Origin of the sequence: Variovorax sp. V93, from assembly GCF_041154485.1 — a bacterium.
Taxonomy (GTDB): domain Bacteria; phylum Pseudomonadota; class Gammaproteobacteria; order Burkholderiales; family Burkholderiaceae_C; genus Variovorax; species Variovorax beijingensis_A.
Genome location: NZ_AP028669.1, coordinates 389,442 through 445,188 on the forward strand (window position 1 = coordinate 389,442; position 55,747 = coordinate 445,188).

The following is a 55,747-nucleotide window of genomic DNA, read 5'->3' on the forward strand; positions in this document are numbered from 1 at the left end:
TGCCCAGGCGGTAGAGCCACTGGCTGCCGAGGAAGAAGCGCTCCAGCACCTGGCCGTCGAGGCGGCCGCGGCCGGCCTCCACCAGCTGCAGCTTTTCGGGGCGCACGCTCATCAACACCGCATCGCCCGGCTTGTAGGCGGTGTCGTCGACCTCGACCGCGAGCGCGCCCACCGCCACATGGCAGCTGCGCGCGCCGCTGGCCGTGACGCGCCCGTCCAGCAGGTTGGCCTTGCCCACGAAGGTGGAGATGAAGCGCGTGCTCGGGTGCTCGTAGACGCGGTGCGGGTGGTCGATCTGCGTGGCGCAGCCGCCTTCCATCACCACCACGCGGTCGCTGATCGACATGGCCTCGCTCTGGTCGTGCGTGACCATCACCGTGGTGGTGCCGACCTTGCGCTGGATCTGGCGCAGCTCGAACTGCATCTCCTCGCGCAGCTTGGCGTCGAGGTTGGAGAGCGGTTCGTCCAGCAGCAGCACCGGCGGCTCGATCACGAGTGCGCGGGCCAGCGCCACGCGCTGGCGCTGCCCGCCCGAGAGTTCGCGCGGGTAGCGCGTGGCGTGCGCTTCCAGGTGCACCAGCGCCAGCGCCTGCTTGACGCGCTCGGCGCGTTCGGACTTCGGCATCTTGCGCATCTCGAGGCCGAAGCTCACGTTGTCGGCCACCGTCATGTGCGGGAACAGCGCGTAGGTCTGGAACACGATGCCCAGGCCGCGCGTGTTGGCCTTGGCGCGCGTGATGTCCTTGCCCGCGAGCTCGATGTGCCCGCTCGACACCGCCTCGAAGCCCGCAATCATCTGCAGCGTCGTGGTCTTGCCGCAGCCCGAGGGGCCGAGCAGCGAGACGAACTCGCCCTTCTCCACCGCGAGGTTCATGGCCGACACGGCGCGCGTGGCGCCGTAGAACTTGGTCACGTCGGTGAGCCTTAGGAATGACATGGAAGGGCCTTTCTGCGGGATCGGAAATGGCGTGCAACACCTTGGTGCATGCCACGGACAAAGAGAGAACTTTCAATTCACTCTATTGCAACGATCACGCCAGTTCGCCTCGGGTATTCCATTAATCAGAATATTTTTTAAATTTATTCCAATCAATGGAATATCATGAAGAGAATCGATCTCAAGAATTCCACAGGAGCAAGGTATGGAAACCCCCTCGGCGGCCAGCGGCGGCGTGCCGCGTGTCTTTTCGGTAATCCGCGCACTCGGTGCGGTGCAGGCCGAGGGCGGCCGCGTGACCCAGATCGCACGGTCCGTGGGCCTCACGCAGGCCACCACGCACCGCCTGCTGCAATCGCTCATGGCCGAGGGCATGGTCGAGCAGGACGAGCGCAGCAAGCTCTACCGGCTGAGCATCGATTTCTTCGCGCTCGCCGCCAGCGCCGGCAACCCCGGCGACCTGCGCTCCATCTGCCGCCCGGTGCTGCTGCGCCTGTGCGCGAGCCTGGGCGACAGCATCTTTCTGCTGGCGCGCAGCGGCTTCGACGCGATCTGCCTCGACCGCAGCGAAGGGCCGTTCCCGATCCGCTCGTTCACGGGCGACATCGGCGGGCGCATCGCGCTGGGCGTGGGGCAGGGCGCGCTCGCGATCCTGGCCTTCCTGCCCGAGGCGGAACGCGAGGAAGTGATCCGCTTCAATCTTTCGCGCGTGCGCGAGTACGGCGTGTACGACGAGGTCTACCTGCGCACCGAGATCGAGCGCGTGCGCCAGGCCGGCTATGCGGGGCGCAACACCGGCCTGCTCGAAGGCATGGCCGGCGTGGCGGTGCCCATCCTCGACCGCGAGGGCCGCGCGGTGGCCGCGCTCAGCGTGGGCACCATCGCCGACCGGCTCAATGCCGACCGCATGCCCACGGTGGTGGAACTGCTCAAGCGCGAGGCGGCGGCCATCGGGCCGAAGATCAATCCCTTCGATGCCACCTTGCGGCGGCCGGCGCAGAGCCTGGCGGGCTCGCCGGCGGGGCAGAAGATCCCGTTGCCCGAAGCGCCCGGTCCCGCATAGGCGCGGCGGCGGCGCCGGCCGGCGTTCACTTGAGCTTCCTGTCTTCGCTCTTGGCTTCTGCCATGGCCTCGGGCTCGAGCTCCTCGGCGTAGCGGTTGAGGCGGATGAAGAGGCCCCAGCCTGCCATCAGCAGGCCCACGGCACCGAGCATGGCGGCGCCGTGCAGCATCAGCTCGGGCGCCTCGCGGGCCTTGAAGGTCGCGACCAGCCCTTCGACCGCGACGGCGACCACGATCACCACCATGAAGCGCGAGAGGAACCTGCGCACCCGCGTCGGCGCGCCGATGTGTGCGTCGCGGACCACTTCCTCTTCCAGCACCGTCTGGGAAATCTGCAGTGCCACGACCCCGGCCGCCAGCAGCCCCACCGCCTCGATGACCGCCTCGGCCGCCGGAAGGTCCAGGCCCCGCATGACCGCGCCCCAGCCGGCGCGCGCCGCAATCACGACCAGCACGAGCGATGCGGCTGCAAAGGCCAGCGCCATCAGCGCGTGGATCGCGGCGTAGAGGGAGTGGATCACTTTCATGGCGGCAGGGTGGTTGCGCGTGGGGATGAAATCTTCGGCGCCGGGCGGCGGCTCGCGCGTAGGCGCGCAGCCCGTCGCATGCTGGGCGAAAGAGCAGTTCATTCCCCAAACGCATCAGGTCCTTCCGTTTTTTCACTAGGCAAGCGCGCGGGATTCGCTGATATTGGCCGGGTTTCCTGCCCCTTCCGTCCTTCCTCCTCCCTGCCGGAGCGCGCTCATGTCCGAAGCCCAAGCCCCTCTCTCCCTCGCCACCGAAGTCGAACAGCTGCTGCAGCGCCTGGGCGTGCCCCGCGGCGCCCATACCGGCGGCGAGCTGACGGTGCGCTCGCCGGTCACGGGCGAGGTGGTCGCGCAGGTGCGGCAGACCAGTGCCGCCGAAGCGGCCGCGGCCATCGGCCATGCGCACGAAGCCTTCAAGGCGTGGCGCGGCGTGCCCGCGCCGCGCCGCGGCGAACTGGTGCGCCTGCTCGGCGAGGAACTGCGCGCCGCCAAGGCCGACCTCGGCCGCCTCGTCACGCTCGAGGCCGGCAAGATCCCGTCCGAAGGCGCGGGCGAGGTGCAGGAGATGATCGACATCTGCGACTTCGCGGTCGGCCTCTCGCGCCAGCTCTACGGCCTCACGCTGGCCACCGAGCGCGCCGAGCACCGCATGATGGAAACCTGGCATCCGCTGGGTGTGTGCGGCGTGATCTCGGCCTTCAACTTCCCGGTGGCCGTGTGGTCGTGGAATGCGGCGCTGGCGCTGGTGTGCGGCGACTCGGTGGTGTGGAAGCCGTCGGAAAAAACACCGCTCACGGCGCTGGCCGTGCATGCCATCGCGCAGCGCGCCCTCGCGCGTTTCGGCGATGCGCCCGAAGGCCTGCTCGGCCTGCTGCTGGGTCAGCGCGACATCGGCGAGGTGCTGGTCGACGACCACCGCGTGCCCATACTTTCCGCTACCGGCTCGACCGCGATGGGCCGGCAGGTGGGGCCCAAGCTGGCCGCACGCTTTGCGCGCGCGATCCTCGAACTCGGCGGCAACAACGCGGCCATCGTCACGCCCTCGGCCGACCTCGACCTCACGCTGCGTGCCATCGCGTTCTCGGCCATGGGCACGGCCGGCCAGCGCTGCACCACGCTGCGCCGCCTGTTCGTGCACGACAGCGTGTACGACGCGCTGGTGCCCAAGCTCGCCAGGGTTTACGGCAACGTGCAGGTGGGCGATCCGCGCGAGGCCGGCACGCTGGTTGGGCCGCTGATCGACCGCGCCGCCTTCGACGGCATGCAGAAGGCCTTGGGCGAAAGCCGCGAGATCGGCGCCACGGTGCATGGCGGCCAGCGCGTGGAGGGCATCGGCACGAAGGACGCCTTCTATGTGCGCCCGGCGCTGGTCGAGCTCAAGTCGCACGACGGCCCGGTGCTGCGCGAAACCTTCGCGCCCATTCTCTATGTCGTGCGCTACAGCTCGCTGGACGACGCCATCGAATGGCACAACGCGGTGGGCGCGGGCCTGTCGTCGTCGATCTTCACGCTCAACGTGCGCGAGGCCGAGCGCTTCCTGTCGAGCGCGGGCTCGGACTGCGGCATTGCCAACGTCAACATCGGCCCGAGCGGCGCCGAGATCGGTGGCGCCTTCGGCGGCGAGAAGGAAACCGGCGGCGGCCGCGAAGCCGGCTCCGACAGCTGGAAGGCGTACATGCGCCGCGCGACCAACACCATCAACTACTCGACCGCATTGCCGCTTGCCCAGGGCGTGACCTTCGAGATCAACGACTGACCGACTCCGGCCTTGTGTTCTTGCCGCGCGGCGTTTCGCTGCGGCGGCGGGGCGGCGGCCGTGCCCAAGAACAACAACCAGGAGACAGAGAACATGAAGATGCAACTGAAGACCATCACCGCTGCGGCGCTGCTCGCGCTCGCATTCGGCGCCGCCGCGCAGCAGGCCCCGGCCGGCGGCACGCTCGACAAGATCAGGAGCAGCGGCAAGGCCGTGCTCGGCGTGCGCGAAGCCTCGCCGCCCATGGCCTACATGCTGGGCGCGAACGACAAATACGTGGGCTACCACGTCGAGCTGTGCGAGCGCGTGCTCAAGGACATCGCGCCTTCGGCCCGGCTCGAATACATGGCCGTGACCGCGCAGAACACCATCCCGCTGGTGCAGAACGGCACGCTCGACATCGGCTGCGGCCCCACCACCAACAACACCGCGCGCCAGCAGCAGGTGGCGTTCGCGCTCACCACCTACGTGAGCGAGGTGCGCATGGCCACGCGCGTGGATTCGGGCATCAGCTCGCTCGACCAATTGGCGGGCCGCACCGTGTCGGCTTCCACCGGCACCACCGCCGTGCAGCTGCTGCGCAAGCGCGAGCGCGCGCAGAACACCACCATCACCACCATGCTCGGCAAGGACCACCTCGAAAGCTTCCTGCTGATGGAGTCGGGCCGCGCCGATGCCTTCGTGCTCGACGACAACCTGCTCGCGGGCATCATCGCGAACGCGAAGAACCCCTCGGCCTACCGCATCGTCGGCGATGCGCTGGGCTCCGAACCGATCGCGCTGCTGTTCCGCAAGGACGACCCGGCCTTCAAGGCCGCGGTGGACGATGCGCTGCGCCGCCTCATGAAGAGCGGCGAGCTCGAGAAGATCTACGCCAAGTGGTTCGTCGCGCCGATTCCGCCCAAGAACACCAGCCTGAACCTGCCGATGAGCGCGGCGCTGAAGCAGCTCATTGCCGAACCCAACGACAAGCCGCTGGAGGCGTACGCGAAGTGACCTCCGCCGTTCCCGGTTCTGCATTCGAACCCGCGCAGCGCGTGCGCGCCATCGGCGTGTCGGAAATCCTGCGCATCACCGACCATGCCAACGCGCTCAAGCGGGCCGGCCGGCCGGTGATCGTGCTGGGCGCGGGCGAACCGGACTTCGACACGCCCGAGCCGATCCGCGCCGCCGCGGCCCGCGCCATGGAGCGCGGCGACACGCGCTACACCGTGCTCGACGGCAGCCCGGCCATGAAGGCCGCGGTGCAGCTCAAGTTCAGGCGCGACAACGCGCTGGACTTTGCGCTGGACGAGATCAGCGTGGGCGCGGGCGCCAAGCAGGTGATCTTCAACGCGCTGATGGCCAGCCTGAACCCGGGCGACGAGGTGATCCTGCCCGCACCGTACTGGACTTCGTATGCCGACATCGTGCAGATCTGCGGCGGCGTGCCGGTGAGCGTGCCCTGCAGCGAGGCCAACGGCTTCAGGCTCGATGCCGCGCAGCTCGAGGCGGCCATCACGCCGCGCACGCGCTGGCTGTTCCTGAATTCGCCGTCCAACCCCTGCGGCGCGGCCTACAGCGCGGCGCAGCTTGCGCCGCTGTGCGAGGTGCTGCTGCGGCATCCAGCGGTGTGGGTGCTGGCCGACGACATCTACGAGCACATCCTCTACGATGGCCTTGCCTTCGCCACGCCCGCGGCCGTGGAGCCGCGGCTGCGCGAGCGCACGCTCACCGTGAACGGCGTGTCCAAGGCCTACGCGATGACCGGCTGGCGCGTGGGCTACGGCGTCGGGCCGCGCGCGCTGATCGCGGCCATGGCGGTGGTGCAGAGCCAGTCGACCTCGTGCCCGTCGTCGGTGAGCCAGGCCGCCGCGATCGAGGCGCTCACAGGGCCGCAACACGTGGTGGCCGAGCGGTGCGACGAGTTCCAGGCGCGGCGCGACTTCGTGGTGGCCGCACTGAACCGCGCGCCGGGCCTGCATTGCCGCGTGCCCGAAGGCGCCTTCTATACCTTTGCGAGCTGCGCGGGCGTGCTCGGCCGGCGCACCCGCGGCGGCGCGCTGCTGCAGACCGACAGCGACTTCTGCAGCTACCTGCTGCAGGATTTCGAAGTGGCGGTGGTGCCGGGCAGCGTGTTCGGGCTCGCGCCGTACTTCCGCATCTCGTATGCCACGTCGATGGCGCAGCTGGAAGAGGCGTGTGCACGCATTGCCGCGGCATGCGAAGCTCTCGAATGACCCCGCTTTTCTCCCTCCCCTCCCGGGGGAGGGCGGGGGTGGGGGCTCGCGGCATGTCAATTGCTGCCGGCGTATTCAGCGCCGCCTGCCCCCATCCCAACCTTCCCCCGGAAGGGGAAGGCGCAAATTCCAACACCTTCATTGCATTGGACTCAGCATGACCTCTCCCCGCACCGGCGGCCAGATCCTGGTCGACCAGCTCATCATCCACGGCGTCAGGCAGCTGTTCTGCGTGCCTGGCGAAAGCTTTCTGGCGGTGCTCGATGCACTGCACGATGCAGCGATCGACGTGACGGTATGCCGCCAGGAAGGCGGCGCCACGATGATGGCCGAGGCGCAGGGCAAGCTCACGGGCCGGCCCGGCGTCTGCTTCGTCACGCGCGGTCCGGGCGCCACCAACGCGGCGGCCGGCGTGCACATCGCGCACCAGGATTCGACGCCGCTGCTGCTGTTCGTGGGCCAGGTGGCGCGCGACGCGCTGGGCCGCGAAGCCTTCCAGGAGCTGGACTACGGCGCGGTGTTCGGCACCATGGCCAAGTGGGTGGTGCAGATCGATGACCCCGCCCGCGTGCCCGAGCTGGTCTCGCGCGCCTTCCACGTCGCCACCTCGGGCCGGCCCGGGCCGGTGGTGATCGCGCTGCCCGAGGACATGCTGACCGAAGCCGCCGCCGTGGCCGACGCGCAGCCCTATGCAGTGGTCGAAACCCATCCGGGCGCAGCGCAGATCGCCGAGTTGCAGCAGCGCCTGTCGCAGGCCGAGCGGCCGGTCGCCATCCTGGGCGGCAGCCGCTGGTCCGAGGCCGCGACGCAGCAGTTCGCGGCTTTCGCCGAGGCGTTCTCGCTGCCGGTGTACTGCTCGTTCCGCCGCCAGATGCTGCTGTCGGCCGAGCATCCCTGCTACGCGGGCGACCTGGGCCTGGGCGCGAATCCGCGCATGCTCGAGCGCATCCGCCAGGCGGACCTGGTGCTGCTGGTGGGCGGGCGCCTGTCGGAAGTGCCCTCGCAGGGTTATGAACTGCTCGCCATTCCGCAGCCGAAGCAGGCGCTGGTGCATGTGCATGCCGACGCCGACGAGCTCGGCAAGCTCTACCGCCCGGCCCAGGGCATCCATGCCACGCCGCAGGCCTTTGCCGAGGCGGTGTCCGCGCTGCGCCCGGCCTCGCCGCCCGCCTGGCAGGCCGAGACGAAGACCGCGCGCGAAGACTTCCTGCGCTGGAGCGATCCGGCCCCCATCCGCATTCCGGGCCCGCTGCAGATGGGCGAGGTCATGCAGCACCTGCGCGAGGTGCTGCCGGCCGACACCATCTTCTGCAATGGCGCGGGCAATTTCGCGACCTGGGTGCACCGCTTCTGGCCATTCCGCGCGTTCGCGAGCCAGCTGGCGCCCACCAGCGGATCGATGGGCTACGGCCTGCCGGCCGGCGTGGGCGCCAAGCGGCTTTGGCCGCAGCGCGAGGTGGTGGTGTTCGCGGGCGACGGCGATTTCATGATGCACGGCCAGGAGTTCGCCACCGCGGTGCAGTACGGCCTGCCGATCCTCGTGGTGCTGCTCGACAACGCCATGTACGGCACCATCCGCATGCACCAGGAAAAGCACTACCCGGGCCGCGTGAGCGCCACGCAGCTGAAGAACCCCGACTTCCGCGGCTATGCCGAGGTGTTCGGCGGCCACGGCGAGCGCGTGGCCAGCACCGCGGAGTTCGGTCCCGCGCTGGCGCGGGCGCGTGCCAGCGGCAAGCCCGCGATCCTGCATTGCCTGCTCGACCCCGAAGCCATCACGCCGGCCAGCACGCTGCAGTCGATCCGCAAGGCCGCTCTCGCCGCGGGCTGAAGAAATCAGCCCAGCCCGTCCGCATAGCGCGGCAGCGGGTTCGGCAGATGGCCGTCGGGCGCGCGCGCCGCCAGCCGCGCGGCGCGCGCCAGCGGTTCCATCGCCTGCTCCAGCCGGGTGGCGAGCAGGTACAGGTCTTCGTCCTTGGTCTCGACCGCATGCGCGCGCGTCATGCGCACGATCTCCGCGGCGTATTCGGCATTGGTGGCCATCCATTCGGTGTCCGTCACGCGCCCGTGCTTTCGCCTGAGCGCCACGTGCAGGCGCGCGGCCAGCGCAATGCGTTCGCTTTCGGACATGGACATGACGGCCTCCATGGATGGATCAAGCACTTGCGTGCACAAGTCATGCCATACCGTTAACGGTCCGAAACACTTTGGTTTGCGAATCGCCCCACGGCGGTAAGGCAAAGCGGGTAATTCCCAATGCACTGGGCCGGTGCACCGCCTAAAGTCTGCCCACTCGCGAACGGGCCCAGCTCGTACTGCCGAGGGTCCGAGGAGACAAATTCGGTCTACAACAAAAATTCTTCAAGGCTTCCGTTCGAGAAGCCGTGCTGAACTTGAAAAGGCGCCGCTGGTCGGCGTCTTTTTTTTGCCTGCCGCCACCCTCCCACTGAGGCATTTTTCTTCTCGCCGAAGAGCGCTCTCGCGCCCGTCCCACTTCTGGTTGAAGCTCCTTTTTTGATAGCAATCCGGGTGCGACAATCCGGCCATGGAAATGCTGGTGGTCACGGGCGCCTCGCTGCTCGCGGGTTTTGTCGATTCGATCGTGGGGGGCGGAGGACTGATCCTCGTGCCGGCGCTCTTTGCCGTCTTTCCGGGCGCGCCGCCGGCCACCTTGCTGGGCACCAACAAGAGCGCGTCCATTTGGGGCACGGCGGCTGCGGCCGCCCAGTTCAGCCAGCGCGTGCAGATGCGCTGGGGCGCCCTGTGGCCGGCCGCGCTGCTCGGTTTCGCGGGTTCGATGCTCGGCGCCTGGGGCGTCACGGTGTTCCCGGGCGACTTCCTGCGCCGCGCGCTGCCCGTCGTGCTGCTGGGCGTGCTGCTCTACACGTTGGCGCGCAAGGACCTGGGCCGCAACCATGTGCCGCGCTTCAGCGGCCGGGCCGAAACCCTGGCGGCCTGCACCATCGGGCTCTCGATCGGCTTCTACGACGGTTTCTTCGGCCCCGGGGCGGGCAGCTTCCTGGTCTTCCTGTTCGTTCGCTGGATGGGCTACGACTTCCTGAACGCCTCGGCCTCGGCCAAGATCATCAATACGCTCACCAATGCCGCGGCCCTGTTGCTGCTCGCGCTCAAGGGGCACGTCTGGTGGCACTATGGGCTGGTGATGGCGGTGGCCAACGTGGCCGGCAGCCTGCTGGGCACGCGTGTTGCGCTGAAGCACGGGGCCGGTTTCGTGCGGGTGGTGTTCATCGTCGTGGTGAGCGCGCTGATCCTGAAGACCGCCTACGACGCATTCCTGAAATAGCCAGATCCGAAAGTCCCTGCATGCCGCCGCCAGAGCCTCTCGAACCCCCCGCTCCCGTCAGCTTCTGGCAGGCCTTCGCCTACTGGCTCAAGCTCGGCTTCATCAGCTTCGGCGGGCCGGCCGGGCAGATCGCGCTGATGCATCAGGAGCTGGTCGAGCGCCGGCGTTGGATCTCGGAGAAGCGCTTCCTGCATGCGCTGAACTACTGCATGCTGCTGCCCGGCCCCGAAGCCCAGCAGCTGGCCACCTACATCGGCTGGCTCATGCACCGCACCTGGGGCGGCCTCGCGGCGGGCGTGCTCTTCGTGCTGCCGTCGCTCTTCATCCTGATTGCGCTGTCGTGGGCCTACATGGCCTACGGCCACGTGCCGGCCGTGGCGGGCCTGCTCTACGGCGTGAAGCCCGCAGTGACGGCCATCGTGCTGTTCGCCGCCTGGCGCATCGGCTCGCGGGTGCTCAAGAACGCATGGCTCTGGGCGATTGCCGTGGCGGCCTTCGTGGCGATCTTCGCGCTGCGCCTGCCGTTCCCGCTGATCGTGCTGGCCGCCGGGGCCATCGGCTACATCGGCAGCCGGTTCGCGCCGTCGTATTTCGCCGCGGGCGGCGGGCATGGCGGCGCCGCGGCATCGGCCGGGCCGGCGCTGATCGACGACCACACGCCGACGCCGCAGCACGCGCTTTTTGGCTGGGGCCGTTTCGCGCGCGTGCTGGCGGTGTTTTTCCTGCTGTGGCTCGGCGCCGTTGGCGCGCTCGCGGCGATGTACGGGTGGAACGGCGCGCTCACGCAGATGGCCTGGTTCTTCACCAAGGCTGCATTGCTGACCTTCGGCGGCGCCTACGCGGTGCTGCCCTATGTGTTCCAGGGCGCGGTCGACCACTACCACTGGCTCAGCGCCACGCAGATGATCGACGGACTGGCGCTCGGAGAAACCACGCCCGGCCCGCTGATCATGGTGGTCTCGTTCGTGGGCTTCGTCGGCGGCTGGGGCCAGGCGCTGTTCGGCCCGCAGGCGCTGTTCGCGGCGGGCGCCGCGGCGGCGGTGGTGGTGACCTTCTTCACCTTCCTGCCCTCGTTCCTGTTCATCCTGCTGGGCGGACCTTTCATCGAATCGACCCACGGCAACCTCAAGTTCACCGCCCCGCTCACCGCCATCACCGCGGCCGTGGTCGGCGTGATCGTCAACCTGGCGGTCTTCTTCGCCTACCACGTGCTCTGGCCTGCGGGGTTGTCCGGGCCCTTCGAGGCCCCCTCCGCCGTGATCGGCGCCCTCGCGGCCATTGCGCTCTTCCGCTTCAAGGCCGGCGTGATCCCGGTGGTGCTCGCCTCCGCGCTCGCGGGCATGGCCTGGCAACTGCTTGCGCGCTGACCGCCGCAAGCGGAGTCGAGTCCAGGAACACCGCGGAACCGGCTTTGCCGGCCGCCGGTGTTGCCCCCTTGAGGGGGAGGCGGCTACACGAAGTGAGCCGTTTCGGGGGGGGCTTGCTTACTCCTCAACAAAAGCTTCTTCGCGCTTTGCCTTGATCGACGGCAGCAGCACGATGCCCAGCAGCAGCGCTGCCGCCACCAGCAGGCCGGCCGACAGCGGCCGCGTGATGAACACGCTCCACGCGCCGCGCGACAGCAGCAGCGCGCGCCGCAGGTTCTCTTCCATCATCGGCCCGAGGATGAAGCCCAGCAGCAGCGGGGCCGGCTCGGTGCGCAGCTTCAGGAACAGGTAGCCGATGAAGCCGAAGATCGCGACCATCCACACGTCGAAGGTGTTGTTGTTGGTCGAGTACACGCCAATCGCGCAGAACAGCACGATCGCCGGGAACAGGAACTTGTAGGGCACCGTCAAGAGCTTGATCCACATGCCGATCAGCGGCAGGTTCAGGATGATCAGCATCGCGTTGCCGATCCACATCGAGGCGATCAGGCCCCAGAACAGCTCGGGGTTGCTGGTCATCACCTGCGGGCCGGGCTGGATGTTGTGGATGGTCATCGCACCCACCATCAGCGCCATCACCGCATTGGGCGGAATGCCCAGCGTCAGCAGTGGAATGAAGGAGGTCTGCGCGCCGGCATTGTTGGCCGACTCGGGCGAGGCCACGCCGCGGATGTTGCCCTTGCCGAAGGCCACTTCGCCGGGGCGCATCTTGATCTTCTTCTCCAGCGCGTAGGCCGCAAAAGCCGCCAGCAGCGCGCCGCCGCCCGGCAGGATGCCGAGCGCCGAACCCAGCGCCGTGCCGCGCAGCACCGCGGGCGTCATGCGCTTGAAGTCTTCCTTGGTGGGCCACAGGCCCTTGACCTTGTGCGTGAACACCTCGCGCTCGTCGTCGGGCTGCGAGAGGTTGCCGATGATTTCGCCGTAGCCGAACACGCCCATGGCGATCACCACGAAGCCGATGCCGTCGGTGAGTTCCGGAATGTCGAAGCTGTAGCGCGCCACGCCGGAATTCACATCGGTGCCCACGATGCCGAGCAGGAGGCCCAGCACGATCATCGCCACCGCCTTGAGCAGCGAGCCCGAAGCCAGCACCACGGCGCCGATCAGGCCCAGCACCATCAGCGAGAAGTATTCGGCCGGGCCGAACTTGAAGGCCAGCTCGGTCAGCGGCGGCGCAAAGGCTGCGAGGATCAGCGTGCCGACGCAGCCGGCAAAGAACGAGCCCAGGCCCGCCGCGGCCAGCGCCGGGCCCGCGCGGCCCTGCCTTGCCATCTGGTAGCCGTCGATGCAGGTGACCACCGAGGACGACTCCCCGGGCAGGTTCACCAGGATCGCGGTGGTCGAGCCGCCGTACTGCGCGCCGTAGTAGATGCCGGCCAGCATGATCAGCGCCGACACAGGCGGCAGTGCGTACGTGGCGGGCAGCAGCATCGCGATGGTCGCGACCGGGCCGATGCCCGGCAGCACGCCGATCAAGGTGCCCAGGATGCAGCCGACCAGGCAGTACAGCAGGTTGGTGAAAGTGAAGGCGACGCCGAAGCCGGTCGCGAGGTTGTGGAACAGTTCCATGGCGGTGTGCTCCTCAACCCGAAATGAAAGTAGGCCAGACCTGGATCTGGAGCTTGAGCGCCCAGATGAAGGCCACATAGCTGCCGGCCGCCAGGATGGTGGACAGCACCAGCACGTCGCGCAGCTTGAAATGTTCACCGGCCATGCTCGAGATGATGGTGAGCGCGTAGATCGCGACGATCATCCCCATGGCGGGCACGCCGATGCTCGGCAGGCCGCCCAGCAGCACGCCGAACGCCAGGTTGGCGCCGAGCACGAAGGCCAGCGGCTTCCAGGCCCATTTGCCGATCTTGTCGCCGCCGGCGGTTTCGACCACCATCGCCTGGAACATGATGAACGCCCCGAGCACGGCCAGCAGGATGCCCAGCATGAGCGGGAAATAGCCGGGTCCCATGCGGGCACCGTCGCCGATGTTGTAGGTGGTGGCGCCTATGGCGAAAGCGCCGCCCACGGCTGTGAACATGACTCCTGAAAAGAAGTCAGCCTGACTCTTTATACGCATTGTCTCGACCCTCTTGATTGGAGGAGTGAGGGTCGTCGCCCACGGCTGACCGCTGGCTGACCGGCCCGGTAGGGACAAATGCGTACAAGGGTTCTCCCGCGAGCCCGGCGCAAGCGGGCAAAGGAAGAAGGCGGAAACGAAAAAAGCTCCCGAAGGAGCTTTTTTACTTGAGAGCGAGGTCTCGGTGGGAGGGCTTAGTAGCCGCCGCGGCCACCGCCGCCGCCGCCGTAGCCGCCGCCACCACCGCTGCGGCCACCGCCGCCACCACCGTAGCCGCCGCCGCCACCACCACCGCCGTAACCACCACCGCCGCCGCCGCCATAGCCGCCGCCACCACCGGTACGGGGGGGACGGGCTTCCATCGGACGTGCTTCGTTCACGGTCAGGGCGCGGCCCTGGAGCGAATGGCCGTTCATGGCTTCAACGGCAGCCAGCGCTTCAGCGTCGGTGCCCATTTCCACGAAACCGAAGCCCTTGGAGCGGCCGGTGTCGCGTTCCATCATGACCTTGGCGCTGACGATCGAGCCGAACTCGCCGAAAGCCTGTTCCAGGTCGTTGTCACGCACGGAGTAGGCGAGGTTGCCTACGTAGAGTTTCTTGCCCATTGAGGGACTCCTAATTCAAACCAACAAGACAAAGCGATGGAGTCCCAGAATCACAACAAACAAATGCGCTGTGGCGCGAAACTGACCGATCACCGAATTACGTGCACGGGAGCAAGCTCACAGACACGTAGGCCGGATTATCAAGCCGTTCCGGAAAAAGCGTACCGAAATCAGCGCTTATTACGAAACATCACGCCCTGACGGGCGGTTTCGCAACGGTTGCAGCAGGCCGGAGAGGCCGTTGTGGTCTATTTCATGCATCAAATGGAGCAGCCGGCCAATTTCGCCCGCGGGAAAACCCTCACGTGCGAACCAATTCAGGTAATTTCCGGGCAAATCGGCAATCAGCGTGCCCTTGTGCTTGCCGAAGGGCATTTCGAGCGTGACGAGGCGCTGCAGGTCTTCGGGTTTCATTGAAATTCAGCCTCCTGCGCGCCTGACGGTGTGGCCCTGCTTCGAGAGCGCGGCGATCACCAGTTCGCGGTGGTCCCCCTGGATCTCGATGATGCCGTCCTTCACCGTGCCGCCCGAGCCGCAGGCCGTCTTGAGCTGCTTGCCCAGCGCCGCGAGTGCCGCCGCATCGAGCGCGAGGCCCTTGACCACGGTCACGCCCTTGCCCTTGCGGCCCTTGGTCTCGTGGGATACACGCACAATGCCGTCGGTGGCCGGCGCGCGCGCCTTGATCTGCTTGCAGCGGCACTGCGCCATCGGCGCGCGGCAATCGGGGCACATGCGGCCGCCCGCCTCGGTGGAGTACACCAGGGCGCTGGCCTGACTGCTTTTCATCGTTGCCATTCGATCGATCTCTTCTTTTTCTTCACTTCTTCACTGTCCCCGGTTCATCCCTCTGTCTGCTCACATGCCATTCGACTCACTGGGCCTGGCCCCCGCGCTCGTGCAGGCTGCCGCCGAAAGCGGCTACGCCGCGCCGACCGCCATCCAGGCCGCGGCCATTCCCGCCATTCTGCAAGGCCGCGACGTGCGGGGCTCGGCGCAGACCGGTTCCGGCAAGACCGCCGCATTTTCCCTCCCGCTGCTGCAGCGCCTGGCCGCCGAACCCGTGCAATCGCCGCGGCGCGTGCGCGCGCTGGTGCTCGTGCCCACGCGCGAGCTCGCGGCCCAGGTCGGCGAGACCATGCGCAGCCTCGCGCAGCACCTGCCCGAGCGGCTCAAGATCGCGATTGCCTTCGGCGGCGTGTCGATCAACCCGCAGATGATGAGCCTGCGCGGCGGCGCCGACATCGTGGTGGCCACGCCGGGCCGCCTGCTCGACCTGGTGGAGCACAACGCGCTGAAGCTCGGCGCCGTGTCCATGCTCGTGCTTGACGAGGCCGATCGCCTGTTCGACCTCGGCTTTGCCGAGGAGCTGGGCCGCATCCTCGCGCTGCTGCCGGCGCGGCGCCAGAACCTGTTGTTCTCCGCCACCTTTCCGCCCGCCATCCAGGCGCTGGCCGACGGCACGCTGCAAGACCCCGCGGTGATCGACGTGCAGGGCGAGCCCGGCACCGAGCCCGCCATCGTGCAGCGCGTGATCGAGGTCGACGCGAACCGCCGCACGCAGCTGCTGCGCCATCTGCTGAAGGAAAACGACTGGGACCGCGTGCTGGTCTTCGTCGCCACGCAGCATGCGGCGCAGACCGTGGCCGAGAAGCTCTACAAGAACGGCGTGTATGCCGTGCCTTTCCACGGCGACATCGCGCAGGGCACGCGTACCGGCATCCTCGCGCAGTTCAAGGAGAGCCGCTGGGACGTGGTGATTGCCACCGACCTGGCCGCGCGCGGCATCGACATTGCACAGCTGCCCGTGGTGATCAACTACGACCTGCCGCGCTCGCCCACCGATTACATCCACCGCATCGGCCGCACGGGCCGCGCCGGCGAGAGCGGGCTGGCGATCAGCTTCGTGAGCGCGGCCACCGAGGCGCACTTCCGCCTGATCGAGAAGCGCCAGGGCCTGCACCTGCCGCGCGAGCGCATCGAGGGCTTCGAGCCGACCGAGGCCGCCGTGCCGATGGCCGATGCCTCCGGCACCGGCGGCATCAAGGGCAAGCGGCCGAGCAAGAAGGACAAGCTGCGCGCGGCCGCCGCGCTCGCTGCCGCGCTCGCTGCCGCGCAGCATGATGCGGGTGAAAAGAGCGACTGACCGGCGCCGCTCGGTCCGGCGCGCAGTTCATCGGATGCGCGCTACGCGGGCTTGTGCAGGAAGCTCGCGAGCAGGTCCACCGGCAGCGGGAAGACGATGGTGGTGTTCTTGTCCGCGCCGATCACCGTCAGCGTTTCCAGGTAGCGCAGCTGGATCGCCTGCGGCTCCTGCGCCAGCACGCGCGCGGCCTGGAACAGCTTCTCGGAGGCCTGCAGCTCGCCTTCGGCATGGATCACCTTGGCACGCCGCTCACGCTCCGCCTCGGCCTGCCGCGCAATGGCGCGGACCATCGATTCGGTGAGGTCGATCTGCTTGATCTCCACGTTGGAGACCTTGATGCCCCACGAAGCCGTCTGCACGTCGAGCGACTCGCGCACATCCAGGTTGAGCTTTTCCCGCTCGGCCAGCATGTCGTCCAGCTGGTGCTTGCCCAGCACCGAGCGCAGCGTGGTCTGCGCCAGCTGGCTGGTCGCGTTGAAGAAATCCTTGACCTCGATGATGGCCTTTTCGGCGTCGACGATGCGGAAGTAGACGACCGCGCTGACCTTCACCGACACGTTGTCGCGCGAGATCACGTCCTGGGTCGGAACCTCGAGCACCACGGTGCGCAGATCGACCCGCACGACCTGCTGGATGGCGGGAATCACCATCACCAGTCCGGGCCCCGCGACTTTCGAGAATCGCCCCAGGGTGAACACGATGCCGCGCTCGTATTCGCGGAAGATCCAGATCGCGGAAAAGAGCAGCACCACCAGCAGGACGAACATGAGGGTGCCGATGCCGGAAGTGAAAGAGAACATAGCGGCCTCCTGCGACTCAGCGACAGCGCTGGACTGTTGGACCTTCGGTGCGCGCGGGCGTTCCGCGACGGGGCCGATACATGAAGCCCAGGCGCGGCGATCTTCTCGCCGCGCGGTCGGCCCGAGGTCCGGCGTCCACGTGCGCTTCAGCCGCGCGGCGGCCGCTTGGCGATGCCCATGGTCTTGGCGAGGATGCCAAGCATCACTTCGTCTGCGCCGCCGCCGATGGAGCCGAGCCGCCCGTCGCGGTACAGCCGCGAGACACGGTTCTCGAGCGTGAAGCCCATGCCGCCCCAGAACTGCAGGCAGGTATCGGCCACCTGGCGCGTGAGCCGGCCGGTCTTGAGCTTGGCCATCGAGGCCAGTTCGAGCACGTCCCGGCCCTGCACATGCAGGTCGCAGGCGCGGTAGGCGAGGGCGCGCAGCGCCTCCACCTCGGTCTTGAGTTCGGCCAGCTTGAACTGCACCCACTGCTGGTCGGCCAGCGTGGCGCCGAACATCCGGCGCTGCTGCGCCCATTCGATGGTCTGTGCGATGCAGTCCTCCATCGGCTCGAGCGAACTTGCCGCGGCCCACAGCCGTTCCTCCTGGAATTGCTGCATCTGGTAGACGAAGCCCTGCCCCTCCTCGCCGATGCGATAGCGCTGCGGCACGCGCACCTCGTCGAAATGGATCAGGCCCGTGTCGCTCGAATGCATGCCGATCTTGCGGATCTTCCTCGCCTTCTCGATGCCGGGGCTGTCCATCGGCACCATCACGAGCGACTTGTTGCGATGCACCGGCCCGTCGCCGGTGTTGACCAGCATGCACATCCAGTCGGCCTGCAGGCTGTTGGTGATCCACATCTTCTGGCCGCTGATGAGGTAGTCGCCGCCGTCCTTGCGCGCATGGCTCCTGAGGCCCGCCACGTCGCTGCCCGCGCCGGGCTCGCTCACGCCGATGCAGCCGACCGTCTCTCCCGCGATCGCCGGCGCGAGGAACTCGCGGCGCAGCTCGTCGCTGCCGAAGCGCGCGAGCGCGGGCGTGCACATGTCGGTCTGTACGCCGATGGCCATCGGCACGCCGCCGCAGCTGATGTGGCCCAAGGCCTCGGCCATCGCCATCGCATACGAATAGTCGAGCCCGGCGCCGCCGAAGGCCTCGGGTTTGTTGAGGCCCAGCATGCCCAGCCGGCCGAGCTTCCCGAAGACCTCGTGCGCGGGAAAGATCTCGGCCTCCTCCCATTCGTCGACATGCGGATTGATCTCGTCGTCGATGAAGCGGCGCAGCGTGTTCTGGATCTCGAGATGTTCGTGGGTGTACTGCATGCGGTTGTCTCCAATCGGTCGTTCGTCTCGCCGCCGTCCTGGAACACGCGTGGCGTCTGTGCAGGATGGAAGCCGTCGAAACACCGCAACGCCGCGCACGCACACCCGTGCGAGCTGCACCGACTCTAGGGCGCTGATGCGCGCCCGGCTTGCGCCAATTAGCTGGTGCGGACCCGCCGTGGCGCAGCGGGCGCGTCCAGGCTGGTGCCCGTGATCACCCAGTAGATGAAGATCAGCACCGCACCGGCCGTGCCGAACACAGTCAGGCCCATGTAGTTGCCGCCGATGGCCAGCGCGTCGGTGGGGGCGGCCGCGATGCAGATCATGCTGGCCGCGCTCATGCCCACGTAGTGCATGGTGCAGACCGCCACGCCCATCACGGCCGCCGCGGCGATCTGGTGTGTCAGCCGGCGCAGGTTGAAGGCCAGCCAGAGGGCCGCGCCGGCGGCGGTGATGGCAATGGCCACGGACAGCGCCACGATGGTGGGGTCGAAATCCATCGAGGCGCGCATGTTCATCGCGAACATGCCCATGTAATGCATCACGCACACGCCCAGCCCCGCGAGCAGGCTTCCGGCCAGCCAGCCGGCCCGGCTGAACTTGCGCCGCCCGCCCGCCATGTACAGCGCAATGCCCGAGATCAGGATGGCCGCCACCAGCGAGACCACCGTGAGCGGCACGTTGTAGGAAATGCCCACCGGCAGGCGGTACGCCAGCATGCCGATGAAGTGCATCGACCAGATGCCGATGCCGCCCAGCGCCACCGCAGCGCACGCGACGACCGCGAGATTGGGTTTGCCATCGGCGCCGACCATGCGCCCCGCGCAGATCAGCGCCACCAGGGAGCCCGCGAACGAGATGAGGAACGAGAGCGCCACCAGCCCCGGCGAATACTCGGGCGACAGCAGTTGGCCAACGACGAGGGGAGTCATGTCTTTTCTTCTCCTAAAAAGGAACGGCCCGCCCCCGCCGGCCACCCGGCCGGCCGAAGATGTAACGAGACGTCCGTTCAGGAGTTTGTAATAGTTGTTTTCAAAAGTAAATCACTTGTTCATGGGACGGATGCGGTAGATCGCGTTGTTCCGGTCGGCCGCCATGTAGATGCTCCCGTCGCTGCCCACCGCGACACCCGTGACCACGTAGGGCGGCGGCAGGCCCGGCCCCGCGGCCAGTCCGATCGGCAGGTTGTCCGCCACGGTGCGGCGCGAGCCGCTGGCCGGATCGATCTCCACCAGCCGGCGCGCCGCGCTCTCGGCCACGATGAAGCTGCCCCAGGGCGTCTCGGCCACGCCTTCGGGCAGCGCCAGGCCTTCGGCAATGGCGCGCAGCGGGGCGCTGGCATCGAGCGGAATGCGGGTCAGCTTGCCTGCGGCTTCGGTGACGTAGAGCGCGCCGTCGCGGCCGACGATCATCTGCACCGGGCCGCCCAGCCCGCTGGCGAGCACTTGCTTCTCGGCAAAATGAGGGCCGCTCGCGCGGGTGATGCTGCCGGTGGCGATCTCGGCATAGATCACGCTGCCGTCGGCCATGGGAATGGCATCGAACGGCGCCTTCAGTCCGTGGATGGTTTCGACGGTCCGAAGCGTCTGGCGGTCCACCAGCTGAACGGTGCCCGTGAACCATGAGGTCAGCGCGAAGCGCGTGCCCGACAGGCCGACGGCGAACGGATAGTCGAGTTCCGGATCGCGCTGCATGCGGAACACGTCGCGCACTTCGCCGGTGCGCACGTCCACCTGCCGGAAGCCGAACACATCGGCCACCCAGAGCGTGCGGCCTTCGATCTTGAGCCCCGCCGGCGCCGCGAGCTTGCCGCTGGTGAGCGTGCACAGCACTCCGGTGGCAGGGTCGAAGGACTGCACTTCGTTGTTGGCCATGTTCGACACGTAGATCGTGCCGTCCGGGGCAATGGCCAGGTTGTCGAGCGACGGACGCAATTGCCTGGCGACGGTCTTGCGGCCCGTGGCAAGGTCCACCCTGACCAGTTCGCCGCTGCGCGCATCGACCACCCAGAGATTGCCCTTGCCGTCGAGGTTGGCGGCCGCGGGAATCCTGAAACCGTCGGCGATCACGGCCATGCTGCCGTTCGCCGGATCGATCTTCACCACCTGGCCCTTGAACCACAGCGGCCCGTAGAGCATGCCGTCGGGGCCGACCTCGAAGCCGTTGAAGCCGCCCATGTCCTTCTTGATGAGCCGCGGCGGCTTCTGGCCCGTGCGGTCGATCTCCCACAGCGCGTCGCCCAGGAACACCTGCGAGGCGTAGAGCTTGCCGCTGCTGCGGTCGAAGTCCAGCGAATTGAGGCCGGGCAGGTCCTTGGCGAGCACGCGCATCGGCGCGCCGTCGCTTTCGCGGTAGCGCAGCATGCCCATGAGGTAGTTGGTCCACGCCAGCTCGCCCCTGGGGCCGACCGCGATGTCGTCGGCCTGGCCTTCGGGCGCGTCGATCAGGACCTTGGCCGCGCCGGTGCCGCGGTCGACCTCCCACAGCGTGTTGCCGAGCACCGAGCCCGCGAGCAGGCGGCCCTTCTGGTCGATGGCCAGGCCGTGGACGCCCGCGAAGGAGGAGGGCGCGACCAGCACTTCGGGCTCGGACCACGCGGCGGGGCGGGTGGGTGATGGCGACGGCGCGATGCTGCCGCAGGCGGCCAGCAGGGCGAAGATGGCGATGAGTGCGGCGGCACGGATGAACGGGCGGCAGGGCATGTCTTCTCTCCTTCTTTTGGATGCGCGCGAGCAGTCTAGAAGGAAGGAGGGGAGGCGGGGCAGTCTCTCCCGGGACATGCGGCCTTTCGTCCGCGCGGCTCACCCGCGCAGCAGCTGCGTCGCCGTGTGGATCGAGAGCCCCACCAGCCCGCCCACCAGCGTGCCGTTGATGCGGATGAATTGCAGGTCGCGTCCGATGTGGCGCTCCAGCTCGCTGGTCATCTCGCTGGCGTTCCAGTCGGCAACGCGCTCCTCGATGTAGCGGCGGATGTCCTCGCGGTAGCGCTCGATGGCCAGCGGCGCGGCCGCCTCGATCTGCTCGTTGATCCAGCGGCGGATCGCCTCGTCGGCCTGCAGCCGCGTGCCGAGCGCGCCCGCCATCGATGCGATGCGCTGGCGGATGGTGGAGTCGCCCCGGCCGAGGTCGTCGTGCAGCCAGGCCAGCAACTCGCCCCAGATGCCGTGCAGGTAGTCGCCGAGCGCGGGATGCGCCATCAGCTCGGCGCGGATCTGCTCGCCGCGCTGCTGGAACTCGGGGTCGAGCTTGAGCCGCACCACGAAGTCGTCGACGAAGTGGTCGAAGCGCCGGCGCATCGGATGTTCGGGCTCGGCCGCCAGTTCGGCGATGGTGCGCGCCACGGCCGCCACGATCTTGCGCGTGGCGAGCTTGGCCGCCACTTGGTCCAGCCCCACGTAGCGCAGCGTCTTGATCTCGCGCGCAATGGCTTCGGTGATGTGCGCCTGCACCTCCTCGCCCTCGAGCAGGCCGGCCACCTGCTGCAGCACGTCGTCGAGCAGCGCCTGATGGCGCCCGCCGGCCGTGAGCGCATCCAGCGCCTGGCCCATCAGCCGCGAGAGGTCGATCTTCCGGAGGCCGGCCGCCGCAGCGCGTCCCATGAAGGCGCGCACGCGCTCGTCGTCGAATGCAGCGAGCCCGTAGCGGGTGGCCGCCACGCCCCATTCGCCGAGCTTTTGGCCGCTCGCGGGCCGCGCCAGCCAATCGGCGATGCGCCCGGCCGCGTCGAACTCGCGCAGCTTGGCGAGCACCTGCTCGGTGCCGAGGAAGTTGTTGCAGATGAAGCCGGCCAGCTTGGCGCCGATGCGGTCCTTGTTGCTCGGGATGATCGCGGTGTGCGGGATCGGCAGGCCCAGCGGATGGCGGAACAGCGCCACCACCGCAAACCAGTCGGCCATGGCGCCGACCATTGCGGCTTCGGCAAAGGCCGCCACGTAGCCCCAGGCCGGATGCTCGCCGTGCAGCGCGCTGGCCAGCGCATAGAGCAGCGCCGCGGCGCACAGCAGGCCGAGCGCGACCCGCTTCATGCGCCGCAGCGCGCCGCTGCCGTGGCTGTCTTCAGCCAATGGTCGGCGCGGCGGCAAGGCGCTCCATGAACAGCTCGCAGCGCGCCAGTTGCTCCAGGCTCACGAATTCGTCGGGCTGGTGCGCCTGCTCGATGCTGCCCGGGCCGCACACCACGGTGGGGATGCCGGCGTTCTTGAACAGGCCCGCTTCGGTGCCGAAGGCCACCAGCGTGGTGCGCTCCTCGCCCGCAAGGCGCTGCGCGAGCAGCGTGACCGGATCGGTGGCCGCACCGAGGAAGCTCGGAATCTCGCAGATGGTCTCGAAGCGGAAGCCCGCGTCGGGCGCCACCTTCTTCATCGACGCCTCGAGGCTGCCGGCATAGGAGACGACCTCGTCCTGCATCTTCCTGGCGTCGGCGGTCGGCAGGTCGCGGAATTCATAGCGGAACTCGGCGTCGCGCGGCACCACGTTGTCGGCGATGCCACCGTGGAACTGGCCCACGCTCGCGGTGCTGAAGGGCACGTCGAAGCCTTCGTAGCGCGGTTCGCTGCGCTCGAAGCCTTCGGCCATGTCGCGCACCTTGCCGACCACGCGCGCCGCCATCTCGATGGCATTGACCGACTGCGGCGTGAGCGACGAATGCGCCTCCTTGCCGCGCACGCAGCAGCGGTAGCGGTACACGCCCTTGTGGGCGATGGCCGGCACCATGCTGGTGGGCTCGCCCACGATGCAGGCGAGCGGCTTGATGCCGGCGTCGCGCATGTCGGCGATCAGTTCCTTCACGCCGAAGCAGCCGATCTCCTCTTCATAACTGAAGGCGAAGTGCACCGCGAAGGGCGAGTCGCTTTCCAAGAAGCGCTTGGCATTGGACAAGGCGATGGCAATGAAGCTCTTCATGTCGGCCGAGCCGCGCCCGTAGAGGCGCTCGTTGCGCAGCGCGGCGGAGAGCGGGTCGACGCTCCAGTCCTGCCCGTCCCACGGCACCGTGTCGGTGTGGCCCGAGATGATGACGCCGGCCGGCTTGCCCTCGCCGAGGGTGGCGAACAGGTTGGCCTTGGTGCGTTCGGCGTTGTAGGTGATGCGGCTCTTCATGCCCAGGGCGGCGAGGTGGCTCTGGGCCAGGTCGATCAGCTGGAGGTTGCTGTTCTCGCTGACGGTGTTCATGCGCACCAGCGACTGGGCCAGCGCGAGGCTTTGGGGGGAAAGCGTAGGGGACATGCAACACATTGTCCAAGAAGTCGGCGCCGAACGCCGACGAGCGCCCGGTCTGTCACGCGCAGCGGGTACCCTGCGCCTCTTTTGGTTGGAGAAAAAGACGATGCGCACCCTTCCGCTTGCCCTGTCTGCAATGGCCGCCCTCTGCCTGGCGGCCTGCGGCACCACCGGCCCCGCCGGTTCGTCCAACAAGCTGCTCACGCTCGACGGCAACCCGCCGCTGGTCATCGCGCACCGCGGCGCCTCGGGCTACCTGCCCGAAGAGACGCTCGAAGCCTATGCGCGCGCCATCGAACTGGGTGCCGACGTGATCGAGATGGACCTGGTCTCCACCAAGGACGGCGTGCTCATCGCCCGCCACGACCCCAACCTGGCCATCAGCACCGACGTGGCCAAACACCCGCGCTTCGCCTCGCGCAAGAAGACCATCAAGGTCGACGGCGAAACCCAGACCGGCTGGTTCAGCAACGACTTCACGCTGGCCGAGATCAAGACGCTGGGCGGCATCTCGACCGACCCCGAGCGCCCGCAGGAATTCAACGGCAAGTTCAAGGTCCCCACCTTCCAGGAGATCATCGACTTTGCCAAGGCCAAGTCGAAGGAAACCGGCCGCACCATTGCGATCTACCCCGAGACCAAGAACCCGACCTACTTCCGCGACCTCGGGCTGCCGCTGGAAGACAAGGTGATCGCCGCCATCAACGCCGCCGGCTGGAACAGCAAGACCGCGCCCATCTACGTGCAGTCCTTCGAGCCCGGGAGCCTCAAGTACATGAAGGCCAAGGGCCTGAACACCCGGCTCATCCAGCTGATCGACGGCGACAGCGTCGACCTGAAGACCGGCGCCGTGACCTTCGCCGTGCCGAGCGACCGTCCCTACGACTGGACCAAGGCCGGCGACAAACGCAACTTCGACGCCATGGTCACGCCCGCGGGCCTGGCCGAAATCAAGACCTATGCCGACGGCATCGGCCCGTGGAAGCGCTACATCGTGAGCATCAAGGGCAGCATCGGCGCCGACGGCAAGCCGCTCGACGTCAACAAGGACGGCAAGATCAACGACGCCGACGCGACCTCGGTCTCGCCGACCACGCTGATTGCCGATGCGCACAAGGCCGGCCTCTTCGTGCACCCGTTTACGTTCCGCAACGAATCGCGCCGCCTGGCGGCCGACTACAGCAAGGACGGCAGGAACGAGTACGCGGTCTACTACAAGCTGGGCGTGGACGGCGTGTTCACCGACTTCACCGACACGGCGCTGGCCGCTCGCGCCGACTACCTGAAGAGCCTCGGTCGCTGAGTTTCTGTTCGTGAAACACCGCGGAACCGGCTTTGCCGGGCCGCTGGTGTTGCCCCCGGCAGGGGGAAGGCGTAGCCTGGGGGCGTGCTTATTGCATAGACTGTGCCCATGAAACTCATCGATTCGCTCGTCACGCAGGCGGCCGGCATCGCCGCTGTCCGACGTGACCTCCACGCCCATCCCGAACTCTGCTTCGAAGAAGTCCGCACCGCCGACGTGGTGGCAGGCAAGCTCACCGAATGGGGCATTCCCATCCACCGCGGCCTGGGCACCACCGGCGTGGTGGGCATCGTCAAGAACGGCACCAGCAACCGCGCCGTGGGCCTGCGCGCCGACATGGACGCGCTGCCCGTCACCGAGCTCAACACCTTCGCCCACGCCAGCCAGCACCACGGCAAGATGCACGCCTGCGGGCACGACGGCCACACCGCCATGCTGCTGGCCGCGGCGCAGCATCTCGCGAAGAACCGCAATTTCGACGGCACCGTCTACCTGATCTTCCAGCCGGCCGAGGAGGGCGGCGGCGGCGCCCGCGAAATGATCAAGGAAGGGCTGTTCGAGCAGTTCCCCATGGACGCCGTGTTCGGCATGCACAACTGGCCCGGCATGAAGGCCGGCCAGTTCGCGGTGAGCCCGGGGCCGGTGATGGCGTCGGGCAACAAGTTCTATGTCAACGTCATCGGCAAGGGCGGCCATGCCGCGCTGCCGCAGACCGGCATCGACCCGGTGCCGATCGCCTGCGAGATCGTGCAGGCGTTCCAGACCATCCTCACGCGCAAGATGAAGCCGACCGACTCGGCCGTGATCTCGGTCACCACCATCCATGCCGGCGAAACCAACAACGTGATCCCCGACAACTGCGAGCTGACGGGCACGGTGCGCACCTTCTCGATCGAAGTGCTCGACATGATCGAATCGCGCATGCGCAAGATCGCCGAGCACATCTGCGCGGCGCACGACGCCACCTGCGACTTCCGCTTCGAGCGCTACTATCCGCCCACCATCAACACCGAGGCCGAGGCCAACTTCGCGCGCCGCGTGATGGGCGAGATCGTCGGCCCCGAGAACGTGCTGAAGCAGGAAGCCGCGATGACCTCGGAAGACTTCGCCTTCATGCTGCAGGCCAAGCCCGGCGCCTATGCCTTCATCGGCAACGGCGACGGCTCGCACCGCGACGTGCACCACGGCGAAGGGCCCTGCACGCTGCACAACGCGAGCTACGACTTCAACGACGAGCTCATTCCCCTGGGCGCCACCTGCTGGGTGCAACTGGCCGAGCAGTTCCTGAAGCCCGGGGGAGCCGCGCCTTGATCGGCATCGGCGAGGCGTTTTCGCCGCGCTACGCCCAGGCACGCCAGAAGTTCCTGCAGGCCTGCGTGAGCGCGGGCCTCGCGGCCCTGCCGCATGCGCATCCGGGCAAGGGGCGGGATGGCGAGGAGCTTTCGATGGACGTGGCGCTCGACGGCGCCGCGGACGCCGAGCGCCTGCTGATCGTCTCCAGCGGCTGCCACGGCGTGGAGGGCCACTGCGGCAGCGGCGTGCAGGTGTTCGCCCTGCACGACGCCGAATGGCGCGAGAAGGCCAGGGCGCAGGGTGTCGCGGTGCTCTATGTGCATGCGCTCAATCCGCACGGCTTTTCGTACGGCCGGCGCGTCACGCAGGAGGGCGTCGACCTGAACCGCAACTTCGTCGATTTCTCGAAGCCGCTGCCGGCCAACGATGCCTATGCCAAGCTGCATCCGCTGCTGGTGCCCGACACCTGGCCGCCCCCGCCCGAGACCGAGGCCGCCATCGAGAAGTGGATCGGCAAGCATGGCGCCGAGGCCTACCAGGCGGCCGTCACCGGCGGCCAGTACCAGTTCGAGGACGGCCTGTTCTTCGGCGGCAAGGCGCCGACCTGGAGCAACAAGACCTTGCGCGGCGTGCTGCGCCGGCATGCCGCCAGCGCGCGCCGGCTGGCCTGGATCGACCTGCACACGGGGCTCGGCCCGAACGGCCTGGGCGAGCGCATCTTTGCCTGCCGCGACGACAAGGCCGCCTACGCGCGCGCCAGCGCCTGGTGGGGCACGCCCGCGGCACCCGTCACCTCGATCTACGACGGTTCCTCGAGTTCGGCGCTGCTGCGCGGCCTGATGGGGGAGGCCGCCTACGAGGAGTGCCCGCAGGCCGAATACACCGGCATCGCGCTCGAATACGGCACGCTGCCCATGCTCGACGTGCTGGCCGCGCTGCGCGCCGACCACTGGCTGCACAAGCACCCCGAGGCGCCGGCCGACCTGGCCGCCGGCATCCGCGCGCGCATGCTCGAAGCCTTCTATACCGACACCGACGCCTGGCGCGGCCAGATCGTCAGCCAGGCGCGGCAGGCGATGTTCCAGGCCGTGGACGGCCTCTGCAGCTAGGTCCGGACGCGCCCGTCGCCCGTCAGCATCGACAGCTCGACGAACTTCGAGCCGACGTGGTTCTTGGCCGAGAAAGACACCTCGAAGCCGCCGAACTGCTGCCGGTCGATGCTTTCGAGCCCCGCGATGAGGCCGTCGCGCGAGGCCTTGCCCGGCGCGCGGCGCAGGCCCTCGGTCAGCACCTTGGCGGCGATGTAGCCCTCCATGCTCGAGAAGTTGGCGCTCGTGCCGGCCCCGGCCTTCTTCACCGCCTCGCTGAATTCGCGCGTGATCGCATTGGCCGGGTTGTACGGCGAGGGCACCACCTGGGTCACCATCACGCCCGCGCCCTCCTTGCCGAGCTCGTCGGCCAGCGCCTGGGTGCCCACGAAGGACACGTTGAAGAAGGTGCCGCCGTAACCCGCCTTGCGCGCCTGGCGGATGAAGGCCGCGCAGGCCTTGTAGGCGCCCACCTGGACCACCGCGTCGGGCCGCGCCGCCGTGATGCTTTTCACCGCCGCGGCCACGTCGACCGAATTGCGCTCCACCGTGGCCAGCGCCACCGGCTTGAGCTCCTGCTGCGAGAGCGCCAGGGTCACACCGTCGAGCCCGGCCTTGCCGTAGGCGTCGTTCTGGTAGAAGACCGCGATCTTCTTCAGGCCCAGGTGCGTGAGCTGCTTCACGATCAGCGCGGTCTCGTCGTTGTACGAGGCGCGCAGGTGGAACACGTTCCTGTGGAAGGGGTCGCGCAGCGACATTGCACCGGTGAAGGGCGCGACGAAAGGCACCTTCTCCTTCACCGCGAGCGGCAGCGCCGCCATGCTGGTGGGCGTGCCGATGTAGCCGAAGAGCGCGAACACGTCTTCTTCGATCAGCTTTTGCGTATTGGCGGCGCAGCGGTCGGGCTCGTAGCCGTCGTCCAGGTTCTTGATGACCACGTTGCGCCGGCCGGCCTGGGCGTTGTACTGGTCCAGGAACAGCTTGGCGCCCTGGTGGAACTGGATGCCCAGCTGCGCGGCCGGGCCGGTGAAGGGCGCCGACTGGCCCAGCACCAGCGGCACATCGCCCTGCGCCCGGGCCAGCTGGAAGCCGCCGAGCGCCGCCGCGCCGGTCGCCAGCGAAAAATGTCTGCGATTGATCATGTGAAACCTCCTTTGCGCCTGCCGCGCCACTGCCTGGAAAACTTTAGACTTGCCGGATGGTCGATACCCCGGTCTCTGCAACTGTTGTCCCCCCCACCAACACTTCCACGGTCCTGGGCGCCTGTCCGCACGACTGTCCGGACACCTGCGCCCTGGTCACCACCGTCAGGGACGGCGTGGCCGTGAAGCTGCAGGGCAATCCGGCCCATCCGCACACCGCTGGCGTTCTCTGCACCAAGGTTTCGCGCTACATCGAACGAAACGACCACGCCGAAAGGCTCGTCCAGCCCCTGAAGCGGACCGGGCCCAAGGGCAGCGGCCAGTTCGAACCCGTGAGCTGGGAGGCCGCTCTTGACGACATCGCCGCGCATCTCCGTGCATTGCAGACGGATCCGGAAACAATTGTGCCTTATAGTTACGCAGGCACGATGGGCCTGGTGCAGGGCGAGTCGATGGATCGACGTTTTTTCCACAAAATGGGCGCCACGCTGCTGGACCGCACGATCTGCTCCATGGCCGGCGGCGAGGCCATGGTCCACACCCTGGGTGCCAAGGCCGGCATGCGGATCGAATTCTTCGCCGAGGCGAAGCTGATCCTGATCTGGGGCAGCAACTCCATTGCCAGCAACCTGCACTTCTGGCGCCACGCCCAGGCCGCCCGGCGCGCTGGGGCGCGGCTGGTGTGCATCGACCCGCGCAAGACCGAAACCGCCGACAAGTGCGACGAGCACATCGCCCTGCTGCCCGGCACCGATGCCGCGCTCGCCCTGGCGCTGATGCACGAACTCATCGTGCACGGCTGGCTCGACCACGATTTCATCGCCAACCACACGCTCGGCTGGGAGCAGCTGAAAGAGCGCGCACTGCAATGGCCGCCTTCGCGCGCGGCCGCCGTGTGCGGCGTGCCCGAGGCGCAGATCGCGGCGCTGGCGCAGGCCTACGGCACCACCCGGCCGGCCGCGATCCGCCTGAACTACGGCATGCAGCGCGTGCGCGGCGGCGGCAACGCGGCGCGCGCCATCGCCTGCCTGCCCGCGCTGGTGGGGGCCTGGCGCGACCGCGCGGGCGGGCTTCTGCTGAGCAGTTCGGGCCACTTTCCGGTCGACCGCGCCGCGCTGCAGCGCCCCGACCTGCTCGCGGGCCGCCAGCCCCGCACCATCAACATGAGCACCATCGGCGACGCGCTGCTCGACGAGGCCAGGCCGGTGAAGGCCATCGTGGTCTACAACAGCAACCCGGTCGCGGTGGCGCCGGAGTCGGGCAAGGTGGTGGCGGGCTTCGCGCGCGAAGACCTCTTCACCGTGGTGCTCGAGCAGTTCCGCACCGACACCGCCGACTACGCCGACTACCTGCTGCCCGCCACCACCCAGCTCGAGCACTGGGACATCCACACCAGCTACGGCCACACCGATGTGCTGCTGAACCGGCCCGCGGTGGCGCCGCGCGGCGAGGCGCGCAGCAATGCCTGGGTGTTCCGCGAGCTCGCGCGCCGCATGGGCTTTGACGAGCCCTGCTTCTCGGACGACGACGAGGCACTGTGCCGCAGCGCCTTTGCGCCAGGCGCCGTCGACTACGCGCAGCTGTTGGAACAAGGCTTCACCAGCCTCAAGCTGCCCGAAGCGCCCTTTGCCGAAGGCCGCTTCCCGACGCCTTCGGGCCGCTGCGAATTCTTCAGCGCGCGACTGCAGACGCAAGGCATGGACGGCCTGCCCGACCACGTGCCCAACCATGAAGCGGCCGGCAGCTCGACCGAGTTTCCGCTGGCCATGATCTCGCCGCCGGCGCGCAATTTCCTCAACTCGACCTTCGTCAACGTGACCAGCCTGCGCGCCATCGAGGGCGAGCCGCTGCTCGAGATCCACGAGGCCGATGCGGCCGCCCGCGGCATCGAGGACGGCGCCATCGTCCGCGTCTTCAACAAGCGCGGCGAGCACCGCTGCCGCGCCGAGGTGTCGCGCCGCGCGCGGCCGGGCGTGGTGCACGGCATGGGCATCTGGTGGCGCAAGCTCGGCCTGGACGGCACCAACGTCAACCAGCTCACCAGCCAGCGCCTGACCGACATCGGCCGCGGGCCGACCTTCTACGACTGCCTGGTCGAGGTCGAGCGCCTTGCTCCCTCTGGGAGAGGGTTGGGGTGAGGGCTGCCCCCGCATCCGCCCTGGCCGCCGCACTGCTGCTGCTCGGTGGCTGCGCCGACCTCGGCTACTACTGGCAGTCGGCCAGCGGGCATCTGAGCATCCTGCGGGTGGCCAAGCCGGTGCCCGCATGGCTCGCGGACCCTGCCGTTTCCGCGCCGCTGAAGGCCAAGCTCGAACTCGCGCAGCGCATCCGCCGCTTCGCCGTGGCCGAACTGGCGCTGCCCGACAACGCCAGCTACACCGCGTATGCCGATCTGCACCGCCCCGCGGCGGTGTGGAACGTGGTGGCTGCGCCGCCGTATTCGCTCACGCTCAAGAGCTGGTGCTTTCCGGTGGCCGGCTGCGTGGGCTACCGCGGCTACTACGACGAGGCCGCCGCCAAGGCCGAGGCCGAGGCGCAGCGAGCCAAGGGCCTGGAAACGGCCGTGTACCCGGTGCCGGCGTATTCCACGCTGGGCTGGATGAACTGGGCCGGCGGCGATCCGCTGCTTTCCACCTTCATCGGCTACCCCGAAGGCGAACTGGCGCGCATCGTGTTCCACGAGCTCGCGCACCAGGTGCTCTACGTACCCGGCGACATCGTCTTCAACGAGTCGTATGCCACCGCGGTGGAACGCATCGGCGGCGCGATGTGGCTGCAGCGCGAGGCCAGCGAGGCGGCGCGCAGCGAGTACGCGCGCTTCGACGGGCAGCGCCAGCAGTTCCGCGCGCTGGCCCTCGAGACCCGCCGCGCGCTCAACCAGGTGTACGAATCCGCCCAGGCCAAGGCCGGCGACTGGAGCGCGGTCGATGCCATGAAGAAGGCCGCGATGGACACCTTTCGCGAGCGCTACGCGAGCCTGCGTGCGCAATGGCAGGGCCCGCGCCAGGGCGCCTACGACCTGTGGGTGGCGCGCGCCAACAATGCGACTTTCGGGGCCCAGGGCGCCTACGACGACCTGGTGCCGGGCTTCGAGGCCCTGTTCGCGCGCGAGAACCGCAACTGGCCGCGCTTCTACAAGGAGGTCCGCCGCATCGCCGCGCTGCCGACCATGGAAGAGCGGCGCAACGCATTGCAGACGGCCACGGGATTGCTGCAGACCAATTCCAGCCACGACGACAACAACAACGGAGGGCACGGTGCCTGACATCCATATCGAAAGAAACCACGCACTCGGCATTGCCGGCGCCCGCGAAGTCGCACGCCAGTGGATCGAGCAGGTGGGGCAGGACTATGGCCTGGAGTGCACCTACACCGAGGGCGAGGCCTGCGACGTCGCTCAGTTCAGCCGCGCGGGCATCGACGGCACGGTGGAGGTCACGGCCGACACGCTGACGCTGGAGGCGACGCTGGGCTTCCTGTTCAGCAGCTTCAGCGAACAGATCGAGCAGAAGATCGCGCGCAAGCTCGATGCCTTGCTGGAATCGCCCGGCGGTGCCCGCTTCGCCTGAGCGGCCGGCGATCAGGCGATGGTGTAGCCGCCGTCGACCGGCAGCGCCACGCCGCTGACCATCGATGCGCCATCGGAGAGCAGGAACAGGATCGGCGCCACCACCTCTTCGACCTGCGCGAACCTTCCGAGCGGAATGTTCCCGAGCGCCGCCGCGCTCTTGGCCGGATCGGCCCAGGCCCGCTCGGCCATCGGCGTGAGCGTGACGGTCGGGTTCACGCTGTTCACGCGAATGCCATGCGGCCCGAATTCGAGGCACAGCGAGCGTGTGACCGCATCCACCGCAGCCTTCGATGCGCAATAGCAGAGGTGCGCGTCGAGCGCGACCAGCGAGGCCTGGCTCGACACGTTGACGATGCTGCCGCGCACGCCGGCGGCGATCATCGCCCTGCCGCAGCGCGTGGCGACCAAGGCCGCGGCGCGCGCGTTGACGGCCATCACGGCGTCGAAGCTCTCGGCTTGCAGGTCGAGTGCGGATTCAAGCAATGCGATGCCGGCGCAGTTCACTACCAGATCGAAGGCTGGCAGCGTTGCGAGCGTGCGTTCCAGTTCAACTGCGTTGGCCACGTCGACCATCAGTGGCGCGCAGCCGGCTTCTGCGTGCAGTGCGTCGAGCGCGGCGGCATTGCGGCCCACGGCCGTCACGGCTGCGCCCGATTGCGCGAGTCGCACGGCGACTGCGCGGCCGATGCCGCTGCTTGCACCGGTGACCAGTGCGCGTCGTCCGGAAAAATCGAAAGTTGTCGTCATGGTGCTGCTGTCATGGATTGCGGCTTGTGTTCGGGGCGCGTGCCCAGGCCACCGGGTACTCCCCTCCGCGAATGTCCCCCGTCGGCGGGAGCGCGCCCTGAACGGTTCATCTCAGCCGATGCATCGCATCGCGCAATGCCGGATAAAGCGACTTGTAGATCTCGAAACGCTCGCGATAAACAGCCTGCGCCGCAGGCTCCGGCCGCGCGCGTTCCACCAGCGTGACCCAGCCGCGCTCGGCGGTCGCCGCATCGACCAGTCCCGCACCGAGCGCCGCGAGCATCGCCGCACCCAATGCCGCCTCGACCTCTTCCTCGATGGTGAACACCCGGGAGCCCGTGACGTCCGCCACGATCTGCATCCACAGGTCCGAATGCGCCGCGCCGCCAACCACGATCAACCGGTCGTCCAGCGGCTGGCCGCTTTGCCGGCCGGCCTCGATGTTGTGCTGCAGCGCGAAGCTCACGCCTTCGAGCACCGCGCGGTACAGGTGCGCGCGGCTGTGCGCGAGCGAGAGGCCGATGAAGGCGCCCTTGGCCTGCGCGTCCCAGATCGGGCTGCGCTCGCCCATCAGGTAGGGCAGGAAGACCAGGCCCTGCGCACCGGGCGGCACGTCGATGGCCTTGCGCTCGATCAGCGCATGCGCATCCTCGCCGGTGCGCGCGGCCTCGGCCATCTCGGCCTGGCAGAAGGCCTCGCGAAACCAGGTGACGGCCGCACCGGCCGTGATCGCGCCGCCGAACACATAGCTGCGATCGGCGCCGCGGTAGACATGCGGCATCGTGATGAGCCTGTGGCGCGCATCCACCGTCGGGCTCACGAAGCCCCAGCACATGCTGGTGCCGATCATCGCGACGTGGTCGCCGCTGCCGGTGACACCCGCACAGAAGGTGGCGACCGCCGCATCGACGCCGCCGGCCATCAGCGGCATGCCCTCGGCGAGGCCGAGCTTCGCAGCCCATTCGGCGTTCAGGCCGCCCACCACGTCGCTCGACTCGACCAGGCACGGTGGCATCATGCGCGCCGGAATGCCCAGCATGCCGAGCGCCTCATGGGACCAGCCGCGCTGCGCCGCGTCGTACACGCCGCCGATGTTGCCGGCCGAGCTGTGGTCCACGGCCAGTTCGCCGGTCAGCCGCCAGTTGACGTAGCTGTTGGGCGGCAGGAAGTAGCGGGTCTTCGCCCACACCTCGGGCAGGTGCTCGCGAATCCACAGGATCTTGGTGAAGCCGTAATAGCTGTCGACGCCGTTGCCGGTGATGGCCTGCAAGCGCGCCACGTCGACGTTCGCATTCACCGCATCGACCTCTGCGGTGGCACGACGGTCCATCCAGATCAGGCAGGGGTGCAGCGGCTGCATCGCTCCGTCGACCGGAATGCCCGCGCCGCCGTACAGGCTGCTCACGCACATCGCGGCGATGTCCGTTGCAGCGATGCCGCTCTTCGCCACGCAGGCGCGCACGCTCTCGCACACCGCGTCAAACCACACTTCGCAGTCCTGCTGCGCCCACAGCGGCTTCGGCGTCTCGGGCTGGTAGGCGGCGCTGGCCTGCGAATGCACCTTGCCGTCGATGCCGACCAGCAGGCACTTGGTGCTCTGCGTGCCGATGTCGACGCCGATCACGTATTTCATGTTGTGCGTGGCTGCGGCTTGAGCAGCACCTTGATGGAATCGAGCGAATTGGCCAGTGTGAAGGCGCGCTCCCACTCGGTCAACGGAAAGTCGTGCGTCACGATGCCCTTCGAGGTGACAAGCCCGCGCGCCAGCAGGTCGATGGCAATCGGATAGCAGTAGGGCCCCAGGTGCGCGCCGCGCACGTCGAGCTCCTTGCGGTCGCCGATGATCGACCAGTCGGCGCTGGTTTCCGAGCCGAATACGCTGAACTCGACGAAGCGGCCGAGCTTGCGGATCATCTCCAGCCCCTGCGTCACGCCGATGGGCGCGCCGGTGGTCTCGATGTAGACGTCGCAGCCGTAGCCTTCGGTCAGGCCCTTGACGATGGCGTCGGCGTTCTCGGTCTTGGGGTTGATCGTCACGTCGGCGCCGAACTGCTTGGCCAGTGCGAGGCGCTCGGGCACGAGGTCGATCACGATCAGCTTCTTCGGCGTCTTCAGCGCGGCCACCTGCACCATCATCAGGCCCAGCGGGCCGGCGCCGGCAATCACCACCACGTCGTCCAGCTGGATGTCGCCGCGGTTCACCGTGTGGATCGCGCAGGAGAGCGGCTCGATGATGGCCGCGTCTTCCAGCGAGATGCCGTCGGGGATCTTGTGCACGCGCGAGGTCGGCGGCAGCCGCATGTAGTCGGCCATGCCGCCGTCGGCCACGATGCGCTGGAAGCCGAAGATGTTGTGCACCTCGCACATCCAGTACTTGCCCGAGGTGCAGAAGCGGCACCTGCCGCAGGGCACGATCTGCTCGGCGATCACGCGGTCGCCTTTCTCCACGCCGAAGTGCCCGGCCGCGCCTTCGCCGAGCGCCTCGACATAGCCGAAGAATTCATGGCCGGGGATGACCGGCGCCTTGACCCACGAAGGCTGGCCGTCGCCGCCCCAGAACATCTTCGCGCCCGAGTGGCACTTGCAGTCGGAGGCGCAGATGCCGCAGGCCGCGATGGAGATCAGCAGCTCGTTCGGGCCGATGCTGGGCATCGCGACGGTTTCGAGGCGGTAGTCCTTGGGACCGTGGCAGACGACGGCCTGCATGGCGGCGAGTTGGCCGATGGCGCCCGAGGCGCCGGGCTGGAGCTTCTGATATGACATGGGTTCCTTGTGGTCAGAGGGTGTTGGAGATTTCTCCCTCCCCTTCCGGGGGAGGGCAGGGGTGGGGGCAGGCGGCGTTGCTACCGGGCACGCTCTGGCTGCCCCCAACCCAGCCTTCCCCCGGGAGGGGAAGGAGCAAGACAGGGGGTCAGCGTTTTGCCTCGCGGCTGATGAAAATCGCGAGCAAGACAATGCCGCCCTTGATGATCAGTTGCAGATACGGCGACACGCCGATCATGTTAAGCCCGTTGTTCAGCACACCCAGCAGCAGCGCACCGACCAGCGTGCCCACGATCGCGCCGCGCCCGCCGGCAATCGACGTGCCGCCCATCACCACCGCCGCGATCGCGTCGAGTTCGAAGCCCACGCCCACGCCGGGCTGGCCGCTGGTCACGCGCGCTGCCTGCACGATGCCGGCGACGGCGGCGGTGAAGCCGCTCAGCGCATACACCAGCAGCTTGTAGCGCGACACGCGCACGCCCGAGAGCCGCGTCGCTTCCTCGTTGCCGCCGATGGCATACACGTAGCGGCCGAAGGGTGCCATGTTGAGCAGCACGTACGCCGCGAGGTAGGTGGCCAGCATGATCAGGATCGGCACCTTGATGCCCGCGAGCACGCCGCCGCCGAGGAAGGCAAACGAGTCGGGCAGTCCGTCGATCGGATAGCCGCCGGTGTAGATCAGCGCAATGCCGCGCGCGATGCCCATGGTGGCGAGCGTCACGATGATCGGCGGCATGCGCAGGTAGGCGACGCAGTAGCCATTGAAGAGGCCGATCACGACGCCGACCGCGAGCCCGAGCGGCACCGCAAGCATCGGAGGAAGTCCGAACTGAACCATCATCCCCGAGGCCAGCGTGCCGGAGAGCGCCACCACCGCGCCCACCGAGAGATCGATGCCGCCGGTGAGGATGGCGGCGGTCATGCCGACCGCGATGATCGCGTTGATCGACGACTGCAGTGCGATGTTCTGCAGGTTGCCCCAGGAGAGAAAGTTGTCGGTTGCGACGATCATGAAGACCGAGATCGCTACCAGTCCTACCAATGGAAGAAAGGCTGTGGAGCGGCGCAGCTGGGTGAAGAGTCCTCCATCAAGCGCCGGTGGTGTCGGGTGGGTTGCGGTTGCATTCATTTCAGGTGCTCCATGGCGCATTGCTTGAAGATGGGCGCTGTTGTTCAGGGTGTGTGCACAGGCCACCGGGTACTCCCCTCCGCGAATGTCCCCCGCCTTCGGCTCCTCCTTTATTTCGCTGCGGGGAGCACCCGATGCCCTGCGCACGATGGGCGCGGCCGTTGTGCTGGCCGATCAACCGGTGCTCTGAACAACGATCACGTCGATGGGGTGCCTTGCGCAGCGAAATCAAGGAGGAGGCCGAAGGCCGGGGGACATTCGCGGAGCAAGGTACCCCGTCGGCGGGAGCGCGCCCTGAAGCAACAGTCATTGCAAGCCTCCAGAAGACGTAGCGTGCCGCATGATGTCCCCCGAATTGATGGCGTCGCCCTCGAGCGTGGCCACGATGGCGCCGCCCGAGAACACCGCCACGCGGTCGCACATGCCCACGATCTCGGGCAGCTCGCTCGAGATCATGAGGATGGACTTGCCCTGGCGCGTGAGTTCGCGCATCAGGCCGTAGATCTCGGCCTTGGCGCCCACGTCGATGCCGCGCGTGGGCTCGTCGAAGATCAGCACTTCGCTCGCGTGGCCGAGCCAGCGCGCGATCACCACCTTCTGCTGGTTGCCGCCCGACAGCGTGGCCACACGCGTCTCGATGCCGGGCACCTTCACGCCCACGCGCTTCGAGAGTTCGGTGGCCGACTGCTTTTCCGACCTCTGGCTCACGAGCCCGCCGCGCCTGTGACGGCCGAGGTTGTTCATCGAGATGTTGAAGCGGATCGTGAAGTCGGTGATCAGCCCCTCGACCTTGCGGCTCTCGGGCAACAGGCCGATGCCGTTCTCCAGGGCCTCTGTCGGGTCGCTCAGCCGCACAGGCCGTCCGTTGCGCAGCACCGTCTTGCGGTGCACGCGGTCGGCGCCCATCATGCCCAGCGCGAGCTCGGTGCGGCCCGAACCGACCAGCCCCGCGAAGCCGAGGATCTCGCCTTCGTGCAGGTCGAAGCTGTTGACCGGACCGCCCCTGGCGAGCTGGATCTCGGGCACTTCGAGCACCTTGCGCCCGCGCGGCGCGGGCTGCGGCTTGGGCGGAAAGCTGTGCTCGATGCGGCGGCCGACCATCATCTCGACCAGCGCATCCACATTCGTCGCGCCCACCTCCGCATGCCCTGCATTGGCGCCATCGCGCAGCACGCTGATGCGGTCGCACACCTCGAAGATCTCCTCCAGGTGGTGCGAGATGAAGATCATCGCCACGCCCCTGGCACGCAGCTCGCGCATGATCTTGAAGAGATGCCCGGCCTCGTTCGGCGTGAGCGTGGCGGTGGGCTCGTCGAGCACCAGCAGCTTGGCGTCGAGCGACAGCGCCTTGCCAATCTCCACGAACTGCTGCTGCGCCACCGAGAGCCGGCAGATCGGCACGCCGAGGTCGATCTGCACGCCCAGCTCGTCGAAGAGCTGCCGCGCCGAACGCTTCATCGCGGCCTTGTCCATCAGCCCGAAGCGGTTTGTCAGGTAGCGGCCAAGAAAGATGTTCTCCACCGCATTCAGGTACGGCACCAGGCTGAACTCCTGGAAGATGATGCCGATGCCCGCCGCGATCGCATCGTTGTAGCCCGCGAACTTGCGCTCCCTGCCCTCGATGAAGATGCGCCCCTCGTCGGCCTGGTGGATACCGCCGAGGATCTTCATCAGCGTCGACTTGCCCGCGCCGTTCTCGCCGAGCAGCGCATGCACCTCGCCCTTGCGGATCGAGAGGTCGATGCCCGAGAGCGCCTTCACGCCCGGAAAGCGCTTGGACACGCCTTCCAGCCGGAGCATCTCTTCTGGTGCGGAGGAGGAGGTCATGGCCCGCGCCGATTACCAGGTGAAGGTCTTCGCGCCCTCGGCGTCGATCAGCTTCACGTCCACCGGCACGGCGGCCGGCACGTTGGCGCCCCACTTCCTGGCAAGCGCGATGCCGATGGCCAGGCGGATCTGGTCGCGCGGGTACTGCGCGGTGGTGGCGATGAACTTCGAGCCCGGCTTCTGCATTGCCTTGATGGCCTCGGGCGCGCCGTCCACGCTCGCGAGCTTCACGTCCTTGCCGCTGGCCTCGATGGCCGCCAGCGCGCCCATCGAGCCGCCGTCGTTCACGCTGAAGATGCCCTTCAGGTCCTTGTTGGCCTGCAGGATGTTCTCGGTGACGGTGAGCGCGGTGGCGCGCTCCTGCTTGCCGTTCTGCGTGCTGACCACCTTGATGCCGGGGTACTTGGCGAGCGCTTCGCGGCAGCCCTTCACGCGCTCCAGGATCGGCACCACCGGAATGCCGTCGAGGATCGCCACGTCGCCTTTCTCGCCGATGCTCTTGGCAAGGTATTCGCAGGCGAGCCGGCCGGCGTCGGTGTTCTTCGAGCCGACGAAGGAATCGACCGGGCCCTGCGCGTTGGCATCCACCGCCACCACGATCAGCCCCGCCTTCTTGGCCGAGCGCACGGCCGACTGCACACCGGTGGAGTCGGTCGGGTTCAGCAGCAGGATGTCGATCTTCTTCTGGATCATGTCCTCCACGTCGCCGATCTGCTTGGCCACGTCGTGCCGCGCGTCGGTGGTGACCACCGTCGCGCCGATGCTGGCCGCGGCTTCCTCGAGCGCCTGCTTCATCGTCACGAAGTAGGGGTTGTTGAGCTCCTGGAAGGTCATGCCGATGCGCAGCGGCTGCTTCGGTGCCTGCGCCTGGGCGGCAGAGGCGCCGCAGACCAGCGCGGCGGTGAGGGCGGTGGCTTTGAGGATGTTCTTCATGGTGGCTGTCTCCTTGAGGTTGTCTCTGTTTGAAAAACGCTGGCAAAGGGTCGCCCTGCGCGGCGCCTGTGCGCCGCGCCAGAAACGACGCGGGGGAACTCGGGGACGCGCTAAGGCGGACTGGCGGCGCGCGATGCGGCGGCCTGCATGCGATGAAAACTGCGGAACTTGCTCGGCGGCATGCGCTTGTGCAGCAGGAACTGCCGGTTGAAGTTCGACACGTTGTTGAAGCCCACGTCCATGCAGACGTCGAGCACCGGCTTCTCGCTGCTGGTGAGAAGCTCGCAGGCCCGGCTGATGCGCAGCCGGTTCACGTAGCGCACGAACGATTGGCCCGTGTGCTTGCGGAACGATCGCGAGAACGCGCTCGGGCTCTGGCCCACCAGCTCGGCCAGCATCGGCTCGCGCAGGTCGTCGCCGAGGTTGGCCGCGATGTGCGCCAGCACGTTGTTGATGGCGTGCGACATGAAGGCCTTGGGGTCGGGCTTGAACGCCGGGCTCGCGAGCCGCTGGCGGTCCTGGCTGTCCACCAGCAGTTCGAGCAGCGAGAGCAGCAGGATCACGCGGCGCAGACCGCGCGCCTCGAGCAGCGACTCCATGATCGGCTTGGCGGCAGCGGCGGTTTCGGCCGAGAACAGCAGGCCCGAGCCCGATTCGGCCAGCAGCGGCGCGATGCGCTCGAACTCGGGAAAGGTGGCCGCCATGTTCTTCGCCAGCTGCGCCGGAAACTGGATCACGATGCCGCGCCGCTCCACGCTCTGGCCCGTCGGCACGTCGCTGATCCAGTTGTGCGGCAGGTCGGGGCCCATGAGTACGAGGTTGCCGGGCTCGAAGTGGCCGACGTGGTCGCCCACGAAATACACGCCGCGGGTCTCGACGATCAGCTGGATTTCGTACTCGGGGTGGAAATGCCAGCGCACCGTGCGATACGGATAGCCGTGCGCCCAGGCGGTGAACGATTCGTCACCGCGGACTTCGACGATTTCCAGATCGGGTTGCATGGACGGTTCCTTTTCCTTGTCTCGGGGCGCACTGTACGAATCGCCCAGGGCGCCAACAACCAGAGATGGCGCCCGAAATTGATACTTTTTTGACCTTTGTGCAAGCCTGCCGGCCCAGGCATTGCATCGCAGCAAAGCCCTTTCTCCTCGGGAGAGAGGCCGTGCCGCACGGTGATTGCTGCACTGCCGCAAGAGCGAACGGCGTGGCGTCAAGAATTCATAGGTGTTTTCCCGCCCCGCGAAGGCCCGGCGGCGGCACGGCACACTCTGGCGCCATGACGAACACCTCTTCTTCTCTCCCGGCCGCAGGCCCGCTGGCCGGCCTCAAGGTCGTCGAGCTCGGGCAGCTGATCGCCGGGCCTTTCGCGGCGCGCACGCTCGCCGACTTCGGCGCCGAGGTCATCAAGATCGAGCCGCCTGGCGCGGGCGATCCGCTGCGCAGCTGGCGGCTCCTGAAGGATGGCACCTCGGTGTGGTGGCAGGTGCAGTCGCGCAACAAGCGTTCGCTCGCGCTCGACCTGCGCCAGGCCGAGGCACAGGCCGTGGTGCGGCAGCTGGCGGCCGAGGCCGACGTGCTGGTCGAGAACTTCCGCCCCGGCGCGATGGAAGGCTGGGGCCTCGGCCCCGACGAACTGCTGGCCGCCAACCCCGCGCTCGTGATGCTGCGCATCAGCGGCTACGGCCAGATCGGCCCCTACCGCGACCGGCCGGGCTTCGGCGTGGTGGCCGAGGCCATGGGCGGGCTGCGCCACCTCACGGGCGAGCCCGGCCGCGTGCCGGTGCGCGTGGGCGTGTCGATCGGCGACACGCTGGCCTCGCTGCATGGCGTGATCGGCGTGCTGATGGCAATGCAGCACCGCCATGCCACCGTCAGCGCCGAGTATCCGAAGGGCCGCGGCCAAGTGGTCGACGTGGCGCTCTACGAGGCGGTCTTCAACTGCATGGAGAGCCTGCTGCCCGAGTACGGCGCGTTCGGCGCGGTGCGCGAGGCGGCCGGCAGCGCGCTGCCCGGCATCGCGCCGACCAACGCCTACCGCTGCGCCGACGGCGGCTACGCCATCGTCGCGGGCAATGGCGACAGCATCTTCCGCCGGCTGATGGAATGCATCGGCCGGCCCGACCTTGCGGCCGATCCGTCATTGGCCGGCAACACGGGCCGGGTGGCGCAGGTGGAAATGCTCGATGCCGCGATCGGCGACTGGACCGCGGGCCGCACGGTGGACGAGGTGCTGGCCGCACTCGATGCGGCGCAGGTGCCGGCCGGCCGCATCTACACCATTGCCGACATCGCGGCCGACCCGCACTACGCCGCGCGCGGCATGTTGCAGCAGGTGCGCATGCCCGACGGCAGCGCGCTCGCGGTGCCGGGCTTCGTGCCCAAGCTGTCGCTCACGCCGGCCAGCCACCGGCGCAATGCGCCGGCGCTGGGCGCGGACACCGACGCAGTCCTGAAGGAGATCGGCCTCAAAGCGGAGCAGATCGCCGCGCTGCATGCGCGCGGGATCGTCGGCTGAGCGCTGCGGGTCAGGCGCGAAGCGACTCGATCAGGTCGATGTACTTCTGCTTCGCCTCGTCGGCGCTCAGGCCCTTTTGCGCGGTCCAGGCATCCCACTTGGCGCGCGCCACGATGTCGCTGAAGCTCGGCTTCTTGGCGGTGTTGTCGCCTTCGGTGGCCTGCTTGAAGAGGCCGTAGATCTTGAGCAGCGTGGGGTTGTCGGGGCGCTCCGGCAGCAGCTTGGATTTGGCCTGGGCGGCTTCGAAGAGGGCGTTGAGGTCGGACATGGCGGTCGGAGTGGAAAAGCGGGAAACCCGCATCTTAAAGTGCGCGGTACCCGTGGGTACCAACGCGCGGCTCAGTCCGTCAGGCCGGCGCGCGCCAGTTCGACGTCGAGCCGTTCCTTGGCATCCGCCGGCTTCAGCGCGGCGGCCTTCTCGTAGAGCTGCGTGGCCTCGCCCAGGCGCGCATCGCCGTGCAGCATGAGCAGCGCGCGGCCGTATTCCATGAGCGCGCTCGGCGAATGGGGATGCAGCTCCAGGCCGCGCTCGAACAGCTCGACCGACATTTCGGCGCGCACGCCGTAGGTCATGCGGCCGACCAGCGCGCCCACCTTGTCGATCACCTCGGCGTGGAAGGCGGCCAGCGCGATGTGCGCATCGGCATGCTGCGGCTGCAGCTCGATCACGCGCTCGAGTGCCCCCTTGAGCTTGCTGCCGAGGCCCTGCGCCAGCGCGCGCGCCACGCTGATGCCCTGGCTGTAGCGCCCGAGCGCATAGGCCTGCCAGTAGAGCGCGTGGCAGTTGTCGGGCTCGGCGCTGGCCTGAACGGCGGCGCGTTCGATGACCTGCCGGAACATCGAAAGCCGGACTGATTCGCGCGGCTCCAGGTAGTTGGCATAAACGGCGGTGGCCTGGTTGGCCAGCACCAGGCCCTCCGGGCCGTGCGCCAGGCCGAGCGCGGCGGCGCGCTCGAACTCGCCGTTGTGATAGAGCGCCCAGCCATCGGCCAGCGGATGTCCGCTCGGCGGGGGCGGCAGGGCGTGGCCGGCGTGCAGCCGGGGCCAGTGCCGCAGCAGGCTGTGCGCGTCATAGCGCGGCAGGTCGGCGTAGGGCAGCGGTGTCCAGGATTGCGCAGCAGCCGCGGCAACCGGGCTGGCGGACATCAGCGAGAGCGGCTTGAAATCTGGATGGGACATGGCGTTAGCGGGCCTCGGCTGCCAAATCGGCGGCGGCCTCCGCAGGCCGCACGCTTGCGGGATCATCGCCGCTGTAGGCGTTGCTCAGTGTCAGCAAATGCCGCCGCTGCTCGCCTTCGAGGTACGGCGCGAGCAGGTGCAGCGTGTGCTGGCCGCCGCGCATCAGCGCGCCCTGGGCGTGGGCCGGTTCGAGCGCCTCGCGCGGATTGCGCACGTACTCGTAGCTGAGCCAGTAGGTCAGCACCACCACCATGCTCTGGGCGAGGGTGTCGACCTCGTGCACGTCGATGTCCAGGTGGCCGGCCCGGCTCAGCCCCGCGATCAGCATGCGGATGGCGCGCGTCTTGTTCTTGAGCACCAGCTGGAACTGCGTTTCCAGGTGCCGGTTCTTGCTCAGCAGGTCGTTCAGGTCGCGGTAGAGGAAGCGGTATCGCCAGATCAGCTCGAACAGGCTGTGCATGAAGAACCAGGCGTCTTCCACATCGTGCACGCCTTCGCTGGCATGCAGCAGCTCGTTGAGCTCGGCCTCGTAGCCTTCGTAGAGCTTGTTGATCAGCTCTTCCTTGGCGGGGTAGTGGTAGTAGAGGTTGCCGGGGCTGATGTTGAGCTCGCCCGCCACCAGCGTGGTGGAGACGTTCGGCTCGCCGAAGCGGTTGAACAGCTCGAGTGCGGCTTCGAGGATGCGTTGCGCTGTGCGGCGTGGCGCCTTCTTGGCCATGTCAGTCCCCGTTTTTTATCTCTTGGGGACACTCTAGCCTATGTGCACTGCACCATGAATGCGCCAGCGCAATGTTTTGCGGCGGCGCGCGTTGTGCACCGCCGCAAAAATGGGCCCGGAGGGAGAGCTTTCAGCCCGCCTTGGGGCTGCGCCGCACGGTCTTCTTGGTGGCGGCCGCGGGTGCTGCGCTGCGGCCCGCCGTCTTGCGGGTGGTGGTGGTGCGCCCCGCAGCCGCGGTGGGCTTGCCCGGCCGGTGATGCAGCTCGGCCTCGAGCGCGGCCACGCGGGCCTGCAGCGCGGCGTGCTCGGCGGCCGAGGGGATGCCCAGCTTTTCGAGCGCGCGCGCCACGCGCTCCTCGAAGATGTTCTCGAGCTTGCCCCACTGGCCCGCCGCCTTGGTGCCGAACTCGCTCGCGAAACCGGCCATGCGCGTCTGCGCCTGCGCCAGGGTTTCCTCGGCGGCCTGCTGGGTCTTCTTCTGCAGGCCGGCGCCGTCCTTCACCAGCGCCTCGAAGGCCTTGCTGCCTTCCTGCTGCATTTTGGCGAAGGCGCCCAGCCCCGCAAGCCAGATCTGCTGGGCCGAATCCTTGATGCGGTCCGAGCCCTTGGTGCCGTGGTCGTCGTCCTGGGTAGCCATGCGAATGTTCCTGTGAATACCAACGAGCGACTCTAGCCGCTCGGCCCGCTCGTTTTTAGAGCTTTGTATCTACCGCCAGGCGCTAAGCCGCGGCTCCGGCGGCACGGCTGGCATCGAGATGGGCCTTGGCCCGCTCTGCGAGCGCCATTTCGCCCGGCGTGCCCGGCACGTAGGGCTGCACCGGCAGCGGCCGGCCGTGCGAATCGACCGAGACGAAGACGATCAGGCATTCGGTGGTCTTGTCCATGGTGCCGCCCTTCATGTCGCCGCTGCGCACCTCGACCGAGATGTTCATGCTGGTGGTGCCGGTGTAGGCGAGCCGGGCCTCGACCTCGACCAGGTCGCCGATCATGATCGGATGGTGAAAGCGGATGCTGCCGATGAAGGCCGTCACGCAGTAGCGCTTGGCCCAGCTGGTGGCGCAGGCGTAGCCGGCCTCGTCGATCCATTTCATGACGGTGCCGCCGTGGACCTTTCCGCCGAAGTTGACGGTGCTGGGCTCGGCCAGAAAGCGAAGGGTGATGGAGGACATGCGCCGCCTTTTTGTGTGAGCCGTGGGTGGGGTTCCGATTATGCGAGCGAGCGCCGGCCGCAGCGCGCGCCGCCGGTCGGCGCGGCGCGCACGCTCAGCCGCCGCCGAACAGCTCCGCCAGCGTGCGCCGCAGCCAGGCGTTGCCGGCGTCCGCGTGGAAGCGCTCGTGCCAGTGCTGCTTGACGGCGTAGGCCGGCAGCTCGAAGGGCGGCTCCAGCAGCTTCACCGGCTCCTGCGTGGCCAGCACCTTGCCGAGGATGGCGGGCACGATCACGATCAGCTCCGTGTGCGCCACGATGCGCGCCACGCTCAGGAAGCTCGACAGGCTGGCCACCACGTTGCGCCGGAGCCCCAGCCGCGCGATGGTCTTGTCGACGATGGCGTGGCCGGTGCCCGACGAGGCCACCACCGCATGCGCCTCGCTCTCGAAGCGCTTGCGCGTGAGCCGCTCGCCGATGCGCGGATGGTTGCGCGCGGCCAGGCAGACGAAGTTCTGCATGAAGAGCGTCTGCTGGTAGAAGCCCGCGTCCAGCTGCGGCATGAAGCCTACCGCCAGGTCCACCGCGCCGTCTTCGAGCCGGCGCCCGCTCTCGGTGGAGATGATTTCGGTCTCGATGCGCACCCCGGGCGCCGTGCGCCGCAGGTGGTCGAGCAGGCCGGGCAGCAGCACCACCTCGCTGATGTCGGTCATGCAGATGCGAAAGCTGCGCGCCGCGGTGGCGGGGTCGAAGCTGGCGCGTCCGCCCTTGGCCCGGTTCAGCTGGTCGAGGATGCCGAGCACCAGCGGCTGGATCTGCCGCGCATAGGGCGTGGGCTCCATGCCGCGCGAGGTGCGCACGAACAGCTTGTCGCCGAAGTGCGTGCGCAGCCGGGCCAGTGCGGTGCTGGCCGCCGACTGCGACATGCCGAGCCGTTCGGCGGCGCTCGACACGTTGGCCGTCTTGTAGACCTCGTCGAACACCAGCAGCCATTCGAGATCGAGCTGGGCCATGGAACATCTCCTTTGCGGCAATCACTATCAAAAAAACAGATCGGGCCTATCGTCACGGACCCGTTGCGCCAATAGTAGTACCGGCGGAAGATCGCACTTCCCCGGAGACAACCGCCGCACGACGGCCGGAACTGCTGCAGCCCATGAACCCCACCGCCCAGAAACCCGCCGCCCCGGCGCCTGCCAATGCCGCGGAGCGCCGCAACTACTACGAGCGCATCCGCCCGCTCCACCTCACGCCGCTGTGGGAGTCGCTGCATGCGCTGGTGCCGCGCGAGCCCGCCACGCCCTGCGTGCCGGCGCTCTGGCGCTACGACGAGATCCGCCCGCTGCTGATGGAGTCGGCCGCGCTCATCACCGCCGAGGAAGCGGTGCGCCGCGTGCTCGTGCTCGAGAACCCGGCGCTGCCCGGCAGCTCGTCGATCACGCAGTCGATCTACGCCGGCCTGCAGCTCATCATGCCGGGCGAGGTGGCGCCCTCGCACCGCCACGTGCAGTCGGCGCTGCGCTTCATCGTCGACGGCAAGGGCGCCTACACCACGGTGGGCGGCGAGCGCACCACCATGTACCCGGGCGACTTCATCATCACGCCGTCCTGGGCCTGGCACGACCATGGCAACGAGGGCGTCGGCGGCAAGGTGGAGCCGGTGGTCTGGCTCGACGGGCTCGACATTCCGATGCTGCGCTTCTTCGACGCCGGCTTTGCCGAGAACGACGACGCCAAGGTGCAGCACGTGGCGCGCCCCGAGGGCAACAGCCTCGCGCGCTTCGGCCACAACATGGTGCCGGTGCGCCACGACCACGTGTCGCCCACCTCGCCGATCTTCAACTACCCCTACGCGCGCAGCCGCGAGGCGCTGGCCCTGCTGCAGAAGCAGGAAGCGCCCGATGCCTGGCTGGGCCACAAGCTGCGCTACATCAACCCGCTGACGGGCGGCGCGCCGATGCCCACCATCGGCACCCAGCTGCAGCTGCTGCCCAAGGGCTTCGCGGGCAAGGCGCACCGGACCACCGACGGCACCGTCTACAGCGTGGTCGAAGGCCGCGGCAGCGCCGAGATCGCGGGCCAGCGCTTCGAGTTTGGCCCGCGCGACACCTTCGTCGTGCCTTCGTGGGCGCCGCTTCGACTCTCGGCGCCCGGCGAGGACGTGGTGCTCTTCAGTTTTTCCGACCGTCCCGTGCAGCAGGCCATGGGCATCCTGCGAGAGGCCTTCCTCGACGAAGCCTGAGAGCCGGCCGGAGCTCTTTTTCTTTCTTTTTTCTTGTCTTGACCATGAGCCGCCGCGCGCGGCAGGAGCCTTCATGTCCTTCGTCTTCACGCCTCCTTCCATCGTCGGCCTGCCCATTGCCGGTTCGAGCGACCTGTTCCCGGTGCGCCGGGTCTATTGCGTGGGCCGCAACTATGCGGCGCATGCGCGCGAAATGGGCTTCGACCCCGACCGCGAGCCGCCGTTCTTCTTCTGCAAGCCCAACGACGATGCCTCGGTGGTGCCCGTGGCCGAAGGCGCGGCCGGCGCCATTCCCTACCCGCCGCTCACGAGCAACTACCACTACGAAGCCGAACTCGTGGTGGCCATCGGCAAAGGCGGCAAGGACATTGCGGTGGAGCAGGCCGCCAGCCACATCCACGGCTATGCCGTGGGCCTGGACATGACGCGGCGCGACCTGCAGATGAAGATGCGCGAAGCCGGCCGGCCGTGGGAAATCGGCAAGGCCTTCGACTTCTCGGCGCCCATCGCGCCGCTGCGCACGCTGGCCGAGGTGGGCGAGATCAACGCCGGCGCCATCACGCTCGAGGTGGACGGCCAGGTGCGCCAGAACAGCGACATCACGCACCTGATCTGGTCCGTCAACGAGGTGATCGCCAATCTCTCGACGCTCTTCACGCTGCAGCCCGGCGACCTGATCTTCACGGGCACGCCCGAAGGCGTGGGCGCGGTGAAGCCCGGCCAGACGATCAGGGTGCGCATCGACAAGCTGCCTTCGCTCACCGTTCGCATCGACTGACCGAGCCCTGCGCAGAGGACCCGCGATGAGCACATCTCCCCCGAAGAATCCCCCCACCGTGCTGCTCGTCGGCGGCGGCATCGGCGGCATGGCGGCCGCGCTGGCGCTCGCGCGCCTCGGCGTTTCCATCGACCTGCTCGAGCAGAGCGCGACCATCGGCGAGATCGGCGCCGGCCTGCAGCTCGGCCCGAATGCCTTCGCGGCGCTCGATGCGCTCGGCGTGGGCGAGGCGGTGCGCCGCCACTCGGTCTTCACCGACCGGCTCGTGATGATGGATGCGGTCGACTGCAGCGAAGTGGCTTCCGTGCCCGTGGGCGAGGCCTTCCGCGCGCGCTTCAAAAACCCCTATGCCGTGAGCCACCGCGCCGACCTGCACGGCGCCATCCACGAGGCCGTGAAGCGGCATCCGCTGATCCGCTTCCATACCTCGGCGCAGGTCGAGGCGCTCGACATCGGCGCAGGCGGCGCGAAGGGCGTGGTTGCCACCACGCGCGACGGCCGGCGCTTCAAGGCCGATGCGATCGTGGGCTGCGACGGCGTGAAGTCGGTGGTGCGCGCCCAACTGGTCGGCGACGAGGCGCGCGTCTCGGGCCACGTGGTGTACCGCGCGGTGGTGCCGGTGGCCGACATGCCGGCCGACCTGCGCTGGAACGCGCCCGTGGTCTGGGCCGGGCCCAATTGCCACCTGGTGCACTATCCATTGCGCCATGGCGAGCAATACAACCTGGTCGTCACCTTCCACAGCCGCGAGCAGGAAGAGTGGGGCGTTTCCGAAGGCAGCAAGGAAGAAGTGCTTTCCTACTTCGAGGGCGTGCATGCGCGCCCGCGCCAGCTGCTCGACCGGCCGAGCTCGTGGCGGCGCTGGAGCACGGCCGACCGCGATCCGGTGGCGCGCTGGAGCGACGGCCCGGCCACGCTGCTCGGCGACGCCGCGCATCCGATGATGCAGTACCTCGCGCAGGGCGCCTGCATGGCGCTGGAGGACGCCGTCACGCTGGGCGCCGCGGTGCGGGCCTGCGATTTCGACATGCCGGCCGCCTTCAAGCTCTACGAGGCTGCGCGCATTCCGCGCACCGCGCGCGTGGTGCTGTCGGTGCGCGAGATGGGACGGCTCTATCACGCCAGGGGCGTGGAGCGGCTGGTGCGCAACAGCCTCTGGGTGGGCCGCACGCCCGAACGCTTCTACGATGCGGTCGAGTGGCTCTATGCCTGGCGGCCCGAGCATTGCCTGGACGACGCGCCGCTGCCGCTGCAGCGCCCTGTCGCGGTGCCTGGCGCCGAGGCGGCCGCGGTGCTTTCGCCACACTGAGCGAGCGGGTTTCCTTCATCATCACCATTCGAGGCCACAGGCCCAGGAGACAACAAGCCATGACCTTTCCATCACGCGCATTGCTGGCAGGCGTCCTTGCCCTGGCCGGCGCCGTCGCCAGCAGCGGTGCCCTGGCGCAGGCCGCCGACTACCCGAACAAGCCGGTCACGCTGGTCACGCCCTTCGCGGCCGGCAGCGGGCCCGACGCGGTGCTGCGGCTGGTCTCCGACAAGCTTTCGCGCCTGTGGAACCAGCGCGTGCTGATCGACAACCGGCCGGGCGGCGGCGGCTTCATCGCCATCGACCAGGCGCGCCGCGCGGCGCCCGACGGCTACACGCTGCTGCAGCTCGACAGCGAACACATCGCCGCGCTGCCGCACCTGTACAAGTCGCGCAACTTCGTGACGCTGCAGCACTTCGACCCCGTGGCCTCGTTGTTTCGCACGCCCTTCTTCGTGGCGGTGTCGAGCGAGTCGAAGTGGAAGAACATGAGCGACCTGATCGCGGCCGCCAAGGCCAATCCCGATGCCATCGTCTACGGTTCGTGGGGCGTGGGCAGCCCGGGCCACCTGGGCGCGCAGCAGCTCGAGGCGCTCACCGGCATCCGCATGCGGCATGCGCCGTTCCGCGAGGTATCGCAGCTGTTCTCGAACGTGGGTACGGGCGAAGTGCCATGGAGCTTTGCCAGCATTCCGTCGAGCCAGGGCATCTACAAGGCCGGCAAGCTGCGCTACCTGGCCATTGCCGCGCCCAGGCGCATTCCGCAGATGCCCGACGTGCCGACCATGGCCGAGGCCGGCGGGCCGGCCTCGCTCGAGGTCAACTCCTTCGTCTCGCTGCTCGCGCCCAAGGGCGTGCCGGCGGCCGTCAAGGCCAGGATCAATGCCGACGTCGCCAAGGTCATTGCCGACCCCGAGATCCGCGCGCGCTTCGACACCTTCGCCTTCGAGCCGCTGGCCTGGTCGCCCGAGGAGATCGAGCGCAACGCCGAGGCCAAGTCCAAGGTGTATGGCGAGCTGGTCCGCCGCGGCAACATCAGCCTTGACTAGCAGGCTGTTGAATTTCGGCCCTCGACGCCGATAAAGGTGCTCGTCGCGAGGTTCCGCGGAACTGTTTGTCGGGTTCGTGACCGCGTCATTGCGCGCGCACACGATGCCGTTGCACTTTTCGCGCCGGTGCGGTGCCTCATTGCGCCAACGTCTGTGGCATCGCTCACTGCGTAACCGGGATGTCGGTTCGTCTGCGGGCACGAAATCCTCAAGCTTGGCCACCGTGGACAGCGCCTCTTGCATTCCGTCTGATCCACGCATCGTCTTCACTCCGTGACGAGCACGAACACGGTATCCACGACGACAGCTCTGCTTGCTCCGTTTAGGCGGGGGAGAAATTCAACAGCCTGCTAGGAATTGTTAACCCTGGTGTAATCATTACGGTTTTTTCACATTCCCTTTTCACCTTCCATGCAAGCAACCAAGAGAGCCCTCCTGATCGCCTGCGGCCTGGCCGCCGCCGCGCTGCCGCTGGCGGCCAGCGCACAGAACAATGCCTGGCCGACCAAGCCGATCCGCCTGCTCGTGGGTTTTCCGGGCGGCTCCACGCCCGACATTGCCGCGCGCACCATCGCCGAGCCGCTGGCCAAGGCGCTGGGCCAGCCCGTGGTGGTCGACAACAAGCCCGGCGCCTCCGGCAACATCGCCGCCGACATGGTGGCCAAGGCCACCGACGACCACACGCTGGGCATCGTGATCAACGGCAATCTCACCTCGTCGAAGATGCTGTACCCGCGGCTGCCCTACGACCCGGCCAAGGATTTCACCTACCTCTCGCTGATTGCCACGGCCCCGCTGGTGCTGGTGGCGCAGAACAACCTGCCCTCGGGCACGGCCTTCTTCGATGCTGCGCGCAAGGGCGGCGACAAGTGGAACTACGGTTCGGTGGGCGTGGGCTCGGTCGGGCACCTGGGCATGGAACTGCTCAAGAGCCGCGTGGCCGGCTTCAACCCGGAGCACGTGCCCTACCAGGGTAACCCGCAGGTCGTGACCGCGATGCTCGGCGACCAGGTGCAGATGGGCCTCATCCCGCCGGGCGTGGCCATGCCGCAGGTGCGCGCCGGCAAGCTCAAGGCCATCGGCCTCACGGGCGGCCGCAGCGCGCTGGTGCCCGAGCTGCCGCCGCTCGCCGACGCCGGCGTGCGCGACTTCAACCTCGAGGTGTGGGTGGCGCTGCTCGGCCCCGCCAACCTCTCGAAGACCGCGCAGGCGCGCATCAGCCGCGAGGTCGAGGTCATCATGAAGCAGCCCGAAGTGCGCCAGAAGCTGTTCGAGCAGGGCTGGCAGGCCGTGGGCACCTCGCCCGACGGCATGCGCCTGCGCGTGAAGGAAGAGGCGGCGATCATGACGCGCATCATCTCGGCCCGCGGCATCAAGATCCAGTGATGACGGCCGTGCAGCACAGGAAGACCCTGTCCGAGCCGGCGCGCGAGCTGCCGGTGTTCGGCGAATATGACGTGGTGGTGGTCGGCGGCGGCCCCGCCGGCATTGCCGCCGCCGTGAGCGCGGCGCGCCACGGCGCGAACACGCTGCTGGTGGAGCGCTACGGCTTTCTCGGCGGCATGGGCACCGCGGGCGGCGTGACCAACTTCGCGGGCCTCTACGGCAAGCGCCACGGCGAGATGACGCTGCTGGTGCGCGGCGTGGCCGACGACCTGCTGGCGCGCATCGATGCGCTGGGCGGCCTCAACACCCCGCAGGACGGCATGCAGGGGCGCATCCGCGTGCGCTCCTACGACACCTCGGCCTACAAGATCGCAGCCGACCAGCTGCTGCTCGATGCCGGCGTCAAACTGCTGTTCCACGCCTGGGCCGCCGCGGTGGTGCGCGAGGGCGACCGCATCGCGGCACTCGTGGTCGAGACCAAGTCGGGCCGGCAGGCGATCCGCGCCAATGCCTTCGTCGATGCCAGCGGCGACGCCGACGTGGCGGCCTTTGCGGGCGTGCCCTTCGAAGTGGGCGACGGCCATGGCAGCGGCCTGTTTCCGACCACCATGTTCCGCGTCGGCCAGGTCGATGCGCAGCCCGCGCTCGCGGCCGTCGGCGAGTTCAAGGCCATCAACGAGCTGATGGCACGGGTGCAGGCGCAGAAGCCGGGCGCCTACAGGTTCCCGCGCGAAGGCGCGATCCTGCGGCCCAACATCGATCCGCGCGAATGGCGCGCCAACGTCACGCAGATCCGCAACGCGGCCGGCCGCGCGATGAACGGCGTCGACGCGCGCGAACTCACCGAAGGCGAGCTCGAAGGCCGGCGCCAGATTGCCGAGTACTTCAGGTTCATGAAGGCCGAGGTGCCGGGCTTTGCGCAATCGGCCATCGTCGAGATCGCGCCGCAGGTCGGCATCCGCGAAACGCGCCGCATCGAGGGCCTCTATGCGCTCACGGGCGAGGACATCCTGTCGTCGGCCAGCTTCGACGACAGCATCGGCATCAACGCCTGGCCCATGGAGATGCATGCCGAAGGCCGCATCGAGTGGGCCTTTCCGCGCGACGAGAGCCGCACCTACAACCAGCTGCCGTGGCGCATGCTGGTGCCGCGCACCGTCGACAACCTGCTGGTGGCCGGCCGCTGCGCCGCCATGACGCACGAAGGCCAGTCGGCCGCACGTGCGAGCGGCGGCTGCTTCGTGATGGGGCAGGCGGCGGGCACGGCCGCGGCTTCGCTGGGTGCCAGCGCGAAGTTCGCGGACGTCGACGTGCCGGCGCTTCAGAAGAAGCTGGCGGCCGACGGCGCCGATCTCGATCGCTGAGCTCCTGGCGGCGCGCTGACCGCCCCGCGACAGCCCGCGGGCGCGGCCTTTGCTATGGTCCGGGGTTGCTTTTCTTTCGCATTGAATGCCCCCGATGACCACCGATCCCGCCACCGCCGCCCGCCTTGTCGACGAACTCGTCGCGCTCATGCAGATCGAGCCGCTCGGGGGCGACCGCTTCCTGGCGCAGAGCGAAGACATCGGCACACCCGCCGTGTTCGGCGGCCAGGTGCTCGGCCAGTCGCTCGCCGCCGCCAGCCTCACGGTGGGCGCCGAGCGGCCGGTGCATTCGATGCACGCCTATTTCCTGCTGCCGGGCGAGCATGCGCCCATCGAATACAGCGTGGATCGCGTGCGCGACGGCCGCAGCTTCACCACGCGGCACGTGGTGGCGCGCCAGCAGGAACGCATCATCTTCGAGATGTCGGCCTCCTTCCAGACGGTGGACGACGGCGTCGAGCACCAGTTCGCCATGCCGGCGGTCGAAGGCCCCGAGGGGCTCGCGAGCGAACTCGACCAGCGCATCGCGCTTGGCGACCGCCTGCCCGAGCGCTGGCGCGTCAAGGGCCTGGAGCCGCACGGCATCGAATACCGCGGCGTCGAGGCCGACGACCTGCTGGCGCCGGTGGTGCGCTCGTCCGACAGCGCCATCTGGATGCGCGCCATCGCGCCGCTGCCCGACGATCCGGTGGTGCACCGCGCGCTGCTCGCCTACGCCTCCGACCACGGCCTGCTGCGCGCCGCGATGCTGCCGCACGGCCTGAGCTTCATGAGCGGACAGGTCCGTCCCGCCAGCCTCGACCACGCGATGTGGTTCCACCGCGATTTCCGCATGGACGACTGGCTGCTCTACGTGCTGGATTCGCCGAGCGCCAGCGGCGCGCGCGGCCTGTGCCGAGGCAGCCTGTTCACGCGTGACGGGCGGCTGGTGGCGTCGACGGCGCAAGAGGGGATGCTGCGCGTGAGGCGCTGAAGGGCTGGTTGCCGCTATGGCGGCGTTTCGGTGGTCATCGGTCCCGAAGCGCCGTCGCGGCTGCGCTCGTCGAGCAGCCGCTGGTAGTTGTCGCGCAGCAGGATGCCCGCGTAATACACGTGCTCGCGCATCAATTGCTCCGCGCGTGCCGCATCGCCCGAGATCACCGCATGCACGATGCGGTGGTGGTCGTCGTGCGAACGCAGGATCACGCCGTGGTCGTTCCACAGCATGATCCGGTCCGATGCGAAGGGAACCGCCTGCGCCTGCGCGCCGAAGCGCATGACCCACGGATTGCGGGCACCCTGCATCAGCGCGTTGTGCAGCCGCACGTTCATCTGCTGGTAGGGCGCCAGGTCCTCGACCAGCAACTGTCCCTTGGCCAGGATCTCGTCGCCTTCTCGCAGGCAGTCGTGCAGCAGTGCTGCGGTTGATTCGTCCACGCCGAGCGTGGCAAAGCGCCGGCATGCCAGCCCCTCGAGCACGGAGCGCACCTCGTAGGCCGCCAGGATGTCCTCGAGCGCGAACGAGCGCACCAGGTAGCCCTTCTTTGGCTGGTGATCGATCAGCCCTTCCATCGCAAGCGCGGCCAGCGCGGTACGCACCGGCGTGCGCGACACCTTGAGGCTTTCCGCGATCGGCACTTCCTCCACGCGCGTGCCGGGCGCCAGCCGGCCGCGAAGGATCCAGGCGCGCAGCGTCTCGGTGACCTGTTGGGAGAGTGTGTCCATATCAGGTATACATGATGCCAGTAGAAGTTGTGAATATTGCGTGATATTAGGGAAAACGAGGGAGATCTGAGGCTGTCATGTATACACAATGCGACCCTTCGATCAATATTCATGCTGCCTCGCGCAGCCGGAGACATCGCAGTCCATGGCGGAACATCATGCACAACCCCACGGCCGGCTGGCCCTCGTGACCGGCGGTGGCCGGGGCATCGGCGAGGCCGTGTGCCGCCGCCTCGCGGCCAGCGGCTTTCGCGTCGTGGTGGCCGACATCGACGGCGGCAACGCGCGCACCGTGGCGCGGTCGCTGGGCGAGGGCCACCACTTTCGCCAGTTCGACGTGAGCGAGGAAACGGCGGTGGAAGCGGCGTTCGAGGACATCGAAGCCCATCTGGGCCCGATCGCCGCACTGGTCTGCGTGGCCGGCGTGCTGCTGATGCCCGGCGGCGAGCGTTCGCCCATCAAGGACACCACGCTGGAGGACTGGGAGCGTACCTTCGCGGTCAACGCGCGCAGCGTGTTCCTCTGCGGGCGCGCCTACCTGCGCCGGCGCGAGGCCAGGCCGGTCGCGCATGGCCGCATCGTCACCTTCGGCTCGGTGGCGGCGCAGCTTGGCGGCTACCGCTCAAGCGCGACCTACATCGGCGCCAAGTCGGCGGTGCTCGGGCTCACCAAGGCCATGGCGCGCGAATCGGCGCACCTGGGCGTGACCGTCAACGCGGTGGCGCCCGGCCTCATCGACACCGACATGCTGCGCGGCACCGTGCGCAGCAGCGGAGCGCTGGAGGCGGCGGCCGCCAACATCCCGCTCGGGCGCATCGGCACGGTGGACGACGTGGCGGGTGCGGTCGACTACCTCGCCTCGGAGCAGGCGGCCTACATCACGGGCAACGTGATCGATGTCAACGGCGGTTACCGCATGCAGTAGGGCCCACGCCCCGCCTTCCCTTTATTCCAACGGAGACAGCACCATGAAGAAGAATCTGCTTTCGGCCCTGGCCGCCAGCGCGGCACTGTGCGCGCTGGCGCCCGCCGCGTTTGCGCAGTCCGAACCCGGCCTTACCGACAAGACCATCAAGATCGGCATGTTCTCGCCGATGTCGGGCGCCTCGATGAACTACGGCTTCGACGTGATCAACGCCGCCAGGATGTATTACGACAAGGTCAACAAGGAAGGCGGCGTGAACG

Annotated in this window: 53 protein-coding genes (2 of these 53 only partly in view); 24 read left to right on the plus strand and 29 right to left on the minus strand. The window is 68.2% G+C overall.

The annotated features are described in order from the left end of the window. On the minus strand, positions 1 to 937 hold the 5' portion of the coding sequence (locus tag ACAM54_RS01750) for an ABC transporter ATP-binding protein (protein ID WP_369649622.1). It extends 134 nt beyond the left edge of the window; 937 of the gene's 1,071 nt are visible here — the first part of the coding sequence; it begins with the start codon at positions 935 to 937; the stop codon falls past the left edge of the window. A gap of 205 nt (positions 938 to 1,142) precedes the next feature. Between ACAM54_RS01750 and ACAM54_RS01755 the strand changes: the two genes are divergently transcribed. Then, positions 1,143 to 2,000 (plus strand): IclR family transcriptional regulator, encoded by an 858-nt coding sequence (locus ACAM54_RS01755; RefSeq protein WP_319428750.1) that lies wholly within the window; start codon positions 1,143 to 1,145, stop codon positions 1,998 to 2,000. 25 nt (positions 2,001 to 2,025) lie between these two features. Here ACAM54_RS01755 and ACAM54_RS01760 read toward each other — a convergent pair whose 3' ends face one another. Next, a complete protein-coding gene (locus tag ACAM54_RS01760; RefSeq protein ID WP_369649623.1) occupies positions 2,026 to 2,526 on the minus strand; it encodes a hypothetical protein in 501 nt (166 codons plus the stop codon). A 217-nt stretch (positions 2,527 to 2,743) separates the two neighbouring features. Here ACAM54_RS01760 and ACAM54_RS01765 point away from each other — a divergent pair, with 217 nt between their 5' ends. The 4 genes from ACAM54_RS01765 (at position 2,744) to ACAM54_RS01780 (ending at position 8,332) form a co-directional block, all read left to right on the plus strand. Further along, entirely contained in the window at positions 2,744 to 4,282 is a 1,539-nt protein-coding gene (locus ACAM54_RS01765; RefSeq protein WP_369649624.1) for an aldehyde dehydrogenase family protein, read from the plus strand. Positions 4,283 to 4,375: 93 nt separating this feature from the next. After that, positions 4,376 to 5,278: an amino acid ABC transporter substrate-binding protein gene (locus ACAM54_RS01770; protein ID WP_369649625.1), complete on the plus strand. Its 903-nt coding sequence runs from the start codon at positions 4,376 to 4,378 to the stop codon at positions 5,276 to 5,278. Next, positions 5,275 to 6,501, plus strand: a complete 1,227-nt coding sequence (locus ACAM54_RS01775; protein WP_369649626.1) for a pyridoxal phosphate-dependent aminotransferase — start codon at positions 5,275 to 5,277, stop codon at positions 6,499 to 6,501. Before ACAM54_RS01770 ends, ACAM54_RS01775 begins: the two co-directional genes overlap by 4 nt. 157 nt (positions 6,502 to 6,658) lie before the next feature. Beyond that, a complete protein-coding gene (locus tag ACAM54_RS01780; RefSeq protein ID WP_369649627.1) occupies positions 6,659 to 8,332 on the plus strand; it encodes a thiamine pyrophosphate-binding protein in 1,674 nt (557 codons plus the stop codon). Between the two features lie 5 nt (positions 8,333 to 8,337). Here the strand turns inward: ACAM54_RS01780 and ACAM54_RS01785 are convergent, their stop codons facing one another. Then, a complete protein-coding gene (locus tag ACAM54_RS01785) occupies positions 8,338 to 8,631 on the minus strand; it encodes a hypothetical protein (protein WP_225612858.1) in 294 nt (97 codons plus the stop codon). Between the two features lie 415 nt (positions 8,632 to 9,046). Between ACAM54_RS01785 and ACAM54_RS01790 the strand changes: the two genes are divergently transcribed. Both ACAM54_RS01790 and chrA read left to right on the plus strand, forming a co-directional pair. Beyond that, positions 9,047 to 9,805, plus strand: coding sequence for a sulfite exporter TauE/SafE family protein (locus ACAM54_RS01790; RefSeq protein ID WP_369649628.1), 759 nt, complete (start codon positions 9,047 to 9,049; stop codon positions 9,803 to 9,805). Between the two features lie 20 nt (positions 9,806 to 9,825). Continuing rightward, positions 9,826 to 11,172 carry a chromate efflux transporter gene (gene chrA, locus ACAM54_RS01795; RefSeq protein WP_369649629.1) on the plus strand — a complete coding sequence of 449 codons (1,347 nt, stop codon included), beginning with the start codon at positions 9,826 to 9,828 and terminating at the stop codon, positions 11,170 to 11,172. Positions 11,173 to 11,289: 117 nt separating this feature from the next. On the opposite strand, the gene ACAM54_RS01800 is transcribed toward chrA, so the two are convergent. The 5 genes from ACAM54_RS01800 to ACAM54_RS01820 all read right to left on the minus strand — a co-directional run bounded on the left by ACAM54_RS01800 (position 11,290) and on the right by ACAM54_RS01820 (position 14,703). Further along, complete coding sequence (locus ACAM54_RS01800) at positions 11,290 to 12,801, minus strand: tripartite tricarboxylate transporter permease (protein ID WP_192323416.1); 1,512 nt, start codon at positions 12,799 to 12,801, stop codon at positions 11,290 to 11,292. A 13-nt stretch (positions 12,802 to 12,814) separates the two neighbouring features. Next, positions 12,815 to 13,303, minus strand: a complete 489-nt coding sequence (locus tag ACAM54_RS01805) for a tripartite tricarboxylate transporter TctB family protein (protein WP_145742804.1) — start codon at positions 13,301 to 13,303, stop codon at positions 12,815 to 12,817. Between the two features lie 194 nt (positions 13,304 to 13,497). Further along, positions 13,498 to 13,908: an RNA-binding protein gene (locus ACAM54_RS01810; protein WP_192323417.1), complete on the minus strand. Its 411-nt coding sequence runs from the start codon at positions 13,906 to 13,908 to the stop codon at positions 13,498 to 13,500. 180 nt (positions 13,909 to 14,088) lie between these two features. After that, positions 14,089 to 14,322 carry a DUF3820 family protein gene (locus tag ACAM54_RS01815; protein WP_021005079.1) on the minus strand — a complete coding sequence of 78 codons (234 nt, stop codon included), beginning with the start codon at positions 14,320 to 14,322 and terminating at the stop codon, positions 14,089 to 14,091. 6 nt (positions 14,323 to 14,328) lie between these two features. After that, positions 14,329 to 14,703 (minus strand): translation initiation factor Sui1, encoded by a 375-nt coding sequence (locus ACAM54_RS01820; RefSeq protein ID WP_369649630.1) that lies wholly within the window; start codon positions 14,701 to 14,703, stop codon positions 14,329 to 14,331. Between the two features lie 64 nt (positions 14,704 to 14,767). Here ACAM54_RS01820 and ACAM54_RS01825 point away from each other — a divergent pair, with 64 nt between their 5' ends. After that, a complete protein-coding gene (locus ACAM54_RS01825) occupies positions 14,768 to 16,051 on the plus strand; it encodes a DEAD/DEAH box helicase (protein ID WP_369649631.1) in 1,284 nt (427 codons plus the stop codon). A 41-nt stretch (positions 16,052 to 16,092) separates the two neighbouring features. Here ACAM54_RS01825 and ACAM54_RS01830 read toward each other — a convergent pair whose 3' ends face one another. The 6 genes from ACAM54_RS01830 to argE form a co-directional block, all read right to left on the minus strand. Beyond that, positions 16,093 to 16,851, minus strand: a complete 759-nt coding sequence (locus ACAM54_RS01830) for a slipin family protein (RefSeq protein WP_145742796.1) — start codon at positions 16,849 to 16,851, stop codon at positions 16,093 to 16,095. Between the two features lie 146 nt (positions 16,852 to 16,997). Further along, complete coding sequence (locus ACAM54_RS01835) at positions 16,998 to 18,158, minus strand: acyl-CoA dehydrogenase family protein (RefSeq protein ID WP_369649632.1); 1,161 nt, start codon at positions 18,156 to 18,158, stop codon at positions 16,998 to 17,000. A 158-nt stretch (positions 18,159 to 18,316) separates the two neighbouring features. Further along, entirely contained in the window at positions 18,317 to 19,090 is a 774-nt protein-coding gene (locus tag ACAM54_RS01840) for an MHYT domain-containing protein (RefSeq protein WP_369649633.1), read from the minus strand. 111 nt (positions 19,091 to 19,201) lie between these two features. Further along, a complete protein-coding gene (locus ACAM54_RS01845; protein ID WP_369649634.1) occupies positions 19,202 to 20,860 on the minus strand; it encodes a hypothetical protein in 1,659 nt (552 codons plus the stop codon). 99 nt (positions 20,861 to 20,959) lie between these two features. Further along, positions 20,960 to 22,222, minus strand: coding sequence for a DUF445 domain-containing protein (locus ACAM54_RS01850; protein WP_369649635.1), 1,263 nt, complete (start codon positions 22,220 to 22,222; stop codon positions 20,960 to 20,962). Beyond that, positions 22,215 to 23,381 carry an acetylornithine deacetylase gene (gene argE / locus ACAM54_RS01855; RefSeq protein WP_369649636.1) on the minus strand — a complete coding sequence of 389 codons (1,167 nt, stop codon included), beginning with the start codon at positions 23,379 to 23,381 and terminating at the stop codon, positions 22,215 to 22,217. The genes ACAM54_RS01850 and argE overlap by 8 nt, the downstream gene beginning before the upstream one ends. Positions 23,382 to 23,481: 100 nt before the next feature. Between argE and ACAM54_RS01860 the strand changes: the two genes are divergently transcribed. The 3 genes from ACAM54_RS01860 (at position 23,482) to ACAM54_RS01870 (ending at position 27,080) form a co-directional block, all read left to right on the plus strand. Then, positions 23,482 to 24,678: a glycerophosphodiester phosphodiesterase gene (locus ACAM54_RS01860; protein ID WP_369649637.1), complete on the plus strand. Its 1,197-nt coding sequence runs from the start codon at positions 23,482 to 23,484 to the stop codon at positions 24,676 to 24,678. Between the two features lie 108 nt (positions 24,679 to 24,786). Beyond that, on the plus strand, positions 24,787 to 25,989 hold the full coding sequence (locus ACAM54_RS01865) for a M20 aminoacylase family protein (RefSeq protein WP_145742784.1): 1,203 nt from the start codon (positions 24,787 to 24,789) through the stop codon (positions 25,987 to 25,989). Next, complete coding sequence (locus tag ACAM54_RS01870; RefSeq protein ID WP_369649638.1) at positions 25,986 to 27,080, plus strand: M14 family metallopeptidase; 1,095 nt, start codon at positions 25,986 to 25,988, stop codon at positions 27,078 to 27,080. Before ACAM54_RS01865 ends, ACAM54_RS01870 begins: the two co-directional genes overlap by 4 nt. On the opposite strand, the gene ACAM54_RS01875 is transcribed toward ACAM54_RS01870, so the two are convergent. Further along, positions 27,077 to 28,201: an ABC transporter substrate-binding protein gene (locus ACAM54_RS01875; RefSeq protein WP_192323424.1), complete on the minus strand. Its 1,125-nt coding sequence runs from the start codon at positions 28,199 to 28,201 to the stop codon at positions 27,077 to 27,079. The two genes, ACAM54_RS01870 and ACAM54_RS01875, sit on opposite strands and share 4 nt — an antisense overlap. 56 nt (positions 28,202 to 28,257) lie before the next feature. Here ACAM54_RS01875 and ACAM54_RS01880 point away from each other — a divergent pair, with 56 nt between their 5' ends. The 3 genes from ACAM54_RS01880 to ACAM54_RS01890 are packed head-to-tail and all read left to right on the plus strand — an operon-like array spanning position 28,258 to position 31,770. Further along, a complete protein-coding gene (locus ACAM54_RS01880) occupies positions 28,258 to 30,339 on the plus strand; it encodes a molybdopterin-dependent oxidoreductase (protein WP_369649639.1) in 2,082 nt (693 codons plus the stop codon). Next, positions 30,336 to 31,466: an aminopeptidase gene (locus tag ACAM54_RS01885; RefSeq protein WP_369649640.1), complete on the plus strand. Its 1,131-nt coding sequence runs from the start codon at positions 30,336 to 30,338 to the stop codon at positions 31,464 to 31,466. Before ACAM54_RS01880 ends, ACAM54_RS01885 begins: the two co-directional genes overlap by 4 nt. Further along, positions 31,459 to 31,770, plus strand: coding sequence for a polyhydroxyalkanoic acid system family protein (locus ACAM54_RS01890; RefSeq protein ID WP_145742775.1), 312 nt, complete (start codon positions 31,459 to 31,461; stop codon positions 31,768 to 31,770). The genes ACAM54_RS01885 and ACAM54_RS01890 overlap by 8 nt, the downstream gene beginning before the upstream one ends. An 11-nt stretch (positions 31,771 to 31,781) precedes the next feature. On the opposite strand, the gene ACAM54_RS01895 is transcribed toward ACAM54_RS01890, so the two are convergent. From ACAM54_RS01895 to ACAM54_RS01925, 7 genes are all read right to left on the minus strand, one after another. After that, on the minus strand, positions 31,782 to 32,519 hold the full coding sequence (locus ACAM54_RS01895; protein WP_369649641.1) for an SDR family oxidoreductase: 738 nt from the start codon (positions 32,517 to 32,519) through the stop codon (positions 31,782 to 31,784). A 106-nt stretch (positions 32,520 to 32,625) separates the two neighbouring features. After that, complete coding sequence (locus ACAM54_RS01900; protein WP_369649642.1) at positions 32,626 to 34,152, minus strand: FGGY-family carbohydrate kinase; 1,527 nt, start codon at positions 34,150 to 34,152, stop codon at positions 32,626 to 32,628. After that, positions 34,149 to 35,282, minus strand: coding sequence for an alcohol dehydrogenase catalytic domain-containing protein (locus tag ACAM54_RS01905; protein WP_369649643.1), 1,134 nt, complete (start codon positions 35,280 to 35,282; stop codon positions 34,149 to 34,151). The genes ACAM54_RS01900 and ACAM54_RS01905 overlap by 4 nt, the downstream gene beginning before the upstream one ends. A 148-nt stretch (positions 35,283 to 35,430) precedes the next feature. After that, positions 35,431 to 36,411 carry an ABC transporter permease gene (locus ACAM54_RS01910; protein WP_369649644.1) on the minus strand — a complete coding sequence of 327 codons (981 nt, stop codon included), beginning with the start codon at positions 36,409 to 36,411 and terminating at the stop codon, positions 35,431 to 35,433. Positions 36,412 to 36,717: 306 nt separating this feature from the next. Then, positions 36,718 to 38,238, minus strand: coding sequence for a sugar ABC transporter ATP-binding protein (locus ACAM54_RS01915; RefSeq protein WP_369649645.1), 1,521 nt, complete (start codon positions 38,236 to 38,238; stop codon positions 36,718 to 36,720). A gap of 12 nt (positions 38,239 to 38,250) precedes the next feature. Then, a complete protein-coding gene (locus ACAM54_RS01920; protein WP_309933776.1) occupies positions 38,251 to 39,171 on the minus strand; it encodes an ABC transporter substrate-binding protein in 921 nt (306 codons plus the stop codon). A gap of 110 nt (positions 39,172 to 39,281) precedes the next feature. Further along, positions 39,282 to 40,172, minus strand: coding sequence for a helix-turn-helix domain-containing protein (locus ACAM54_RS01925; protein WP_369649646.1), 891 nt, complete (start codon positions 40,170 to 40,172; stop codon positions 39,282 to 39,284). Between the two features lie 275 nt (positions 40,173 to 40,447). Between ACAM54_RS01925 and ACAM54_RS01930 the strand changes: the two genes are divergently transcribed. Further along, positions 40,448 to 41,686: a CaiB/BaiF CoA transferase family protein gene (locus ACAM54_RS01930; protein ID WP_369649647.1), complete on the plus strand. Its 1,239-nt coding sequence runs from the start codon at positions 40,448 to 40,450 to the stop codon at positions 41,684 to 41,686. A 10-nt stretch (positions 41,687 to 41,696) separates the two neighbouring features. On the opposite strand, the gene ACAM54_RS01935 is transcribed toward ACAM54_RS01930, so the two are convergent. The 6 genes from ACAM54_RS01935 to ACAM54_RS01960 form a co-directional block, all read right to left on the minus strand. Next, positions 41,697 to 41,954, minus strand: a complete 258-nt coding sequence (locus ACAM54_RS01935) for an acyl-CoA-binding protein (RefSeq protein ID WP_369649648.1) — start codon at positions 41,952 to 41,954, stop codon at positions 41,697 to 41,699. 71 nt (positions 41,955 to 42,025) lie between these two features. Further along, positions 42,026 to 42,865: a hypothetical protein gene (locus tag ACAM54_RS01940; protein WP_369649649.1), complete on the minus strand. Its 840-nt coding sequence runs from the start codon at positions 42,863 to 42,865 to the stop codon at positions 42,026 to 42,028. 4 nt (positions 42,866 to 42,869) lie between these two features. Continuing rightward, entirely contained in the window at positions 42,870 to 43,583 is a 714-nt protein-coding gene (locus tag ACAM54_RS01945) for a TetR/AcrR family transcriptional regulator (protein ID WP_145742756.1), read from the minus strand. Positions 43,584 to 43,713: 130 nt separating this feature from the next. Then, on the minus strand, positions 43,714 to 44,220 hold the full coding sequence (locus tag ACAM54_RS01950) for a phasin family protein (RefSeq protein ID WP_369649650.1): 507 nt from the start codon (positions 44,218 to 44,220) through the stop codon (positions 43,714 to 43,716). 82 nt (positions 44,221 to 44,302) lie between these two features. Next, positions 44,303 to 44,752 (minus strand): acyl-CoA thioesterase, encoded by a 450-nt coding sequence (locus ACAM54_RS01955; protein WP_369649651.1) that lies wholly within the window; start codon positions 44,750 to 44,752, stop codon positions 44,303 to 44,305. 94 nt (positions 44,753 to 44,846) lie between these two features. Then, positions 44,847 to 45,743 carry a LysR family transcriptional regulator gene (locus tag ACAM54_RS01960; RefSeq protein WP_192323435.1) on the minus strand — a complete coding sequence of 299 codons (897 nt, stop codon included), beginning with the start codon at positions 45,741 to 45,743 and terminating at the stop codon, positions 44,847 to 44,849. 143 nt (positions 45,744 to 45,886) lie between these two features. On the opposite strand from ACAM54_RS01960, the gene gtdA reads away from it, so the two are divergent. From gtdA to ACAM54_RS01995, 7 genes are all read left to right on the plus strand, one after another. Then, complete coding sequence (gene gtdA / locus ACAM54_RS01965) at positions 45,887 to 46,972, plus strand: gentisate 1,2-dioxygenase (RefSeq protein WP_369649652.1); 1,086 nt, start codon at positions 45,887 to 45,889, stop codon at positions 46,970 to 46,972. Between the two features lie 73 nt (positions 46,973 to 47,045). Next, entirely contained in the window at positions 47,046 to 47,750 is a 705-nt protein-coding gene (locus ACAM54_RS01970; protein ID WP_369649653.1) for a fumarylacetoacetate hydrolase family protein, read from the plus strand. Between the two features lie 25 nt (positions 47,751 to 47,775). Continuing rightward, the gene (locus ACAM54_RS01975; protein ID WP_369649654.1) at positions 47,776 to 49,059 is read left to right on the plus strand and encodes a 3-hydroxybenzoate 6-monooxygenase; all 1,284 of its coding nucleotides are present in this window, start codon (positions 47,776 to 47,778) and stop codon (positions 49,057 to 49,059) included. A gap of 59 nt (positions 49,060 to 49,118) precedes the next feature. Then, on the plus strand, positions 49,119 to 50,108 hold the full coding sequence (locus ACAM54_RS01980) for a Bug family tripartite tricarboxylate transporter substrate binding protein (protein WP_369649655.1): 990 nt from the start codon (positions 49,119 to 49,121) through the stop codon (positions 50,106 to 50,108). 411 nt (positions 50,109 to 50,519) lie between these two features. Continuing rightward, a complete protein-coding gene (locus ACAM54_RS01985; protein ID WP_369649656.1) occupies positions 50,520 to 51,494 on the plus strand; it encodes a Bug family tripartite tricarboxylate transporter substrate binding protein in 975 nt (324 codons plus the stop codon). Next, positions 51,494 to 52,858, plus strand: coding sequence for an FAD-dependent oxidoreductase (locus ACAM54_RS01990; protein ID WP_369649657.1), 1,365 nt, complete (start codon positions 51,494 to 51,496; stop codon positions 52,856 to 52,858). Before ACAM54_RS01985 ends, ACAM54_RS01990 begins: the two co-directional genes overlap by 1 nt. Before the next feature lie 94 nt (positions 52,859 to 52,952). Further along, a complete protein-coding gene (locus ACAM54_RS01995) occupies positions 52,953 to 53,831 on the plus strand; it encodes an acyl-CoA thioesterase (protein ID WP_369649658.1) in 879 nt (292 codons plus the stop codon). A gap of 14 nt (positions 53,832 to 53,845) precedes the next feature. Here the strand turns inward: ACAM54_RS01995 and ACAM54_RS02000 are convergent, their stop codons facing one another. After that, a complete protein-coding gene (locus ACAM54_RS02000; RefSeq protein ID WP_369649659.1) occupies positions 53,846 to 54,562 on the minus strand; it encodes a GntR family transcriptional regulator in 717 nt (238 codons plus the stop codon). 145 nt (positions 54,563 to 54,707) lie between these two features. On the opposite strand from ACAM54_RS02000, the gene ACAM54_RS02005 reads away from it, so the two are divergent. Continuing rightward, the gene (locus ACAM54_RS02005) at positions 54,708 to 55,487 is read left to right on the plus strand and encodes an SDR family NAD(P)-dependent oxidoreductase (RefSeq protein WP_369649660.1); all 780 of its coding nucleotides are present in this window, start codon (positions 54,708 to 54,710) and stop codon (positions 55,485 to 55,487) included. Positions 55,488 to 55,530: 43 nt separating this feature from the next. Then, a protein-coding gene (locus ACAM54_RS02010) for an ABC transporter substrate-binding protein (RefSeq protein ID WP_145742734.1) crosses the window boundary here: on the plus strand, positions 55,531 to 55,747 show its start. 998 nt of this gene lie beyond the right edge of the window; only the first 217 of its 1,215 coding nucleotides appear in the window; it begins with the start codon at positions 55,531 to 55,533; the stop codon falls past the right edge of the window.

Bases quoted from the DNA above. Each gene is read 5' to 3' on its own strand.
- ACAM54_RS01755 (WP_319428750.1), top strand. From the start codon at position 1,143: ATGGAAACCCCCTCGGCGGCCAGCGGCGGCGTGCCGCGTGTCTTTTCG.
- ACAM54_RS01760 (WP_369649623.1), bottom strand. From the start codon at position 2,526: ATGAAAGTGATCCACTCCCTCTACGCCGCGATCCACGCGCTGATGGCG.
- ACAM54_RS01765 (WP_369649624.1), top strand. From the start codon at position 2,744: ATGTCCGAAGCCCAAGCCCCTCTCTCCCTCGCCACCGAAGTCGAACAG.
- ACAM54_RS01770 (WP_369649625.1), top strand. From the start codon at position 4,376: ATGAAGATGCAACTGAAGACCATCACCGCTGCGGCGCTGCTCGCGCTC.
- ACAM54_RS01780 (WP_369649627.1), top strand. From the start codon at position 6,659: ATGACCTCTCCCCGCACCGGCGGCCAGATCCTGGTCGACCAGCTCATC.
- ACAM54_RS01785 (WP_225612858.1), bottom strand. From the start codon at position 8,631: ATGTCCGAAAGCGAACGCATTGCGCTGGCCGCGCGCCTGCACGTGGCG.
- ACAM54_RS01790 (WP_369649628.1), top strand. From the start codon at position 9,047: ATGGAAATGCTGGTGGTCACGGGCGCCTCGCTGCTCGCGGGTTTTGTC.
- chrA (WP_369649629.1), top strand. From the start codon at position 9,826: ATGCCGCCGCCAGAGCCTCTCGAACCCCCCGCTCCCGTCAGCTTCTGG.
- ACAM54_RS01800 (WP_192323416.1), bottom strand. From the start codon at position 12,801: ATGGAACTGTTCCACAACCTCGCGACCGGCTTCGGCGTCGCCTTCACT.
- ACAM54_RS01805 (WP_145742804.1), bottom strand. From the start codon at position 13,303: ATGCGTATAAAGAGTCAGGCTGACTTCTTTTCAGGAGTCATGTTCACA.
- ACAM54_RS01810 (WP_192323417.1), bottom strand. From the start codon at position 13,908: ATGGGCAAGAAACTCTACGTAGGCAACCTCGCCTACTCCGTGCGTGAC.
- ACAM54_RS01815 (WP_021005079.1), bottom strand. From the start codon at position 14,322: ATGAAACCCGAAGACCTGCAGCGCCTCGTCACGCTCGAAATGCCCTTC.
- ACAM54_RS01820 (WP_369649630.1), bottom strand. From the start codon at position 14,703: ATGGCAACGATGAAAAGCAGTCAGGCCAGCGCCCTGGTGTACTCCACC.
- ACAM54_RS01825 (WP_369649631.1), top strand. From the start codon at position 14,768: ATGCCATTCGACTCACTGGGCCTGGCCCCCGCGCTCGTGCAGGCTGCC.
- ACAM54_RS01830 (WP_145742796.1), bottom strand. From the start codon at position 16,851: ATGTTCTCTTTCACTTCCGGCATCGGCACCCTCATGTTCGTCCTGCTG.
- ACAM54_RS01835 (WP_369649632.1), bottom strand. From the start codon at position 18,158: ATGCAGTACACCCACGAACATCTCGAGATCCAGAACACGCTGCGCCGC.
- ACAM54_RS01840 (WP_369649633.1), bottom strand. From the start codon at position 19,090: ATGACTCCCCTCGTCGTTGGCCAACTGCTGTCGCCCGAGTATTCGCCG.
- ACAM54_RS01845 (WP_369649634.1), bottom strand. From the start codon at position 20,860: ATGCCCTGCCGCCCGTTCATCCGTGCCGCCGCACTCATCGCCATCTTC.
- argE (WP_369649636.1), bottom strand. From the start codon at position 23,381: ATGTCCCCTACGCTTTCCCCCCAAAGCCTCGCGCTGGCCCAGTCGCTG.
- ACAM54_RS01860 (WP_369649637.1), top strand. From the start codon at position 23,482: ATGCGCACCCTTCCGCTTGCCCTGTCTGCAATGGCCGCCCTCTGCCTG.
- ACAM54_RS01865 (WP_145742784.1), top strand. From the start codon at position 24,787: ATGAAACTCATCGATTCGCTCGTCACGCAGGCGGCCGGCATCGCCGCT.
- ACAM54_RS01875 (WP_192323424.1), bottom strand. From the start codon at position 28,201: ATGATCAATCGCAGACATTTTTCGCTGGCGACCGGCGCGGCGGCGCTC.
- ACAM54_RS01880 (WP_369649639.1), top strand. From the start codon at position 28,258: ATGGTCGATACCCCGGTCTCTGCAACTGTTGTCCCCCCCACCAACACT.
- ACAM54_RS01895 (WP_369649641.1), bottom strand. From the start codon at position 32,519: ATGACGACAACTTTCGATTTTTCCGGACGACGCGCACTGGTCACCGGT.
- ACAM54_RS01900 (WP_369649642.1), bottom strand. From the start codon at position 34,152: ATGAAATACGTGATCGGCGTCGACATCGGCACGCAGAGCACCAAGTGC.
- ACAM54_RS01905 (WP_369649643.1), bottom strand. From the start codon at position 35,282: ATGTCATATCAGAAGCTCCAGCCCGGCGCCTCGGGCGCCATCGGCCAA.
- ACAM54_RS01910 (WP_369649644.1), bottom strand. From the start codon at position 36,411: ATGAATGCAACCGCAACCCACCCGACACCACCGGCGCTTGATGGAGGA.
- ACAM54_RS01915 (WP_369649645.1), bottom strand. From the start codon at position 38,238: ATGACCTCCTCCTCCGCACCAGAAGAGATGCTCCGGCTGGAAGGCGTG.
- ACAM54_RS01920 (WP_309933776.1), bottom strand. From the start codon at position 39,171: ATGAAGAACATCCTCAAAGCCACCGCCCTCACCGCCGCGCTGGTCTGC.
- ACAM54_RS01925 (WP_369649646.1), bottom strand. From the start codon at position 40,172: ATGCAACCCGATCTGGAAATCGTCGAAGTCCGCGGTGACGAATCGTTC.
- ACAM54_RS01930 (WP_369649647.1), top strand. From the start codon at position 40,448: ATGACGAACACCTCTTCTTCTCTCCCGGCCGCAGGCCCGCTGGCCGGC.
- ACAM54_RS01935 (WP_369649648.1), bottom strand. From the start codon at position 41,954: ATGTCCGACCTCAACGCCCTCTTCGAAGCCGCCCAGGCCAAATCCAAG.
- ACAM54_RS01940 (WP_369649649.1), bottom strand. From the start codon at position 42,865: ATGTCCCATCCAGATTTCAAGCCGCTCTCGCTGATGTCCGCCAGCCCG.
- ACAM54_RS01945 (WP_145742756.1), bottom strand. From the start codon at position 43,583: ATGGCCAAGAAGGCGCCACGCCGCACAGCGCAACGCATCCTCGAAGCC.
- ACAM54_RS01950 (WP_369649650.1), bottom strand. From the start codon at position 44,220: ATGGCTACCCAGGACGACGACCACGGCACCAAGGGCTCGGACCGCATC.
- ACAM54_RS01955 (WP_369649651.1), bottom strand. From the start codon at position 44,752: ATGTCCTCCATCACCCTTCGCTTTCTGGCCGAGCCCAGCACCGTCAAC.
- ACAM54_RS01960 (WP_192323435.1), bottom strand. From the start codon at position 45,743: ATGGCCCAGCTCGATCTCGAATGGCTGCTGGTGTTCGACGAGGTCTAC.
- gtdA (WP_369649652.1), top strand. From the start codon at position 45,887: ATGAACCCCACCGCCCAGAAACCCGCCGCCCCGGCGCCTGCCAATGCC.
- ACAM54_RS01970 (WP_369649653.1), top strand. From the start codon at position 47,046: ATGTCCTTCGTCTTCACGCCTCCTTCCATCGTCGGCCTGCCCATTGCC.
- ACAM54_RS01975 (WP_369649654.1), top strand. From the start codon at position 47,776: ATGAGCACATCTCCCCCGAAGAATCCCCCCACCGTGCTGCTCGTCGGC.
- ACAM54_RS01980 (WP_369649655.1), top strand. From the start codon at position 49,119: ATGACCTTTCCATCACGCGCATTGCTGGCAGGCGTCCTTGCCCTGGCC.
- ACAM54_RS01985 (WP_369649656.1), top strand. From the start codon at position 50,520: ATGCAAGCAACCAAGAGAGCCCTCCTGATCGCCTGCGGCCTGGCCGCC.
- ACAM54_RS01990 (WP_369649657.1), top strand. From the start codon at position 51,494: ATGACGGCCGTGCAGCACAGGAAGACCCTGTCCGAGCCGGCGCGCGAG.
- ACAM54_RS01995 (WP_369649658.1), top strand. From the start codon at position 52,953: ATGACCACCGATCCCGCCACCGCCGCCCGCCTTGTCGACGAACTCGTC.
- ACAM54_RS02000 (WP_369649659.1), bottom strand. From the start codon at position 54,562: ATGGACACACTCTCCCAACAGGTCACCGAGACGCTGCGCGCCTGGATC.
- ACAM54_RS02005 (WP_369649660.1), top strand. From the start codon at position 54,708: ATGGCGGAACATCATGCACAACCCCACGGCCGGCTGGCCCTCGTGACC.